Origin of the sequence: Mesorhizobium sp. LHD-90, assembly GCF_030929505.1 — a bacterium.
Classification (GTDB): domain Bacteria; phylum Pseudomonadota; class Alphaproteobacteria; order Rhizobiales; family Rhizobiaceae; genus Kumtagia.
On record NZ_JAVFVV010000012.1, the window covers coordinates 57,524 to 111,863 of the forward strand.

The 54,340-nt window shown below is 65.1% G+C and carries 61 protein-coding genes, 1 tRNA gene and 1 riboswitch (2 of these 63 cut by a window edge); of the genes, 22 read left to right on the top strand and 40 right to left on the bottom strand.

Going from position 1 to position 54,340, the window contains the following annotated elements:
* Window positions 1-56: transfer RNA gene (locus RB623_RS17945), tRNA-Gln, on the top strand (it extends 19 nt beyond the left edge of the window).
* A gap of 13 nt (window positions 57-69) precedes the next feature.
* On the opposite strand, the gene RB623_RS17950 is transcribed toward RB623_RS17945, so the two are convergent.
* The 6 genes from RB623_RS17950 to RB623_RS17975 form a co-directional block, all read right to left on the bottom strand.
* Window positions 70-1,401: an AcvB/VirJ family lysyl-phosphatidylglycerol hydrolase gene (locus RB623_RS17950; protein ID WP_308058283.1), complete on the bottom strand. Its 1,332-nt coding sequence runs from the start codon at window positions 1,399-1,401 to the stop codon at window positions 70-72.
* Window positions 1,402-1,942: 541 nt separating this feature from the next.
* A complete protein-coding gene (xth, locus tag RB623_RS17955) occupies window positions 1,943-2,725 on the bottom strand; it encodes an exodeoxyribonuclease III (protein WP_308058443.1) in 783 nt (260 codons plus the stop codon).
* A 78-nt stretch (window positions 2,726-2,803) separates the two neighbouring features.
* The gene (locus RB623_RS17960) at window positions 2,804-3,418 is read right to left on the bottom strand and encodes a dihydrofolate reductase family protein (RefSeq protein ID WP_308058284.1); all 615 of its coding nucleotides are present in this window, start codon (window positions 3,416-3,418) and stop codon (window positions 2,804-2,806) included.
* Window positions 3,419-3,710: 292 nt separating this feature from the next.
* Window positions 3,711-7,169 (bottom strand): chromosome segregation protein SMC, encoded by a 3,459-nt coding sequence (gene smc, locus RB623_RS17965; RefSeq protein WP_308058285.1) that lies wholly within the window; start codon window positions 7,167-7,169, stop codon window positions 3,711-3,713.
* 60 nt (window positions 7,170-7,229) lie between these two features.
* Window positions 7,230-7,958, bottom strand: coding sequence for a DsbA family protein (locus tag RB623_RS17970; protein ID WP_308058286.1), 729 nt, complete (start codon window positions 7,956-7,958; stop codon window positions 7,230-7,232).
* A 160-nt stretch (window positions 7,959-8,118) separates the two neighbouring features.
* Window positions 8,119-8,619, bottom strand: coding sequence for a DciA family protein (locus RB623_RS17975; protein WP_308058287.1), 501 nt, complete (start codon window positions 8,617-8,619; stop codon window positions 8,119-8,121).
* Window positions 8,620-8,669: 50 nt separating this feature from the next.
* Between RB623_RS17975 and RB623_RS17980 the strand changes: the two genes are divergently transcribed.
* Genes RB623_RS17980 through RB623_RS17990 form a run of 3 tightly spaced genes read left to right on the top strand, consistent with a single transcriptional unit; the run spans window position 8,670 to window position 10,754 of the window.
* Entirely contained in the window at window positions 8,670-9,785 is a 1,116-nt protein-coding gene (locus RB623_RS17980; protein WP_308058288.1) for an A/G-specific adenine glycosylase, read from the top strand.
* Window positions 9,786-9,792: 7 nt separating this feature from the next.
* The gene (locus RB623_RS17985; protein WP_308058289.1) at window positions 9,793-10,404 is read left to right on the top strand and encodes an HAD family phosphatase; all 612 of its coding nucleotides are present in this window, start codon (window positions 9,793-9,795) and stop codon (window positions 10,402-10,404) included.
* Window positions 10,401-10,754 (top strand): nuclear transport factor 2 family protein, encoded by a 354-nt coding sequence (locus tag RB623_RS17990; protein WP_308058290.1) that lies wholly within the window; start codon window positions 10,401-10,403, stop codon window positions 10,752-10,754. The genes RB623_RS17985 and RB623_RS17990 overlap by 4 nt, the downstream gene beginning before the upstream one ends.
* Window positions 10,755-10,853: 99 nt before the next feature.
* On the opposite strand, the gene RB623_RS17995 is transcribed toward RB623_RS17990, so the two are convergent.
* The 3 genes from RB623_RS17995 to RB623_RS18005 all read right to left on the bottom strand — a co-directional run bounded on the left by RB623_RS17995 (window position 10,854) and on the right by RB623_RS18005 (window position 12,850).
* Window positions 10,854-11,987, bottom strand: a complete 1,134-nt coding sequence (locus RB623_RS17995) for a site-specific DNA-methyltransferase (RefSeq protein WP_374121696.1) — start codon at window positions 11,985-11,987, stop codon at window positions 10,854-10,856.
* Between the two features lie 96 nt (window positions 11,988-12,083).
* Entirely contained in the window at window positions 12,084-12,575 is a 492-nt protein-coding gene (locus RB623_RS18000) for a GNAT family N-acetyltransferase (RefSeq protein ID WP_308058292.1), read from the bottom strand.
* Window positions 12,572-12,850: a DUF1778 domain-containing protein gene (locus RB623_RS18005; RefSeq protein WP_308058293.1), complete on the bottom strand. Its 279-nt coding sequence runs from the start codon at window positions 12,848-12,850 to the stop codon at window positions 12,572-12,574. The genes RB623_RS18000 and RB623_RS18005 overlap by 4 nt, the downstream gene beginning before the upstream one ends.
* A gap of 191 nt (window positions 12,851-13,041) precedes the next feature.
* On the opposite strand from RB623_RS18005, the gene RB623_RS18010 reads away from it, so the two are divergent.
* The gene (locus RB623_RS18010; RefSeq protein ID WP_308058294.1) at window positions 13,042-13,731 is read left to right on the top strand and encodes an HAD family phosphatase; all 690 of its coding nucleotides are present in this window, start codon (window positions 13,042-13,044) and stop codon (window positions 13,729-13,731) included.
* An 18-nt stretch (window positions 13,732-13,749) separates the two neighbouring features.
* Here RB623_RS18010 and RB623_RS18015 read toward each other — a convergent pair whose 3' ends face one another.
* Window positions 13,750-14,331 carry a hypothetical protein gene (locus tag RB623_RS18015; protein WP_308058295.1) on the bottom strand — a complete coding sequence of 194 codons (582 nt, stop codon included), beginning with the start codon at window positions 14,329-14,331 and terminating at the stop codon, window positions 13,750-13,752.
* A gap of 134 nt (window positions 14,332-14,465) precedes the next feature.
* Between RB623_RS18015 and thrC the strand changes: the two genes are divergently transcribed.
* From thrC to RB623_RS18035, 4 genes are read left to right on the top strand one after another with little or no spacing between them, the layout of a single operon-like run.
* Window positions 14,466-15,869 carry a threonine synthase gene (thrC, locus tag RB623_RS18020; protein WP_308058296.1) on the top strand — a complete coding sequence of 468 codons (1,404 nt, stop codon included), beginning with the start codon at window positions 14,466-14,468 and terminating at the stop codon, window positions 15,867-15,869.
* 5 nt (window positions 15,870-15,874) lie between these two features.
* A complete protein-coding gene (locus tag RB623_RS18025) occupies window positions 15,875-17,167 on the top strand; it encodes a pitrilysin family protein (protein WP_308058297.1) in 1,293 nt (430 codons plus the stop codon).
* Between the two features lie 8 nt (window positions 17,168-17,175).
* Window positions 17,176-17,772 (top strand): GNAT family protein, encoded by a 597-nt coding sequence (locus tag RB623_RS18030; protein WP_308058298.1) that lies wholly within the window; start codon window positions 17,176-17,178, stop codon window positions 17,770-17,772.
* A 2-nt stretch (window positions 17,773-17,774) separates the two neighbouring features.
* A complete protein-coding gene (locus RB623_RS18035) occupies window positions 17,775-20,663 on the top strand; it encodes an EAL domain-containing protein (protein WP_308058299.1) in 2,889 nt (962 codons plus the stop codon).
* On the opposite strand, the gene RB623_RS18040 is transcribed toward RB623_RS18035, so the two are convergent.
* Entirely contained in the window at window positions 20,654-21,259 is a 606-nt protein-coding gene (locus tag RB623_RS18040) for a YqgE/AlgH family protein (protein WP_308058300.1), read from the bottom strand. The genes RB623_RS18035 and RB623_RS18040 overlap by 10 nt on opposite strands.
* Window positions 21,260-21,560: 301 nt before the next feature.
* Between RB623_RS18040 and RB623_RS18045 the strand changes: the two genes are divergently transcribed.
* The gene (locus tag RB623_RS18045; RefSeq protein WP_308058301.1) at window positions 21,561-22,208 is read left to right on the top strand and encodes a protein-disulfide reductase DsbD domain-containing protein; all 648 of its coding nucleotides are present in this window, start codon (window positions 21,561-21,563) and stop codon (window positions 22,206-22,208) included.
* Window positions 22,209-22,292: 84 nt separating this feature from the next.
* Entirely contained in the window at window positions 22,293-22,778 is a 486-nt protein-coding gene (locus tag RB623_RS18050) for a peroxiredoxin (protein ID WP_308058302.1), read from the top strand.
* 13 nt (window positions 22,779-22,791) lie between these two features.
* Here RB623_RS18050 and rnhA read toward each other — a convergent pair whose 3' ends face one another.
* From rnhA to coxB, 12 genes are all read right to left on the bottom strand, one after another.
* The gene (gene rnhA / locus RB623_RS18055; RefSeq protein ID WP_308058444.1) at window positions 22,792-23,355 is read right to left on the bottom strand and encodes a ribonuclease HI; all 564 of its coding nucleotides are present in this window, start codon (window positions 23,353-23,355) and stop codon (window positions 22,792-22,794) included.
* Window positions 23,355-24,314, bottom strand: coding sequence for a homoserine kinase (locus tag RB623_RS18060; RefSeq protein ID WP_308058303.1), 960 nt, complete (start codon window positions 24,312-24,314; stop codon window positions 23,355-23,357). The genes rnhA and RB623_RS18060 overlap by 1 nt, the downstream gene beginning before the upstream one ends.
* Before the next feature lie 3 nt (window positions 24,315-24,317).
* Window positions 24,318-25,328, bottom strand: coding sequence for a 4-hydroxy-3-methylbut-2-enyl diphosphate reductase (gene ispH / locus RB623_RS18065; protein WP_308058304.1), 1,011 nt, complete (start codon window positions 25,326-25,328; stop codon window positions 24,318-24,320).
* A gap of 42 nt (window positions 25,329-25,370) precedes the next feature.
* The gene (locus RB623_RS18070) at window positions 25,371-26,147 is read right to left on the bottom strand and encodes an SURF1 family protein (protein ID WP_308058305.1); all 777 of its coding nucleotides are present in this window, start codon (window positions 26,145-26,147) and stop codon (window positions 25,371-25,373) included.
* 2 nt (window positions 26,148-26,149) lie between these two features.
* Window positions 26,150-26,536 (bottom strand): DUF983 domain-containing protein, encoded by a 387-nt coding sequence (locus tag RB623_RS18075; protein WP_308058306.1) that lies wholly within the window; start codon window positions 26,534-26,536, stop codon window positions 26,150-26,152.
* Window positions 26,533-27,000: a L,D-transpeptidase family protein gene (locus RB623_RS18080; protein ID WP_308058445.1), complete on the bottom strand. Its 468-nt coding sequence runs from the start codon at window positions 26,998-27,000 to the stop codon at window positions 26,533-26,535. The genes RB623_RS18075 and RB623_RS18080 overlap by 4 nt, the downstream gene beginning before the upstream one ends.
* 120 nt (window positions 27,001-27,120) lie before the next feature.
* Window positions 27,121-28,011 (bottom strand): cytochrome c oxidase subunit 3, encoded by an 891-nt coding sequence (locus tag RB623_RS18085; RefSeq protein WP_308058307.1) that lies wholly within the window; start codon window positions 28,009-28,011, stop codon window positions 27,121-27,123.
* A gap of 1 nt (window position 28,012) precedes the next feature.
* Window positions 28,013-28,636, bottom strand: coding sequence for a cytochrome c oxidase assembly protein (locus RB623_RS18090; RefSeq protein ID WP_308058308.1), 624 nt, complete (start codon window positions 28,634-28,636; stop codon window positions 28,013-28,015).
* A gap of 2 nt (window positions 28,637-28,638) precedes the next feature.
* Window positions 28,639-28,794: a hypothetical protein gene (locus RB623_RS18095; RefSeq protein ID WP_308058309.1), complete on the bottom strand. Its 156-nt coding sequence runs from the start codon at window positions 28,792-28,794 to the stop codon at window positions 28,639-28,641.
* A gap of 5 nt (window positions 28,795-28,799) precedes the next feature.
* On the bottom strand, window positions 28,800-29,744 hold the full coding sequence (locus tag RB623_RS18100; RefSeq protein WP_308058310.1) for a heme o synthase: 945 nt from the start codon (window positions 29,742-29,744) through the stop codon (window positions 28,800-28,802).
* A gap of 72 nt (window positions 29,745-29,816) precedes the next feature.
* Entirely contained in the window at window positions 29,817-31,469 is a 1,653-nt protein-coding gene (gene ctaD, locus RB623_RS18105) for a cytochrome c oxidase subunit I (RefSeq protein ID WP_308058311.1), read from the bottom strand.
* 44 nt (window positions 31,470-31,513) lie between these two features.
* Complete coding sequence (gene coxB / locus RB623_RS18110; protein WP_308058446.1) at window positions 31,514-32,383, bottom strand: cytochrome c oxidase subunit II; 870 nt, start codon at window positions 32,381-32,383, stop codon at window positions 31,514-31,516.
* A 276-nt stretch (window positions 32,384-32,659) separates the two neighbouring features.
* On the opposite strand from coxB, the gene RB623_RS18115 reads away from it, so the two are divergent.
* Complete coding sequence (locus RB623_RS18115; RefSeq protein WP_308058312.1) at window positions 32,660-33,172, top strand: invasion associated locus B family protein; 513 nt, start codon at window positions 32,660-32,662, stop codon at window positions 33,170-33,172.
* Window positions 33,173-33,272: 100 nt separating this feature from the next.
* A complete protein-coding gene (gene fae / locus RB623_RS18120) occupies window positions 33,273-33,812 on the top strand; it encodes a formaldehyde-activating enzyme (RefSeq protein WP_308058313.1) in 540 nt (179 codons plus the stop codon).
* Between the two features lie 45 nt (window positions 33,813-33,857).
* Here fae and RB623_RS18125 read toward each other — a convergent pair whose 3' ends face one another.
* Window positions 33,858-34,223: a VOC family protein gene (locus RB623_RS18125; RefSeq protein WP_308058447.1), complete on the bottom strand. Its 366-nt coding sequence runs from the start codon at window positions 34,221-34,223 to the stop codon at window positions 33,858-33,860.
* 108 nt (window positions 34,224-34,331) lie between these two features.
* Between RB623_RS18125 and tldD the strand changes: the two genes are divergently transcribed.
* From tldD to RB623_RS18140, 3 genes are all read left to right on the top strand, one after another.
* A complete protein-coding gene (gene tldD, locus RB623_RS18130) occupies window positions 34,332-35,747 on the top strand; it encodes a metalloprotease TldD (RefSeq protein WP_308058315.1) in 1,416 nt (471 codons plus the stop codon).
* A 158-nt stretch (window positions 35,748-35,905) separates the two neighbouring features.
* The gene (locus tag RB623_RS18135) at window positions 35,906-36,256 is read left to right on the top strand and encodes a nuclear transport factor 2 family protein (RefSeq protein ID WP_308058316.1); all 351 of its coding nucleotides are present in this window, start codon (window positions 35,906-35,908) and stop codon (window positions 36,254-36,256) included.
* Between the two features lie 54 nt (window positions 36,257-36,310).
* A complete protein-coding gene (locus RB623_RS18140) occupies window positions 36,311-36,811 on the top strand; it encodes a peptide deformylase (protein WP_308058317.1) in 501 nt (166 codons plus the stop codon).
* A gap of 72 nt (window positions 36,812-36,883) precedes the next feature.
* Here RB623_RS18140 and RB623_RS18145 read toward each other — a convergent pair whose 3' ends face one another.
* The 7 genes from RB623_RS18145 to RB623_RS18175 all read right to left on the bottom strand — a co-directional run bounded on the left by RB623_RS18145 (window position 36,884) and on the right by RB623_RS18175 (window position 43,978).
* The gene (locus RB623_RS18145) at window positions 36,884-37,399 is read right to left on the bottom strand and encodes an RES domain-containing protein (protein WP_308058318.1); all 516 of its coding nucleotides are present in this window, start codon (window positions 37,397-37,399) and stop codon (window positions 36,884-36,886) included.
* Entirely contained in the window at window positions 37,392-37,763 is a 372-nt protein-coding gene (locus tag RB623_RS18150; RefSeq protein WP_308058319.1) for an MbcA/ParS/Xre antitoxin family protein, read from the bottom strand. The genes RB623_RS18145 and RB623_RS18150 overlap by 8 nt, the downstream gene beginning before the upstream one ends.
* Window positions 37,764-37,830: 67 nt before the next feature.
* Window positions 37,831-39,069, bottom strand: coding sequence for a class I SAM-dependent RNA methyltransferase (locus RB623_RS18155; protein ID WP_308058320.1), 1,239 nt, complete (start codon window positions 39,067-39,069; stop codon window positions 37,831-37,833).
* Window positions 39,066-39,833: a TlyA family RNA methyltransferase gene (locus tag RB623_RS18160; protein WP_374121697.1), complete on the bottom strand. Its 768-nt coding sequence runs from the start codon at window positions 39,831-39,833 to the stop codon at window positions 39,066-39,068. The genes RB623_RS18155 and RB623_RS18160 overlap by 4 nt, the downstream gene beginning before the upstream one ends.
* A gap of 702 nt (window positions 39,834-40,535) precedes the next feature.
* Window positions 40,536-40,892 carry a hypothetical protein gene (locus RB623_RS18165; protein ID WP_308058321.1) on the bottom strand — a complete coding sequence of 119 codons (357 nt, stop codon included), beginning with the start codon at window positions 40,890-40,892 and terminating at the stop codon, window positions 40,536-40,538.
* A 116-nt stretch (window positions 40,893-41,008) separates the two neighbouring features.
* The gene (gene dxs / locus RB623_RS18170) at window positions 41,009-42,922 is read right to left on the bottom strand and encodes a 1-deoxy-D-xylulose-5-phosphate synthase (RefSeq protein WP_308058322.1); all 1,914 of its coding nucleotides are present in this window, start codon (window positions 42,920-42,922) and stop codon (window positions 41,009-41,011) included.
* Window positions 42,923-43,057: 135 nt separating this feature from the next.
* A complete protein-coding gene (locus tag RB623_RS18175; RefSeq protein ID WP_308058323.1) occupies window positions 43,058-43,978 on the bottom strand; it encodes a pirin family protein in 921 nt (306 codons plus the stop codon).
* A gap of 74 nt (window positions 43,979-44,052) precedes the next feature.
* Between RB623_RS18175 and RB623_RS18180 the strand changes: the two genes are divergently transcribed.
* Complete coding sequence (locus RB623_RS18180) at window positions 44,053-44,265, top strand: hypothetical protein (protein WP_308058324.1); 213 nt, start codon at window positions 44,053-44,055, stop codon at window positions 44,263-44,265.
* Window positions 44,262-44,465 (top strand): type II toxin-antitoxin system RelE/ParE family toxin, encoded by a 204-nt coding sequence (locus tag RB623_RS18185; protein WP_308058325.1) that lies wholly within the window; start codon window positions 44,262-44,264, stop codon window positions 44,463-44,465. Before RB623_RS18180 ends, RB623_RS18185 begins: the two co-directional genes overlap by 4 nt.
* A 152-nt stretch (window positions 44,466-44,617) precedes the next feature.
* On the opposite strand, the gene RB623_RS18190 is transcribed toward RB623_RS18185, so the two are convergent.
* Genes RB623_RS18190 through RB623_RS18200 form a run of 3 tightly spaced genes read right to left on the bottom strand, consistent with a single transcriptional unit; the run spans window position 44,618 to window position 46,128 of the window.
* Window positions 44,618-44,908: a DUF2277 domain-containing protein gene (locus tag RB623_RS18190; RefSeq protein ID WP_308058326.1), complete on the bottom strand. Its 291-nt coding sequence runs from the start codon at window positions 44,906-44,908 to the stop codon at window positions 44,618-44,620.
* 39 nt (window positions 44,909-44,947) lie between these two features.
* Window positions 44,948-45,199, bottom strand: a complete 252-nt coding sequence (locus tag RB623_RS18195; RefSeq protein WP_308058327.1) for an exodeoxyribonuclease VII small subunit — start codon at window positions 45,197-45,199, stop codon at window positions 44,948-44,950.
* A 2-nt stretch (window positions 45,200-45,201) separates the two neighbouring features.
* On the bottom strand, window positions 45,202-46,128 hold the full coding sequence (locus RB623_RS18200; RefSeq protein WP_308058328.1) for a histone deacetylase family protein: 927 nt from the start codon (window positions 46,126-46,128) through the stop codon (window positions 45,202-45,204).
* Between the two features lie 109 nt (window positions 46,129-46,237).
* A riboswitch (cobalamin riboswitch) is annotated at window positions 46,238-46,420 on the top strand.
* Window positions 46,421-46,464: 44 nt separating this feature from the next.
* Between RB623_RS18200 and bluB the strand changes: the two genes are divergently transcribed.
* On the top strand, window positions 46,465-47,184 hold the full coding sequence (gene bluB / locus RB623_RS18205) for a 5,6-dimethylbenzimidazole synthase (RefSeq protein ID WP_308058329.1): 720 nt from the start codon (window positions 46,465-46,467) through the stop codon (window positions 47,182-47,184).
* A gap of 164 nt (window positions 47,185-47,348) precedes the next feature.
* Complete coding sequence (locus tag RB623_RS18210) at window positions 47,349-48,602, top strand: S41 family peptidase (RefSeq protein WP_374121698.1); 1,254 nt, start codon at window positions 47,349-47,351, stop codon at window positions 48,600-48,602.
* A gap of 15 nt (window positions 48,603-48,617) precedes the next feature.
* Here RB623_RS18210 and RB623_RS18215 read toward each other — a convergent pair whose 3' ends face one another.
* Complete coding sequence (locus RB623_RS18215; protein WP_308058450.1) at window positions 48,618-49,211, bottom strand: TetR/AcrR family transcriptional regulator; 594 nt, start codon at window positions 49,209-49,211, stop codon at window positions 48,618-48,620.
* A 122-nt stretch (window positions 49,212-49,333) separates the two neighbouring features.
* Between RB623_RS18215 and RB623_RS18220 the strand changes: the two genes are divergently transcribed.
* The gene (locus tag RB623_RS18220) at window positions 49,334-50,554 is read left to right on the top strand and encodes an MFS transporter (protein ID WP_308058330.1); all 1,221 of its coding nucleotides are present in this window, start codon (window positions 49,334-49,336) and stop codon (window positions 50,552-50,554) included.
* A 145-nt stretch (window positions 50,555-50,699) separates the two neighbouring features.
* Here the strand turns inward: RB623_RS18220 and RB623_RS18225 are convergent, their stop codons facing one another.
* From RB623_RS18225 to aroC, 4 genes are all read right to left on the bottom strand, one after another.
* The gene (locus RB623_RS18225) at window positions 50,700-50,975 is read right to left on the bottom strand and encodes a type II toxin-antitoxin system RelE/ParE family toxin (RefSeq protein ID WP_308058331.1); all 276 of its coding nucleotides are present in this window, start codon (window positions 50,973-50,975) and stop codon (window positions 50,700-50,702) included.
* Window positions 50,976-50,980: 5 nt separating this feature from the next.
* A complete protein-coding gene (locus tag RB623_RS18230; RefSeq protein ID WP_308058332.1) occupies window positions 50,981-51,295 on the bottom strand; it encodes a hypothetical protein in 315 nt (104 codons plus the stop codon).
* 68 nt (window positions 51,296-51,363) lie between these two features.
* Window positions 51,364-52,467 (bottom strand): 3,4-dihydroxy-2-butanone-4-phosphate synthase, encoded by a 1,104-nt coding sequence (ribB, locus tag RB623_RS18235; protein ID WP_308058333.1) that lies wholly within the window; start codon window positions 52,465-52,467, stop codon window positions 51,364-51,366.
* A gap of 101 nt (window positions 52,468-52,568) precedes the next feature.
* Window positions 52,569-53,666, bottom strand: coding sequence for a chorismate synthase (aroC, locus tag RB623_RS18240; protein WP_308058334.1), 1,098 nt, complete (start codon window positions 53,664-53,666; stop codon window positions 52,569-52,571).
* Window positions 53,667-53,829: 163 nt separating this feature from the next.
* Between aroC and RB623_RS18245 the strand changes: the two genes are divergently transcribed.
* On the top strand, window positions 53,830-54,078 hold the full coding sequence (locus RB623_RS18245) for a DUF1344 domain-containing protein (RefSeq protein ID WP_308058335.1): 249 nt from the start codon (window positions 53,830-53,832) through the stop codon (window positions 54,076-54,078).
* Between the two features lie 21 nt (window positions 54,079-54,099).
* Here RB623_RS18245 and RB623_RS18250 read toward each other — a convergent pair whose 3' ends face one another.
* Window positions 54,100-54,340, bottom strand: partial view of a histidine phosphatase family protein gene (locus RB623_RS18250; protein ID WP_308058336.1) — the 3' end only. It continues 347 nt past the right edge of the window; the window shows 241 of its 588 coding nt (coding positions 348-588); the start codon falls outside the window, past its right edge — the gene reads right to left on this strand; its stop codon occupies window positions 54,100-54,102.

Sequence of the window (54,340 nt, forward strand, 5' to 3'; positions counted from 1 at the left end):
AAGGCATCGGTTTTTGGTACCGACATTCCCAGGTTCGAATCCTGGCGCCCCAGCCACTCGTGGCCAGAACTAATTTCTCATCCGATCCAGAAACTGCTGCCCTAGCGCCTCGTAGTTGCCGTCGAAATGCCGGCCGCCGGAGGTTTTGATCACAGTCGTCTCCTTCAGCGCCGGATCGGGACAGGCGCTGCCGACCTCGTCCTCGCCATGGACGCATATGACGCTGGCGGCGGGAAGCGCGGCGATCGCCGGCACGATCCGGTAGCCGACGTCGTCGATGCCGAGCCAGCCCGAAATGGTGACCTGGAAGGAGGTCGTCTGTCCCGGCGCCATCAGCGCGATCAGCTTCGTGCGTTCCTGTAGCAGTTTCGGCAGCAGCGGATAGGCGAACGGAATGGTGTCGGCGCCGAAGGAATAGCCGATCAGCATGACGGGCAATTTCTGGTCTGGATCGGCCCGCCGCAGCATGCCGGAAATGTCGGCGGCGAGTTCCTGCGGCGTGCGCTTGGTCCAAAAATAGTGCAGCGCGTCGAGCCCGACGACATGCACGCCCTGGGCGGCAAGCCATTCGCCGATGGTCTTGTCGAGATCGCGCCAGCCGCCGTCGCCGGAGACCAGCACGGCCACTGCCTTCGAAGGGCCCTGGACCGGCAGGTCGATGGCCGGCAGGCCGCCGAGCGGTCTTGCGGCGCCGGCGATCTGCGCGACCGCGCCGGCGATCTGTACCGGCTCGCCGCCGTCGTCGAGGGCGTCTATGGTCAGGTTCTGCCGCGCCTGGGCACGGTTCAATACGGCGTCCACCGTCTCGGACGGCACGAAAAGATGTGCGGGGCCGGGCACGTCGATGTCGAAACCGTAGCTGTAGCCACCGTCCTCGCGTTTCTTCGAGGAGGCGCCCGGGCAGAAGGGCAGTTTCAGGTCCAGCCGGTTGGTGAAACCGGAGGCGACCGCGCCGCCCAGCGTGTTGGCCGGTGAGTCGGCCAGCGCGGCATAGGCGAAGGTGGCTCCCTGCCCCGATCCGACGACGATCGGCGGCAGATAGGCCTGGATGCCAAGCAGCCGCTGCGCTGCCTTGGCGAGATCGGTGATCTCGCCGACGACGGAGAGACACTCGCCGGTGTCGGCGTCGAGCTTTTCGGCATAGCGCGCGAGGTCGACGGCGAGCACCACGTCGCCCTGCGCTTGCAGCGCATCGACCGCCGCGTCGTCCGAGGCCTTCCAGCCGGAGCGGTCGGACAGGTATACGACCACCGCCTCCGGCGTGCCGCGCGGAACGGCGATCGGCACATTTTCCAACCGTCCGGCCGAGACCGTGGGCGCCGCCGGCGCGGCCATCCCGGCAACCGCCGGTGCGGCCAGCAGCAAGCCGGCGCAGAGGACGGGCAGGACAAAAATCGTCATCGCTTGAATATCCTGATCCGGTTGCCGCATATGGGGTCCGCCGCGCTGCCAGCACGCGCAGCGGCGCGAGCCGTTCGCACAGGCAAGGCATCACGGCGTCCAGGCCGACCCGGGCGGTCCCGGTCAGCCCTGCCGGCCGCAATTGCGAGCCAGAAGCTGAAGCCTTCGATGGTGGTTTTCACATGACGGAATGATAGTTCCGAAAAGCGCCCGAGCAAGACACGATCGCTTCAGGACCGCGCGGGAGTGAGGCGGGCATAGAGAGCATTTCCGGGCAAATCCGGGTCAGCTCTGTTTCTCCGATGGCGAGGCGATCCGCCAGGAGAGGCGCGAAGGTCGTGGCGGCGCCACGGCCGAGCGTGCCGACGCAGCGGGCGCCCGCCAGCGGGAAACCCTTCGGGCCGGGTGCATTTGACCCAAATCCGTCGGCTCCGGCTCGGCCGTATCACCGATACGACCTTCGCCGAAACCCTCGACCTTGGGCCAAATGCCCTCCGGCAGAGCGACCCGGATTTACCCGGAAATGCTCTATACAGCACGATCAGGCCTGCCCCGCCCCAAGCACCACCCATGCCGGCGCGTGATCGCTCGCGTCCTCGAGGCCGCGCGCCTCCCGATCGACGCCTGCCGCCACCAAGCGGCCGGCAAGGTCGGGCGACAGCAGCAGGTGGTCGAGGCGCAGCCCGGCGTCACGCGCCCAGCGGTTCCGCTTGTAGTCCCAGAAAGTATAGATGCGCTGTTCGGAGTGCAGGGCGCGGATCGCGTCGGTCCAACTTCGGCCCACCAGTTTGCGGAAGGCGGCACGGCTCTCCGGCTGGACCAGTGCGTCTTCGTCCCATGAATTCGTCGGATAGATGTCGAGCTCCGTCGGCGCGACGTTGAAATCGCCGGCAAGCACGATGGGCGCCCCGGTCCGCCGCAGCCGCGTGGCGTGAAGGCGCAGCCGCTCAAGCCAAGCGAGCTTGTAGTCGAATTTCGGACCGGGCCGCGGATTGCCGTTGGGAGCATAGACGCAGGCGATCAGAATGCCGCCGACTGCCGCCTCGATGTAGCGGCTCTGCAGATCGGCGTCGTCGCCCGGAAGCGCGGTGCGGGTCAGCACCGGCTCGGCGGCGCCCGCCAGAATTGCAACGCCGTTCCAGGTCCTCTGCCCTAGCCACACGGCGCCATAGCCGGCTTGCGCCAGCTTGGAAGCCGGAAAGTCGCGGTCCAGGCACTTGAGTTCCTGGAGGCAGACGACATCCGGCTGCCTCGCCCGCAGCCAGGCGAGAAGATTGGCGAGGCGCCGATTGACGTTGTTGATGTTGTAAGTGGCGATCAGCATGGCGCCCATATGGAGCGACGGACGGCCTGAGGACAGTTCCGCCGCCGCCTGATCGCAGGCGGCGGCCGTGGCAAACACTCATTCCAGCGCGAAAGAACCCTGCTTGACCTCGCCGTCGCGGACATAGGTGCCGATCACCACGCCGGTAGTCGAGACCTTGCTGTCGACGAGCTTCATGGCGCCGGAGAGCGAGCCCTCGCCGAACAAGCGCTTGCCGCCGCCGAGCACGACCGGGAATGTCCAGAGCTTGTATTCGTCGATCAGGTCGTTCTTGAGCAGGGCCTGGACGAACTGGCTGCTGCCCTGGATGAGCAGATCGGGACCGTCTTGCTGCTTCAGCTTGGCGACGCCGGCGACGGCATCCTCGCCGAGCCATTCGGAATTCTTCCACGACAGCGTCGTGGGCGACGATGTGGCGACGTATTTGGTGATGGCGTTGAATTTTTTCCCGATCGGATCGTCCTCCGGGACGCGCGGCCAGTGGGCTGCGAAGATGTCGTAGGTTCTTCGTCCGAGCAGCAGGTCGAAGGGCTTGCCGAACGATTCGTCCATGACTTTGCCCATCATCTCGTCCCAGTAGTGGAAGGTCCAGCCGCCGAAGCGGAAGCCGCCGTCGGTGTCTTCCTCCGGGCCGCCCGGCGCCTGCATGACGCCGTCGATGCTGAGGAAGGTGGCGGCGATGACTTTTCTCATGATCTTTCTCCTCACGTGTTTCGACCATTCGCATGGTTCCGAAGACGGCAAGCCTGGATTGTTCCGCCGCTGTCATAGCGGCGAAGATTCCGCTCAATGTCCCGAAGGCATGTATCGAATGAAGTCGGCCTAAGGACGGCCGGGGCCCCAACATCCCGACATCGGCAGCCAGAAATTTTCCAGAAGCGACATCGAAGGCATCGCGCCAGGGGACCGTTTAGTTTGTTTCGGCAGCAGGGTCGGAGCGGCCCAGACGTCGCGCTAGCCGAAAAAAGTAAACTGTCCCCAGCACTTAGACCGCCTCGCGCAGTTGCTCGGCGGTCTGCAGGTCGACGGAAACCAGCGTGCTCACGCCCTGCTCAGCCATGGTGACGCCGAACAGCCGGTTCATGCGCGCCATGGTGATCGGATTGTGGGTGATGATCACGAAACGCGTCTCGGTGGTGCGCGCCATCTCGTCCATCAGGTTGCAGAAACGCTCGACATTGTGGTCGTCCAGCGGCGCGTCTACCTCGTCAAGCACGCAGATCGGCGCGGGATTGGTGAGGAAGACGGCAAAGATCAGCGCCATCGCCGTCAGCGCCTGCTCGCCGCCGGAGAGCAGCGTCATGGTCTGCGGCTTCTTGCCCGGCGGGCGGGCGAGGATTTCCAGGCCGGCCTCCAGCGGGTCTTCGGATTCGATCAGTTGCAATTCGGCGGTGCCGCCGCCGAACAGATGGGTGAACAGCCGCTTGAACTGCTCGTTGACGACGTCGAACGCGGCGAGCAGGCGCTCACGGCCCTCGCGGTTGAGGCTCTGGATCGCCTGCCGCAGTTTCCGGATCGCCTCGATCACGTCCTCGCGCTCGGAGACGATGGTTTCGAGCCGTTCCGAAAGCTCGCGCTGCTCTTCCTCGGCACGCAAATTGACCGCCCCCAGACGCTCACGTTCTACCTTGAGGCGATCAAGTTGGCGCTCGACCTCGGCGATGTCGGGCAGCGGGGCGTCGGGCTCGAGGCCGGTCAGGCGCAGGACCAGATGCGGCGGCGTGTTCAGCGCCTCCTGGATGCGCTCTTCGATCTCGCGGCGGCGGTCATCCGCAGCGGTCAGGCGTTCCTCGGCGCGGCCACGCCCCTCGCGCGCCGACGCCAGCGCCTGGATCGCGTCGGTAGCGGCCTTGTCGAGCGCGACCTGTTTGGTCTCGGCAAGTTGAAGGGCATCGGACGCCTGCTTGCGCGCCTCGTCGGCCTTTGAGAGTTCCGAGAGCAGCGCGCGGCGGCGCTGGTCGATTTCGTCGGGCGCGTCGGCGATCTTCTGGCGTTCCGCGTCCGCCTCGGCGCGCCGGTCCGCCAGCGCCTTGATCTGGAAGTCGGCGTTTTCGGCGCGGTTCTTCCAGGTCGCGCGCTCCGTGGCGATCGCCTCCAGCCGGCGGGTGCGGGCGGCGGCCTCGCGCTTGAGGCCGTCGAAGGTCGCGCGCGCATCGGCAACGGCGGCGCGCTCGCGCGACACGGCCTGCGTCGCTTGCTCGAGTTTCGCCTGCAAGGCGGAAACATCAGGCGCGGCGGCGCGACGGGCCTGCGCTTCGGCGACGGCTGTCTCGGCTTCCGAAAGGTCGGCGCCGACACGCGCCTGCGCCTCGTCAAGCGCGGCGCGGCGCGCCGACAGTTCGCCGGCGGCACGTTCGGCCCGCGCCAGCGCGTCGCGCGCCTCGCCGACCAGGCGCTGGGCATTGCGCCACGCGTCGCGCGCCTGGCGCTCGGCATCGACCCTTGCTTTCACGGCCGCCTCGGCGGCGGCGAGTGCTGCTTCCGTCGTCTTGACCCGCTCGGCGGCTTGCCGCGCCTCGACCTCCAGTTCGAGCAACCGGTTCTTCTGAGCTAGCCGCTGCGCGGCGGCGGTCGGCGCATCGGCGCCGGCGACAAAGCCATCCCACCTCCACAAGGCACCTTTCCGGCTCACCAGCCGCTGGCCGGGTTTCAGCAGAGGCTGAAGACGCGCGCCGTCGGCGTCCTCGACGATGCCGATCTGCCCCAGCCGCCGCGCCAGTTGCGGCGGGGCACGCACGACGCTCGCTAGGCTGGCGATGCCTCGCGGCAGGACGGGATCGTCGGCCGCAACCGCGCTGTCGCCCCAATGCGCCGGCGCGCTTCGGTCGATCGGCGCGTCGAGATCCTCGCCGAGCGCCGCCCCCAGCGCCGTCTCGTAACCGCGGTCGACGCCGATCTGCTCCAGCACGGCCGGAAAAAGCCCGCCGCCGCCAGCATTGAGGATTTTGGCCAGCGTACGCGCCTCGGTCTCGATGCGGGCGAGCGCGGCGCGCGCCTCCTGCACCGGCGGACGCGCGGCGGTCTCGGCCGTGCGGGCCTGGCCGACGGCGGCCTCGGAAGCGCCGGCCGCCTTCTCGGTCGCGTCGGCGGCGGCCATGGCCGCGTCCACCAGACGACGCTTTTCGACCGGGTCGGCCAAGGCGCCGATCTTGGCAGCGATATCGGCCGCCTCGCGGGATATCTCGGAGAGCTGGCGGGCAAACCGGTCGCGGCGCTCGGTGTTTTCGCGCAGCGCGCGCTCGATCTGGCCGATCGCCGCCGTCGCCTCGGCGCGTTCGGCAGTCAACGCGGCGAACGCCGCCTCGCCTGCGGCGAGCACGGTGGCGGCGCGGTCGAGCGCCGCCTGCTTTTCCGCCTCGCGCTCGCCGGCGCCGGCATCCTCGGCCTTCAGCGCAGTTTCCTCCGAACCGAGACGGGCGAGCACGTCGGCATTGTCGCGGATCATCCGCTCCTCGCGGGCGATGTCGCCTGCCAGTTGCTCCAGCCGCCGCGACAGCTCGGTCTGGCGGGCGCGCACCCGCTCGCCCTCCTCGTCGAGTTGGGTGCGGGCGATCGACAGGCGCTGGAACGTCGCGGCGGCGACCGCCGAGGCATCGCGCAGCGCCGGCAGATGATGGGCGCCAACGGCTTGAACTTTCGCAGCCTCCATCTGCTGGGCCGCGCGTTCGCCGACCAGCGAGGTGGCAACGGCAAGCGCCGACTTTGCTTCGCCTTCCTGCGCCTTGGCCGCCGTCCAGCGCAGGTGAAGCAGCGTGGCTTCCGCCTTGCGGATGTCGGCGGATAGATTCTTGAAGCGCGCCGCTTGGCGCGCCTGGCGCTTCAGGCTCTCGATCTGGCCTTCCAATTCGCCGACCACGTCGTCCAGCCGCTCCAGATTCTGCTCGGCGGCGCGCAGCCGCAATTCGGCCTCGTGGCGGCGGGTGTGCAGGCCGGAAATGCCTGCGGCCTCCTCCAGCAGGGCGCGGCGGGCCTGCGGCTTCGCCTGGATCAGCTCGCCGATGCGGCCCTGCCCGACCATGGACGGCGAGCGCGCGCCGGTCGACTGGTCGGCGAACAGGAGCTGCACGTCGCGCGCGCGCGCCTCCTTGCCGTTGATGCGGTAGACGGAGCCGGCCTCGCGCTCGATACGGCGCGACACCTGCAACTCGTCGGCGTCGTTGAACGGCGACGGCGCGGTGCGGTCCAAATTGTCGAGGAACAGCGTGACTTCGGCGGTGTTGCGCGCCGGCCTTGTGCCGGAACCGGAGAAGATGACGTCGTCCATGCCGGACGCGCGCATGTTCTTGTAGGAGCTTTCGCCCATCACCCAGCGCAGCGCCTCGACCAGATTCGACTTGCCGCAGCCGTTCGGCCCGACGATGCCGGTCAGGCCGCGCTCGATGACGAATTCGCCGGGCTCGACGAAGGACTTGAAGCCGAGAAGGCGAAGACGGTTGAATTTCATGCGCACGCCTCATGGCGCGCGCAAGGGTTGCGTCCGGCAGGCGCCGGGCGGTGCGTACGATCAGAGCATGCCGTCGATGATCGCCGACATTTCCTCAATCGACAAAGCCCCCTTGTACTGCTTCCCGTTGATGAAGAAGGTGGGCGTGGAGTCCACGCCGAAATCGTTGGATCCCCGCTCGCGGACAGCCCTGATCTGGTCCAGAAGTTTCTGGTCCGTCAAGCAAGCCTCGAACGTCTCCTGTGTAAAACCGGCCAGCTTGGCGATTTGCAGCAGCGCGGCGCTGGCATTTTCCGCCGTGGCCCAGGTCTGCTGCTGCTTGAACAGCACGTCGACCATCGGGAAATAGTTGTCGTTGGAGCAGCGGGCGAGCATGAACCCTCCCTCGGCTCGGGGGTCGAAGGGAAACTCGCGCAGGATCAGCCGCGCCTTGCCGGTGTCGATATATTTGGTCTTCAGCGCCGGCAGCGTGGTCTCGTGGAAATGCGCGCAATGCGGACAGGTCATCGAGGCGTATTCGACGATGGTAACCGGCGCATCGGCCTTGCCGAGCGCCATGTCCGGCAGCGCGCCGGGCTCCAGCAGCTTTGCCATGTCGACCGTGCCGGCGGCTTCGGGCGCCTTCGCCGCAGGGGTGGCAGCCGTCGTGGCGGGATCGGCGGGGGCGGGCGCGGCAGGCGTCTCGGCCTCGGCCTTTTCGCCGCTGTCGCTGCAGGCGGCGAGCACGGCGCCGGCCGACAGGGCGGCAAGCGACGAAAGGACGGTTCTACGCGACAACGACCGAAGCATGCGAATCACCTGCAAGGAGTTCTGGATGATGTGAACGGAAATCACGAAAAAGCGAGAGTTGGCGCGAAATAAGGCATTGCGCAGCGCAATCCAAGCCGGTTCGCGGGGGGAAGCTTCACGAAAACGAGAGTTTCGCGTCAGTTCGACAACATGTCGCGGTTCAGCGCCGGCGCGAACCGCGTACCGAGGCGCCGAGCTTTTCCAGCGCGCCGCGCAGGCCCTCGTCCTCGATCGGCTGGACGCGCGCGGCGATCTCGGCCTTTTCGGCGAAAGACAGCGCACGCGGCACGCGCCGCGCCGGCTTCTCCATGGCGAGCACAGGCTTCTGGACGATGCGGATACGGTCGACAGCCTCGAAGCCGAGGAAAGAATTGACCCGACCGATCACCTCGCCGCTCTCGTGCTGGAGATGCAGCGCCGCCAGCCCCTCGCACGCGACGATGAGGGTGGCAGGCCGAAACGGATCGTCCTCGCCCATGCGGCGCGGCCATTGCAGTCTTTCGGGCCGCGATTTCGCGGCGATGCGCGGCCCGACGATCTCTTCCCACGACTGGACCAGACCGATCGACAGGCCGGCGCGCTTGCGCAAGACAGGATCGAGAATCGCGGCGGCGAGATCGCTCACCGGAACCGGATTGCCGAACGGCCTTTTCCCTGCCATGTCGTGCTCCGCATCAACAACCCGCCAGCTCCGAGCCATATCCGGACACTATGGCCACCGCCAGCCTCGCAACACCCAAAACCGGCAGCCGCGACGACGGCATCGCCGTGCGCCTGCTCGCCTGGTACGACAATCACCATCGCGACCTGCCGTGGCGGGTGCCGCCGGCCGATCTGGCGCGCGGCGTGCGCCCCGATCCATACCATGTCTGGCTGTCGGAGGTCATGCTGCAGCAGACGACGGTCGAGGCGGTAAAACCCTATTTTCGCGACTTCCTCGCCAAATGGCCGGATGTGAAGGCGCTGGCCGCCGCGTCGAACGACGGCGTGATGCGGGCCTGGGCCGGGCTCGGCTATTATTCGCGGGCGCGCAATTTGAAGGCCTGCGCAGATCTGGTCGCGACGCTGCCGGGCGGCTTTCCCGACAGCGAAGAAGGATTGCGCGCGCTGCCCGGCATCGGCGCCTACACGGCCGCAGCGATCACGGCTATCGCCTTCGGCCGGCCAGCGGCGGTGGTCGACGGCAATGTCGAGCGGGTGACGGCGCGGCTGTTCGACATCCGCACGCCGCTGCCCGACGCCAAGCCTGAAATCAAGGCGCGCGTGGCGGAACTGGTGCCGGCCAGTCGGCCGGGTGACTTTGCCCAGGCAACGATGGATCTCGGCGCGACCATCTGCACGCCGAAACGGCCGCGCTGCATGCTCTGCCCGCTGCGGCCGGATTGCCGGGCGATCCTTTCCGGCGATCCGGAACTGCTGCCGCTCAAGGCGCCGAAGGCCGACAGACCGAAGCGCAGCGGCATCGCCTATGTTGCCGTTCGCCGTGACGGCGCGGTGCTGATGCGCACGCGGGCGGAAAAAGGCCTGCTCGGCGGCATGACGGAAGTGCCAACCACCGGCTGGAGCGAAGGCCGCGGCGGCACCGGCGGCGACGGCAAACCGCCCTTCGCGGCGGGCTGGCGCAAGGCCGGCGCCATCTCGCATGTCTTCACCCATTTCGAACTCGATCTCGAAGTGCGCCGCGCTGATGTCGGCGAAATTTCTACGCCGGCCGGGCACCGCTGGGTCGCGGCCGCCGACATTGCCGGCGAGGCTTTGCCCACGGTCATGAAAAAGGCTATCGAGGCCGCCATCCCCGGCGCCACCAAGAAGCCGAAACGTCCCTGAGGTTCTCATGAGCGAAGTCCGTCACATCGTGTTCGACATCGGCAAGGTGCTGATCCACTACGATCCGGACCTGGCTTTCAGCGGGCTGATCCCGGACGCGGCGGAACGCAAATGGTTCTTCGAGAATGTCTGCACGCCGGACTGGAACATCGAGCAGGACCGCGGCCGCACCTGGCAAGAAGCCGAGGCCTTGCTGATCGAGATGCACCCAGCGCATGAAGAAAACATCCGCGGTTTCCGGCGCCACTGGCACAAGATGGTGCCGCACGCCTATGACGACAGCGTCGAGATCATGGAAGGGCTGATCGAAGCCGGGCACGACGTGACCATGCTGACCAATTTCGCCTCCGACACTTTTGTGGAGGCGCGCCGGCGTTTCGATTTCCTCAACCGCCCGCGCGGCGTGACGGTTTCCGGCGACGTGCGCATGATCAAGCCGGAACGCGGTATCTACGAGCACCACGTCGCCAGCTTTGGGCTGGAGCCCGCTGCCTCGCTGTTCATCGACGACAGCCAGAAGAACGTCGACGGCGCGATCGCGGCGGGCTGGCAGGCAGTGCTTTTCACCGACGCTGCGACGCTGCGAAAAGATCTTGCCGCGCGGGGAATCGAGGCATGAGCGATCCGGTCGACGTTCTCCGCCGCTTCCACGACGCCGTCAACGAGCAGGACTACGCCGTGATCGAGGATTTTTTCGCCGACGATGCGACCTATGGGTCGCAGAAGGTCGGCGCGCTGGAAGGCAAGGCGGCGATCATGGCAGCGTTCCACAAATATTTTGACGAGTATCCCGACCAGGTCGCGCACGACGACAGCTTTACGAAGCTTAGCGAGACGTCGGCCAAATCAAGCTGGCATCTGGAGGCGACCAGCGCAACGACTGGCGAAAAGCTGATCCGCAAGGGCGAGGAGACGATTTTCCTCAATGCGGAAGGCAAGATCGAGCGCGTGGACGTGCGTGACATCTGAGGACGAGAGGACGCACGGGCGTTGCACTGAATTTGTCCGGCGCTGCCCCTCACTGCCCTGCCGGGCATCTCTCCCCGCAAGCGGGGAGAAAATAGCTCGTCACGCCCCTGCCCGCTCCATGCCCAGGCGGGCGATGCGGCGCAGTTCGTCGATGGCCGTGAGCCCGCCATTGCGCTCATAGTGCCAGAAGGTCCAGCCATTGCAGGCGTCGAGCCCCTGAACCTGTGCGCCGACGCGATGGATCGAGCCGACGCGGTCGCCGGCCGCGAGCGTGCCGTCGGCGCGCACTTTTGCCACCCAGCGTTTTCGCACGTCATAGAGGAAAGTTCCGGGACGCACGATGCCGGCGTCGATCAGGCTGACGAAGGCGACACGCGGCTCGGCGCGCTTGCCTGTCATGATCGACAGGTCTACCGACGGCATCGGCACCACGGCGTCTATGCGCTGTCGCGCGGCGTCGATGTAAGACTGCTCGCGTTCGACGCCGACGAAATGGCGGCCCAGGCGTTTTGCCACCGCTCCCGTCGTGCCCGAGCCGAAGAACGGGTCGAGCACCACGTCTCCCGGTTTCGTCGAAGACAGCATGATCCGCGCCAGCAACGCCTCCGGCTTCTGCGTCGGATGCAGCTTTTCGCCATTGTCGTCCTTCAGCCGTTCGCTGCCCGTGCAGATCGGGAACAGCCAGTCGGAGCGCATCTGCACATCGTCATTGGCGGCCTTCAATGCGTCGTAGTTGAAGGTGTAGCCTTTGGCATTCGCATCGCGCGACGCCCAGATCATCGTCTCGTGGGCATTCTGGAAACGGCGTCCGCGGAAGTTCGGCATCGGATTGGTTTTTCGCCAGACGATGTCGTTGAGGATCCAGTAGCCGAGATCCTGCATGATCGCGCCGACGCGAAAGATGTTGTGATAGGAGCCGATCACCCAGATGGTGCCGCTGGGCTTCAGCACGCGGCGGGCGGCCAGCAGCCAGGCGCGGGTGAAGGCGTCGTAGGCGGCGAAATTCTCGAACCGGTCCCAATGGTCGTCCACCGCGTCGACCTTGGACTGGTCGGGCCGGTGCAAATCGCCGTTGAGCTGGAGATTGTAGGGCGGGTCGGCGAAGATCACGTCGACGGATTTTTCCGGCAGCCTTTCCAGCGCCGCCACGCAGTCGCCCCTGATGATCGTATCCCGCCAAGACACTCCCTCCCCATCGACGGAGGGAGCGGCAAATGACTGCAACGCCTGCATGCTGTTACCCGAATACGCGTGACTGTTTACCCGCCGTTATGGTTACCGTTTCGCGTAAATATTTAATGAAGCGCAGCGACCAGGGTCGAAAACCAGTCAGATACTCGCCTGCAAATCGGCAAGGGTGATCATCAAGGTCATGGGATCCAGCGGCGACGGCTCGAAGCCGACACGCTGGTAAAACTGCCTGGCTTCATCGCTCAGCGCGTGGACGATGATTCCGCGAATTCCGATCACGTCCGCGGCCTGGAGAGCGCGCAATCCGGCATCTCGTACAAGTGCGCGGCCAAAACCCTGCCCGTGAAGCGAGCGGTCCACCGCAAGGCGCCCCAGGACGACCACCGGGATAGGCTCGGGCATATTGCGCCGAAAACGCCCCGACGCAGAATTCGTGGCGATGCCGTTCGACGCCAGCGCGTAGTAGGCTTTGACCTGGATGCCGTCGCAAGCTACGTAGGTCCGGGATGCGCCGGACATCTGATTTTTGAGGGCGCGACGTTTCAGCCAGTTGTCGAGGCTTTCCACGCCGCAGTCGAAGGCGTCGACGAAATGATCGGCGGATAGAGGCTCCGGAGCGGATACGGTCACGCCTTGTCCCAGGGCGCGGGCGTCCGCATCGTTCTTCGCAGACGCTCGTTCGGCTTGGGCGGCATATCCAACCGGGCAAGGAATTCCGCGTAGGCGTCGGGATTTGTCACGATGATCACCTGATCCAGCAACGCCTCCTCGGCGGCGGCGCGAGCGGCATCCAGGATGAAGTCGGTGCGGTTCTTGCCCTTGGCGCGCGCCGCCCGGTCGATGAGGCCGCGTTCCTCGGCCTTGATGCGGATGTTCAGCGATTCTCTTTTGGCAGCGTTCGGCATGGCTTGCTCCTAAGTATCGAAGATAGCGCAATGACATTGTCATTACCAGTCGCTATCGCGCGGCTTGCCGCTTCGAGAAGCCGTCTGCTCGTTGGGTTCCGTTCCGCCACGATTTGCTCCGGCCTTCCTGCTGGTGTATGAGCGAGCCGCAAGCGGCTTCCGCTCCTTCCTCCCCCAAAATTCCGGACGTTATGACCCAGCCAGACCTCGTTATTTTCGACTTCGACGGCACACTCGTCGATTCCGAGATCATCGCCGCCCGCATCGAGGCCGACCTCTTGACCAAGGCCGGATTTCCGATCACCGGCGGAGAGATCAGCGAGCGTTATGCGGGCCTGACCTTCAAGGACATCATGCTGCGCATCGAGGAGGAGGCGAACATTCCGCTGCAGGCCTCGCTGATCGACGAGGCGGAGGTGCTGGTCGACCGGCGGCTGCGCGCCGAGGTGCGGCCAATCGACGGCGCGCTGGCGGCGGTGCTGTCCGTGAAGGGGCGCAAGTGCACCTGCTCCAACTCGCGCACCGAGCGCATCCTGTTCATGCTGGAAAGGACCGGGCTCGACCGGGCGTTCGGCAAGGACGACGTGTTTTCCGCTCTGAGCACGCCGAGCGGTAAGCCGAAGCCGGCCCCGGACGTGTTTGTCCATGCGGCGAAGCATTATGGCGCCGATCCGGCCAACACCTTTGTGGTCGAGGATTCGGTGCATGGCATCCACGCCGCCAAGGCGGCCGGCATGCGGGTGATAGGTTTCACCGGTGCCGCGCATTCCTATCCAGGACACGCGGACATGCTGACCGACGCCAGCGCGGAGACGGTCATCCACCGCTGGTCGGATTTCGGCGGGGTGGTGGCGGCCTTGTCGGAGTGGTCGGAGGCTTAGGAACTGGCCTTCGGAACACTATTGCGCGGACGCCGTCTTCTTCGGCGGACCTTCGTCGAAGCCGGCATAGATGCGGATGTTGCGCACAGTTGGATCGGGCAGGCTGATGTTCGGATCGTTGAAGACGAACTGCGAGGCGGTCGACGTGTCCGCGATGTTCGCCTGATATTTATGGAGTTCCGAATAGATCACCGTATCGCCCTGGATGACGGCGATGCGGATCGGCATGGTGACCGACCCGGGCTTGACCGCCGGCCCCGGAACGACACGCCCCGCAACCGCGACGGTGATGTTGAGCATGCCGTTGGAACGAGTGCAGCTTCGCGACACCTGGGCGATCGACGACTGGTAGACGAGCTTGGCCGGATCGTCCTGTCCGCCCTTGGCGTAGCTGTTGAAATAGGCGGTGCCGTCGCGCAGCGTCACCGTCGGGCAATAGCCGCGCAACTCGCTTTCCAGAACCTTCTCCTTCGCGGGCGGGGGCGCATCCTTGTTTTCGGCGCCCAGCACGGCGCCGCCGCTGTCGCCGGACTGGCAGCCGGCGACGGCCAGCATAAAGCCGGCAAGGATCAGGCCCGGCAAGAAATGACGGTCAGCCAAACGAAACTCCATAAGCTGCTCTTCCCACCCGCAAAGCAGTTGCTCTATAGCAACCGCGCGGCTGAAATGCGACCGGCAGCCTGGCGTTTTTGCACAGACTGGCCATAGCCGGGCCGCCGCAGGAGCAGGTGACGATGAGATATGTCAGTACGCGCGGCAACGCCCCGGAACTGGGTTTTTCCGACGCGGTCCTTGCCGGACTTGCCCGCGACGGCGGCCTATACGTTCCCGCCGAGTGGCCGGTTCTCTCTGCAAAGGAAATCCGCGATCTGCGCGGCCGGCCTTATGCTGACATCGCGATGAGGCTGCTGACGCCCTATCTCGGCGGTGAGATCGACAGCCGCACCTTCGAGACGATCGTGCGCGAAGCCTATTCAACTTTCCGCCACGAGGCGGTCTGTCCGATCGTTCAGACCGGGCACGACACCTTCTTGCTCGAACTGTTCCATGGCCCGACATTGGCGTTCAAGGACGTGGCCATGCAGCTTCTCGCCCGGCTGATGGATCATATCCTGGCCGAACGCGGCGAACGCGCAACCGTCACGGCCGCAACTTCGGGTGATACCGGCGGCGCGGCGATCGAGGCTTTCGCCGGCCGCGAGCGCACCGACATCTTCGTGCTGTTCCCGCACGGGCGCGTCTCACCGGTGCAGCAGCGGCAGATGACCACCTCCAAGGCCGGGAACGTGCATGCGCTGGCTATCGAAGGCAATTTCGACGACTGCCAGGGGCTGGTGAAGGACATGTTCAACGACCACCGCTTTCGCGACGGTGTGTCGTTGTCGGGGGTCAATTCGATCAACTGGGCGCGTATCATGGCCCAGATCGTCTATTATTTCACGTCAGCGCTGTCGCTTGGCGCGCCCGACCGGCCCGTATCGTTCACGGTGCCGACCGGCAATTTCGGCGACATCTTCGCCGGCTACGTCGCCAGGAAGATGGGCCTGCCGATCGACCGGCTGATGATCGCCACCAACGACAACGACATTCTCGCCCGCACGCTGTCGTCCGGCGAATACCGGACGCGCGGCGTCGTCGCCACCACCTCGCCATCGATGGATATCCAGGTATCGTCGAATTTCGAGCGCCTGCTCTACGAGGCGTCGGGGCGCGACTCGGGCGAGGTGAGCCGTTACATGGCCGGGCTGAAACAGTCCGGCGGCTTTTCGATCGGCGAGCGCACGCTTTCGACGATCCGTGGCGAGTTCGACGCCGGACGCGCCTCGATGGCGGAGACCGCTGAGACGATCAGGACGACGCTCGACCGCTCCGGCTACCTGCTCGACCCCCACACGGCGACGGCCGTCCATGTCGCGGCAAAACATCCGGGCGCAGGCCCGATGATCGTGCTGGGGACCGCGCATCCGGCGAAATTCCCGGACGCGGTCGAGGCGGCCTCCGGTGTGCTTCCCGCCCTGCCCGCCTGGCTCTCAGGCCTGATGGATGCGGAGGAAAAGTACACGGTACTTCCCTCCGACCTCAAAATGGTGGAAGATCATGTTAGCCGTCATGCACGGGCGGCGCGTCAGGGAGTCTGAGCTACATGGATGTTGAGGTGAGCCGTCTGTCGAACGGCCTGACAGTCGCGACCGAAACTCTACCAAGCATCGAAACCACCGCTCTAGGCATCTGGGTCAAGTCGGGCGCGCGCAACGAGCGCGCCGACGAGCACGGCATGGCGCACCTGCTCGAGCATATGGCGTTCAAGGGCACCAGCGGGCGCAGCGCCTTCCAGATCGCCTCCGAGATCGAGAATGTCGGCGGCGAGATCAATGCCGCGACCAGCGTCGAGACGACCTCCTTCTATGCCCGCGTGCTGTCGGAGGACGTGCCGCTGGCGGTCGACATCCTGGCCGACATCCTCCAGGATTCCACCTTCGATCCCGACGAGCTGGAGCGCGAGCAGAACGTCATCCTGCAGGAGATCGGCGCCGCGCACGACACGCCCGACGACATCGTCTTCGACCGGTTCACCGAGACCGCCTACCGCAACCAGACGATCGGCCGCTCGATCCTCGGCACGCCGGAAACGGTGCAATCCTTCTCCTCCAAACAGTTGCACGCCTTCATGGAGCGCCAATACAGCGCCGAGGAGATGGTGGTGGTCGCGGCCGGCGACATCAAGCACGACGCGTTCGTGCGCGACGTCGAAAAGAAGCTCGGCGGCTTCCGCGCCAAGGCGGAAGGCAACATTCCGCAGGCGGCCAGCTATGTCGGCGGCGACTACCGCGAGGAGCGCGACCTGATGGACGCGCAGGTGGTGCTCGGCTTCGAGGGCCGCGCCTACCATGTGCGCGACTTCTACGCCTCGCAGGTCTTGTCGATGATCCTCGGCGGCGGCATGTCGTCCCGCCTGTTCCAGGAGGTGCGCGAGAAGCGCGGCCTCTGCTATTCGGTCTACGCGTTCCACTGGGGTTTCTCCGACACCGGCATCTTCGGCATCCATGCGGCGACCGGCCTGAGCGACATCGGCAAGCTGGTACCGGTCATCATCGAGGAATTGCAGAAGGCGGGCGAACGCATCGACCAGTCGGAACTCGACCGGGCGCGGGCGCAATATCGCGCCGGGCTGATTATGTCGGCCGAGAGCGCCGCCAGCCGCGCCTCGCAGATCGCCCGCCAGATCCTGCTGTTCGGCCGGCCGATCGCCAAGGAGGAACTGATGGAGCGGCTGTCGGCGCTCACCGTCGAGCGGCTGACCGACCTGTCGGCGCGTATGTTCTCCACCCTGCCGACGGTGACCGGCGTCGGCCCGGTCGGCACGCTCGCCTCCTACGACCAGATCCGCGACTCGCTTGCCGGCAGCGCTCCCGTGCTGCGGAAGCTCGCGGTGTGATCTGATGCATGATCGCGCTTCCGTTCTTCCGCCGCGACCTTCCGTCGCTCAGAGGTGAACGCGTCGCGCTGCGAATGCCGGCTGCCAGCGACTACCGTGAATGGGCGGCGCTGAGGGCCGAAAGCCGCCGATTCCTCGAACCCTGGGAGCCGCGGTGGTCCTCCGACGAACTCGAATGGCCGGCCTGGCGCCAGCGGCTAGCCCGTTATCGCGATGATTTCAATCAGGGAACCGGCGCGGCCTTTTTCATCTTCGAGAACAGCTCCGGCAGGCTGATGGGCGGCATCACCGTCGGCAACATCCGCTACGGCGTCGCCCAGACCGGGCAGATCGGCTACTGGATCGGCGAACGCTATGCTGGCATGGGTTACATGCCCGAGGCCCTGCGCCTCGTCGCCCGCCACGCCTTCGGGACGCTGCGGTTGCACCGCATCGAGGCAGCCTGTATCCCCGACAATCTGCGCTCGATACGCGTGCTTGAAAAAGCCGGATTTCGGCGCGAGGGACTGCTCAGATCCTATCTCAGGATCAACGGCATCTGGCACGACCACTATCTCTATGCCCTGATCGCGGACGATCCCGGCATGACCACCGCGAAGGACTGACGTTGCGCTTATTTGTTCGAACAGGTCCCCTGATCGCGCTGGTCATCGCGTTCCTGCTCGGCCTGCTTGCGGTTTCGCCCGGCTACGCGATCGAGCCGATCAAGATCGCCCGCGACGACGTCGCGCTGGACCTGTCGGGAGCGGTGCAGATCTACCGCAACCAGGGCCAGAATTTCCAGGTGTCGACGGCGCCCGGTCCCGACGGCATCGTGCGGCGCATCGAGGTGGAGGCCAATGACGCGCGCTCGAGCGGCGACTGGGGCGTGTTCGCGCTCGCCAACACGACCGACCAGCAGATCGACCGGCTGATCGTCGCGCCTCACTTCCGTCTAGCGAACTCCGGCCTGTTCTGGCCCGACCTCGGATCGAGCCGCATCGCCGCGATCACGCCCAGCGAAGGTTTCGCGCTCGACCGGCAGGTGAGCCCGGACGCCGACATTTTCCAGGTCACGCTCGACCCTGGAGCAGTGGTGACCTTCATCGCGGAACTGGCGTCGCCGCGCCTGCCGCAGGTCTATCTATGGGCGCCGGAGGCCTACAAGGATTCCGTCAATTCCTACACGCTCTATCGCGGCATCGTCATCGGCATCTCCGGCCTTTTGGCCCTGTTCCTGACCATCCTGTTCGTGGTCAAGGGCACGTCGATGTTCCCGGCAACCGCGGCGCTCTCCTGGGCGGTGCTTGCCTATATCTGCGTCGACTTCGGCTTCGTGAACGAGGTGATCGACATCGCGCCGGGCAACCAGCAGATCTGGCGCGCCGGCACCGAAGTGGCGCTGGCGGCGACCTTCGTCGTCTTCCTGTTCGCCTATCTCAACCTCAACCGCTGGCACGGGCATTTCAGCTACGGCGCGCTGCTGTGGATCGCCGGCCTGCTGCTGATCGCAGGCGTGGCGGTGGTCGATCCGGCGGTCGCGGCCGGCACGGCGCGGCTTTCCTTCGCCGCCACCGCCGTGGTGGGCCTAGGCCTGATCATCATGCTGGGCTTCCGCGGCTACGACCGAGCGATCATGTTGGTGCCGAGCTGGGTGATGGTGCTGGCCTGGCTGACGGCGTCGTGGATGGCGATCACCGGCGTGCTCAACAACGACATCGTGCAGCCAGCGCTTGGCGGCGGCCTCATCCTCATCATCCTTCTGATCGGCTTCACCGTCATCCAGCACGCGTTTGCGGGCGGCGCGCTGCATCAGGGCCTGTTCAGCGACCTCGAACGCCAGGCGCTGGCCGTGGCTGGTTCCGGCGACACGGTGTGGGACTGGGACGTGCTGCGCGACCGCGTCACCACCCGTCCCGACGTCAGCGCACAGCTCGGCCTGCCGCCCAACAGCCTCGGCGGTCCGGCGCGCAACTGGCTGCCGGTGCTGCATGCCGACGACCGCGACAGTTTCCGCACGACGCTGGACGTGGTGCTGGAGCATCGGCGCGGGCGGGTCTACCAGAATTTCCGGCTGCGCGGCGCCGACGGCCACTATCACTGGTTCTCGCTCAAGGCGCGACCGGTGGTCGGCTCGGACGGCGAGGTGATCCGCTGCGTCGGCACGCTGGTCGACGTGACCGAGCAGAAGAAGTCCGAGGAGCGGCTGCTGCACGACGCGGTGCACGACAACCTCACCGGTCTGCCCAACCGCGAACTGTTCCTGACCCGCCTCGACGCGATCATTTCGGTCGCCAAGACCGAAGAGACGGTGCGGCCGACGGTGCTCGTCATCGATATCGACCGGTTCAAGCAGGTCAATGACGGGCTTGGAATTTCGGCCGGCGACACGATCCTGCTGACCATCGCCCGCCGTCTTCACCGCCTGCTCAAGCCGTCGGACGCGCTGTCGCGGTTTTCCGGCGACCAGTTCGCGTTCATGCTCCTGTCGGAGCAGGACCCGGCACGCATCGCCGCCTTCGCCGACTCGATCAAGCAGGCGATCCGCGCGCCGGTGAATTTCGCCAAGCGCGAGATCGTGCTGACCGCCTCGATCGGACTGGTCTCCTGGACCGCGGCCCAAGGCGCCGCTACCGACATGGTCAAGGACGCCGAGCTTGCCATGCAGCAGGCCAAACGTTTCGGCGGGGACCGCATCGAGCCGTTCCGGCCGGCCTTCCGCTCGGTCGGCACCGACCGGCTGCAACTGGAATCCGACCTGCACCGCGCCGTCGAGCGCAAGGAACTGACGCTGGTCTACCAGCCGATCGTGCGATTGGAGGATCGCTCCGTCGCCGGCTTCGAGGCGCTGCTGCGATGGGAGCATCCGCGGCGCGGCGCCATCCCGCCTTCGGACTTCATCCCGGTGGCGGAGAACAGCGGCCTGATCGTGCAACTGGGCCTGTTCGCAATGCAGCGGGCGGCGGAGGATCTTGCCGGCTGGCAGAAGCAGATCGGCGAAACGCCCCTGTCGGTAGCGGTCAACCTGTCCAGCCGCCAGTTGCTGAGGCGCGACCTCGTAAACGATGTGAAGTCAGTGGTGGCGCGCGCCAACATCAAGCCGATCTGCTTTCGTCTGGAACTCACCGAGTCGCTGGTGATGGACAATCCCGAGCAGAGCGCACATGTGCTCGGCAAGCTCAAGAAGCTCGGTATCGGGCTTTCCATCGACGATTTCGGCACCGGCTATTCGTCGCTATCGTATCTCACCCGCTTCCCGTTCGACACGATCAAGATCGACAAGAGCTTTCTCGACGATCCGTCGCCGAAGCGCGCGGTGCTGCTCAAATCCATGGTCAACATGGCGCACGAACTCGGCATGTCGGTGGTCGCCGAGGGTATCTCCGACGAGCGTGACGCGCTGGAGTTGAGGCAGATGGGCTGCGAATATGTGCAGAGCTACATGTTCGGCGCACCGATCCATGCCGATGCCGTGCTGAGGATGCTGAAGGAGCAGTATCCGGCCGTTCAGGCGTGACCGGCAACCGGGCTCAGATGCGCCAGGTCGATGCCGAGCGAGGCAATGACGCGGTCGTATTTGCGGTCCATGTCGGCGTCGAACAGCATGTCCGGCAGCGCCGGACAGGTCAGCCAGCCGTTCTCCTGGATCTCGCGCTCTAGCTGACCCGCGCCCCAGCCTGAGTAGCCCAGCGCCATCAGCGCCTTGCTCGGCCCCCTGCCTTTGGAAATGGCGCGCAGAATGTCGATGGTGGCGGTCAGGCAGATGTCCTGCGACACCGGCAGCGAGGACTCCACCTTGTAGTCGCCGCTGTGGAGCACGAAGCCGCGGCTGCGGTCGACGGGGCCGCCATTGCGCACGACAAAATTGCGGGCGGAATCCGGCAGGCGGATGACTTCTTTCTCATCCATTATGCCGAGTTGGACGAGCAGGTCTGGAAACAGCATCTGCTGGGCCTGGTTGATGATCAGACCCATGGCGCCCTCCTCGCTGTGGGCGCAGATATAAATCACCGAGCGCGTGAAGCGGTCGTCCTTCATGCCGGGCATGGCGATCAGAAAATGCCCGTCGAGGAATCCGCGCTTCGAGGCGCCCTTGTGCTTCAGAAGATCCATGCCTCAAGGTAACTTCTTTTTCGTCCTCTTGAAAGACCGCTTTGTGCGGCGCGGCATCGGGCGCAACGGTGTTTGTCACGCAAATATGAGCAGGACCGTCGGACGCCACATTGCAAATCTGAAGCGGGCGCGTCAGATCACACACATGACATGCTGGCGCGTCCTTTTCCCCCTGGTTGCTCTCCTTGTCGGCTCCACGGCAGCCGCCTCGGCGTCCTCCAGTCCCTGGATCGATGTCCAGGGCGCGCGCGTAAGGCTGGTGACAAGCGGAACCCCTGGAGCGGACGGCGTCCTGCGCGGTATGCTCGAGATAGAACTTTTCCCCGGATGGAAGACCTACTGGCGCGACCCCGGCTACGCCGGCGTGCCGCCGGCCATCGACGTCGCCGGCAGCGCCAATGTCAGCGCGGCAGAGTTCGACTTTCCGGCCCCGCGGCGGCATGACGAGGGCGACTCGTCCTGGGCGGGTTACGACCGGCCGGTCAGCCTGCCGGTGCGCTTCACGGTCGCCGATCCGTCGCTGCCCGTATCGGTCAAGGCGAGCATCTTCCTCGGTGTGTGCGAGACGATCTGCGTTCCGGTAAAGGCCGAGATCGCGATCGACACCATGGCCGATCCGGACAATCCGGACGATGCGGCCGCCGTGTCGGCTGCATTCGAGGCGCTGCCGCCGGCGGCGACGGCGGAATTCGGCCTGCGGGCGGCAAGTTTCGAGGCTGACACGCTGACGGTCGAGGCGGTTCTGCCCGCAGGCGCGGAGGACGCCGACCTGTTCCTGGCCGCCGAAGGCGACTATTCGTTCGAGGAACCGAAGCGCTGGCAAAAAGACGGGCGCACCTTCTTCAGCATTCCGGCGGGCCGCCCCGAAACACCGCCGACCTCCGGCGGGCTTCATTACACGCTGGTGACCAGCGCGGGCGCCGTGAGCGGCGTCCTGCCATTCTTCTAGGTCACTCGGCTGCGGCGATTGCGGAACGGCACGCCAACGGGTAATCCGAGATGGACTTCCCCCCAAACCAGATCCGAGGAAACGATGACCATATCCGTTGGCGACAAGCTGCCCGAGGCCAGCTTCAAAGTTATGACCGCGGACGGCGCAAAGACGCTGACGACCGCCGACGTCTTCGCCGGCAAGAAGGTCGTGCTGTTCGCGGTTCCCGGCGCCTTCACGCCGACCTGCAGCAACAACCACCTGCCCGGCTATCTCGAAAACCACGACGCGATTACGGCGCGCGGCGTCGACACGATCGCTGTGCTCGCCGTCAACGATCATCACGTCATGGCCGCCTGGGCGCGCTTTTCCGGCGCGGAAGGCAAGATCCTGTTCCTGGCCGACGGCAATGGCGATTTCGTCAAGTCGATCGGCCTCGACATGGATCTCAGCGGTGGCGGGCTCGGCCTGCGCTCCAAGCGGTTCTCGATGATCGTCAACGACGGCAAGGTCGAGGCTCTCAACATCGAGGACGCGCCCGGCCAGGCGGTGACTTCGGGCGCCGCGCGGCTGCTCGAACAGCTTTGAGAATATCCCGGCTTCAATAACTTTGGGTCGAGCGTCGCGGCTTTCGCGGCGCAGGCTTTGCGGCTTCGCCGGTGCCGCCAGCGGCCGGGCGCGGTTTCGCAGGAGCTGACGGCAGAGTCCGCGGCAGGCGCGACGGCTTGGTCTTGAACGGCGCCATGCCGAGCCGGGCCAGCTCGTCGGCCCGCTCGTTCTCCGGATGGCCGGCATGGCCCTTCACCCAGTGCCAGACGATCTTGTGCCGGCGCGTGGCCTCGTCGAGCGCCTGCCACAGCTCGGCGTTCTTCACCGGCTGTTTCGACGCCGTTTTCCAGCCGTTCTTCTTCCAGCCGTGAATCCAGCCGGAAATGCCGTCGCGCACATAGTTGCTGTCGGTGTAGAGATCGACCGTGCATGGCTCCTTCAGCGCATTGAGCGCCTCGATTGCCGCCATGAGTTCCATGCGGTTGTTGGTGGTCGCGGCTTCGCCGCCCGAAACTTCCTTGACGCTGTCGTTGTAGCGCAGGATGGCGCCCCATCCGCCCGGCCCCGGATTGCCCGAACAGGCGCCGTCGGTGAAAATCTCGATGCGCTTTCCGATCACAAGCCATACTCCGCGGCGGAATGGATCTGCCTGTGGAAACGCAGGCGGCGGATGAATTCGTGCGGATCGCGCTTCTGCACCAGGGCGCCGTCCGGGATGGTCAGCCAGTCGTAAAGGCGCGTCAGCATGAAACGCAGCGCCGAGCCGCGCGCCAGAAGCGGCAGCGCCTCGATCTCGGCCGGCTCCAGCGGCCGCACCGAGCGGTAGCCGGCAAGCAGAGCCGCGCTCTTGGTGAGATTGTAGGACTGATCCTTCTCGAAACACCAGGCGTTGAGACAGGTGGCGAGATCGTAGGCGTAAAAATCGTTGCAGGCGAAATAGAAGTCGATCAGCCCCGACAGTTTCTGGCCCAGGAAGAAGACGTTGTCCGGGAAGAGATCGGCATGGATGACGCCCGACGGCAAGTTTTTCGACCAGTCGCGTTCCAGTTCGGCAAAATCCCTGTCCACCTCGCCGACAAGGCCGGGCTCGACCTCGTCGGCGCGGTCGCGGGAACCGGCCCAGAGTTTTCGCCAGCCGTCGATTTGCAGCGCGTTCGGCCGCGACAGCGGAAAGTCCGCGCCGGCGATGTGCATGGCGGCGAGGGCCTTGCCGACTTCACGGCACTGCGCAACGGTCGGGCGGCGCATCCACATGCCTTCGAGGAAGGTGATGAGGGCGGCAGCCCGACCGGCGAGCTCGCCGATGACGGTGCCGTCCTTGCGATGCACCGGCAGCGGGCAGACGATGCCTTTCTTGGCCAGATGATCCATCAGGCCGAGGAAGAACGGCAGATCCTCGCGCTCAACGCGTTTCTCGTAGAGCGTCAGGATGTAGGCGCCGCTCGAGGTGTGGAGCAGATAGTTGGAGTTCTCCGACCCCTCGGCTATCCCCTTGTAGGAAAGGAGCTCACCGACGTCATAGTTCGCGAGGAAGGACTGGAGTTCTCCTTCCGAAACGTCGGTGTAGACGGCCATTGTCTATCTGTTTCCATTCACGAAGGCCATGTCGGCCGCGGTCAGTTCGACGTCGCGCAGGGCACGCATCACCGGAAAGTTCTCGAGCTCGGTCGCCGTGACCGCCAGATCGACGGTCACGTCGAAGCGGGCACGAAATGCGTCGATTATCTCGTCGACGATGATTTCGGGGGCGGACGCTCCCGCCGACAGGCCGAGCGTCGCGATGCCGCCGATCTCGTCCCAGGGGATTTCCGCGGCGCGCTGCACCAGCAGCGACATCTTTGCGCCGGCGCGCTCGGCGACCTCGACCAGGCGTTTGGAATTGGATGAATTCGGTGCGCCGACGACGAGGAACAGGTCGGAGCCAGGTGCTGCTTCTTTCACCGCTTCCTGGCGGTTGGTGGTGGCGTAGCAGATCGATTCGGCGGCGGCCGCGTGAAGCTCAGGGAAGCGCTCCTGAAGCGCGCGGATCAGGCCCGCCGTATCCTCCACCGACAGCGTGGTCTGGGTGACGAAACCCAGAGCCGACGGGTCGGCCGGCTCGAAGGCGGCGACGTCAGCCTCGGTCTCGATCAGCGTAACGGCGCCCGGCGGCAACTGGCCCATCGTGCCGATAACCTCCGGGTGCCCGGCATGGCCGATCAAAAGCACATGCCGACCGAGGCGCTGGTGGCGCATCGCCTGCTTGTGGACCTTCGACACCAGCGGGCAGGTCGCGTCGAGGTAGAACAAGCTGCGTTCCACGGCGTCCGCCGGCACCGATTTCGGCACGCCATGGGCGGAGAAGACCACCGGGGCGTCGCGGTGCTCCGGCGGTATCTCGTGCAGTTCCTCGATGAAGACGGCGCCGAGCTGCTGCAGGCCCTCGACCACGTATCGGTTGTGCACGATCTCGTGGCGCACATAGACCGGCGCGCCATACTTCTTCAGCGCCAGCACGACGATCTGGATCGCCCGGTCAACGCCCGCGCAAAAACCGCGCGGCTGGCAGAGCCGGATTGTTAGGGGGGGATTGGCGACAGGTGCGAACATGATGGTTTCCGGCGCCGACTTGAAGGGTCGACCCCTGCCCTGTCAAGGCGTTGCGGCGTCGCGCGGCTTGCGCCGGCCATAGAGCCACAAGAAGACGACGCCGACGAGCGCGCCCGCCAGCCCGTACCAGGTGAGCGCATATTGCAGATGGTTGTTGGGCTGGTCGATCATCGTCACCCCGCCGATCGGCAGGCCGCCCGGATTGGGCGTGGCGTCGGCGTCGATGAAAAACGGCATGACCATGGAATGCAGCGGCAGGTTCGCCGTCGCCTCCATGGCGTCGAGGTCCTTCCAGTAGAAGATGTTCTTCGCCGGTTCGTTGTCGGGCACCAGCGACGACGGCTTTTCGCCGAGCGGATTGCGTGCCAGCCCATGGATCGTCACCTCACCCTCCACCTGCGTCTGCTGGCGTCTTTGGGGCTCCTTGAGGTCGTAAGGGACGAAGCCGCGATTGATGAAGACGTAGCGGCCAAAGGCCATGCGCAGGGGGGTGTAGATGTAGAAGCCCGAGCGGCCCTCGTGGGTGGCGAAAAAGTGCCGCTCGCCCGCGTGATAGAAGGTGCCCGTCAGCTCCACCGGCCAATAATCGACGTCGCCGGTGCGGGCATAACGCGCCTGCATCGACCCGATGGCGACGGGCAGCGAGTTGATGCGCTCGTGGATGGTGGCGATCAGCCCTTCCTTCCATTGCATACGCTGCAACTGCCAGCTACCGAGCCCCACCAGCGCGGCGAAGGCAATCACGGCCAGAACCATCAGCAGCCATGGTACCGGCCTGTCGGTGCGTTTAGCCCGCATTTGCACACCCGCTTCGGCCATGTTCACTCCGGGTGATCGAGCCGGCCTTCCGCCGCCTTGTTGCGGTATTGCAGGGCGATGAGCACGCCCTTGATGAGGCGCAGCGCCATAAGACATAGGGCCAGCGTCAGCGGAATCCATAAGAGGAAATGCAGCCAGAGCGGCGGATTGAGGGTCACCTCCATCCAAAGCGCCAGGCCGACCACGATGAAGCCGATGATCAGGATGACAAAGACCGCCGGTCCGTCTCCCGCATCGGCGAAGGAATAGTCTAGCCGGCACACGCCGCAGCGCGGCGCGACCGACAGGAAGCCCGAGAACATCCGCCCCTCGCCGCAGCGCGGGCAGCGACCCCACAGCCCAACACTGAAGGGGTCGACCGGAGGCCAGTCCGCCTTGTCTTCGCTCATGGATTGATCTCTATCGGGGTCCCGTCGGCAACCATGTCCCAGATCTCCGCCATCGCCGCGTCGTCGACGGCGATGCAGCCGTCGGTCCAGTCGAACCATTGCAAAAGCCAACTCCACCAGCCGAAGCCGTTGGGCTGGCCGTGGATCATGATCATGCCACCGGCCGAAACGCCCGCCGCCGCGGCGGCGGCTTCGTCCGCGGCGTTCGGATAGGAGACGTGGATGGACCGGTAAAATCTGCTTCCTGGGTTGCGCCAATCCAGCACGTACTGCCCTTCCGGTGTCCGCTCGTCGCCCTCCATCCGTTTGTGGCCGGCCGGGCTCCCGCCCAATGCCACGGAGTAAATCCTGACCACCGTGCCGTGGTCGACCAGTTCCAGACGCCGCTCTCCCTTGAACACCCGCACGAGCGAAACCGTTTCGGCCGCGAGCGCCTGCGTCGCCGCCAGCAACGCGGCGGACATGATCGTCAAGGCAACGACTTTCCGGCAAGGCATCCGGCACCTCTCGGATCGCTTTGCGCCAAAACGATGAAGGCGGTCATGTCGCCATGACCGCCTTCATCTTTTCCCATGGCCGTCGCGTCAGTGCCCTTGCGCGATCGTCGCGCCGGAGGACGCCCACACATAGATGCAAGCGAACAGGAACAGCCACACCACGTCGACGAAGTGCCAGTACCAGGCGGCCGCCTCGAAGCCGAAATGCTGCTTCGGCGTGAAGTCGCCGCCCATCGCGCGCAGCAGGCAGACGAGCAGGAAGATCGTGCCGATCAGCACATGGAAGCCGTGGAAGCCGGTCGCCATGTAGAAGGTAGCGCCATAGATCGAGTCGCTGAAGCCGAACGGCGCGTGCATGTATTCGTATGCCTGCACGAATGAGAACAGCACGCCGAGAGCCACGGTGAGCGCGAGGCCGTTGACGAGGCCCTTGCGGTCGTTGTGCAGGAGGGCATGGTGGGCCCAGGTGACCGTCGTGCCGGACAGCAGCAGGATGATGGTGTTGTAGAGCGGCAGGTGGAAGGGATCGAGCACCTCGATGCCCTTCGGCGGCCAAACACCGCCGGTGAATTCGGCGCGCGTCACCTGATGCACCTCGTTGGGGAACAGGCTGGCGTCGAAGAAGGCCCAGAACCAGGCCACGAAGAACATCACCTCCGAGGCGATGAACATGATCATGCCGTAGCGCAGATGCAGCGACACCACGCGGGTGTGATGCCCCTCATGCGCTTCCTTGATGGTATCCGACCACCATGCGTACATGGTGTAGAGGATCACCAGCAGGCCGATCGCGAAGATGAAGTAGCGGGCGCTGGCGAACTCGATGCCGAACAGATGCAGGCTGCCGCCCTTCATGTACTGCATCCAGGCGACGCCGCCGATCGCGGTCACCAGGGCTCCCACAGAGCCGATGAACGGCCACGGGCTCGGATCGATGATGTGGTAGTCGTGGTTCGGTTTCGCGTGTGCGTCTGCCATGTCAGCCCCCGATATTTTCGTCGGCAGTTTCACCGGTCTTGCCGGTCGCGTCCACCGCCTTGGCGGGGGCCGGCTCGACCGGGAAGAGGGTGTAGGAAAGGGTGATCGTCTTCATGTTCTTCAGCTCCGGCACGTCGTCGATCGCAGGATCGACATAAAAGACGACCGGCATGGTGATCGACTCGCCGCCCTTGAGCGTCGTGTCGGTGAAACAGAAGCATTCGACCTTGTTGAAGTAGGCGCCGGCGAGTTCCGGAGTGACGTTGAAGGTGGCGCGCCCCGCCGACGGCCGGTCGAACAGGTTCCTGGCCGTGTAGGCAACCTGCGTCGTCTCGCCGATCTTCATGGTGACGTCACGTTGTGCCGGCTGAAAATCCCAGGGCACGCCGCCAGACACGTTGGCGTCGAAGCGCACGGTGATCTGGCGATCGAGGACGCGGTCGGAATACTGCGTTACCCGCTGGGTTGTGCCGCCATAACCGGTGAGCTGGCAGAACATGGCGTAGAAAGGCACCGCGGCATAGGCGGCGCCCACCATGCTCGCGAAGAATACCACGCAAACCGCTGCAACCATGCGGTTCGAGCGCTGCTTTCCGGCATCGAGAATGGGCGGCGACTCTGCCATCCTCAGAAACTCCGATCGATGACGGCCGGTCCCAGGCGCACTATGCTCACGACGTAAACGACAACGACAAATGCCACGAGCGCAAGCGCGATCGCGATGGAACGGCTGCGGCGCGCCTTGATCTGGACTTCGGTCGGCTTGACGGTTTCGATTTGCATCTCGGTCATACTCCCGGCATCGCAAGTGCTCGCACGATGACCTTGTCGGCCAGGTAAGTGGCGAAGATCGCGAACAGATAGAGGAGCGAATAGGCAAAGAGCATTTTGGCCGGGCGCATGACAGGGTCCGAGTCGGCCATGCGCAGCACTCGCCATGCATACCAGACGAAGCCCGCACCGAGCGCCACCGCGACCGCGCCATAGGCGACGCCGACGTAGCCGAGCGCCCAAGGCAGCACGCCGACCACGGCCACGATCAGCGAATAGGCAAAAATCTGGCGGCGCGTCGAGGCTACCCCGGCAACGTTGGGCATCATCGGGATGCCGGCGCGGCCATATTCGTCCGCCTTGAACAGAGCGAGCGCCCAGAAATGCGGCGGCGTCCAAAGGAAGATTATGAGGAAGAGGATGACCGGCTCGAGGCTCACCGATCCGGTCGCAGCGGCCCAGCCGATGATAGGCGGGAAGGCACCGGCAGCGCCACCGATGACGATGTTCTGCGGCGTCCAGCGCTTCAGCCACATGGTGTAGACGACGGCATAGAAGAAGATCGTGAAGGCAAGCAGAGACGCCGCCAGCCAGTCGACCAGCACGCCGAGCGCCATGACGGACAGCACCGAGAGCACCAGACCAAAAGCCAGCGCCTCGCCGGGCTTGACCCGGCCGGCCGGCACCGGGCGGCCGGCGGTGCGCTTCATCAGCGCATCGATGTCGGCGTCGTACCACATGTTCAGCGCGCCCGACGCGCCGGCGCCGATGGCGATCGACAGGATCGCGGTGACCGCGATGACCGGGTTCACGGCCACAGGCGCGGCGACCAACCCGACAAAGGCGGTGAAGACCACCAGCGACATCACGCGCGGCTTGAGCAGCGCGAAGAAGTCGCCGGCCGTCGCTTCCGACATGCCGGACGCGCCGTCCTCCAGAGCTGTTTTTTCAACGAAAGCCATGCGTAGAACGTCTTTTCCGTTTGGCTGCGACCGCCGGTACGTCACCGGCGATCACGGTCTTTCAGGCGGCCGTCACTTGACCTTAGGCAGTTCCGACCATTGGTGATAGGGCGGCGGCGACGACAATTGCCATTCCAGCGTGGTCGCGCCCTCGCCCCATGGATTGGCGCCGGCGATGCGCTTCTTCGAGAACGCCTCGAAGATCCCGTAGAGGAAGATGAAGACGCCGATGAAGGAAATGTAGGACCCGTAGGACGACACCAGGTTCCAGCCGGCGAAAGCGTCCGGATAGTCGATGTAGCGACGCGGCATGCCCGCCAGCCCGAGGAAGTGCTGCGGGAAGAAGATCAGGTTCACGCCGATGAAGGTGACCCAGAAATGGGTGCGGGCAATCAGCGGCGAATACATGTAGCCGGTCATCTTGGGGAACCAGTAGTACCAGCCCGCGAAGATGGCGAACACGGCGCCGAGCGACAGCACGTAGTGGAAGTGCGCCACCACGTAGTAGGTGTCGTGCAGCGAGCGGTCGAGGCCGGCATTGGCGAGCTGCACGCCGGTGACGCCACCCACCGTGAACAGGAAGATGAAGCCGATCGCCCACAGCATCGGCGTGCGCATGGAGATCGAGCCGCCCCACATGGTGGCGATCCACGAGAAGATCTTCACGCCCGTCGGCACGGCAATGACCATCGTGGCGAACACGAAGTAGCGCTGCGTGTCGAGCGAGATGCCGGTGGTGTACATGTGGTGCGCCCACACCACGAAGCCGACCGCCCCGATCGCCACCATGGCGTAGGCCATGCCGAGATAGCCGAAGATCGGCTTCTTCGAGAAGGTCGAGATGATGTGGCTGACGATGCCGAAGCCCGGCAGGATCAGGATGTAGACCTCCGGGTGACCGAAGAACCAGAACAGGTGCTGGAACAGGATCGGGTCGCCGCCGCCGGCCGGGTCGAAGAAGGTGGTACCGAAATTGCGGTCGGTGAGCAGCATGGTGATGCCGCCCGCCAGCACAGGCAGCGACAGAAGCAACAGGAAGGCGGTGATCAGCACCGACCAGGCGAACAGCGGCATCTTATGCAGCGTCATGCCCGGTGCGCGCATGTTGAAGATGGTGGTGATGAAGTTGATGGCGCCGAGGATCGACGATGCGCCGGCGATGTGCAGCGACAGGATCGCCAGGTCCATGGCCGGACCCGGTTGACCGGATGTCGAGAGCGGCGGGTAGATCGTCCAGCCGCCACCAACGCCGTAGGCGCCGGCCGCGCTCGGCACGAACGCCGACAGGAGGAGCAGGATGAATGCGGGCGGCAGCAGCCAGAACGAGATGTTGTTCATGCGCGGGAACGCCATGTCCGGCGCGCCGATCATGATCGGCACCATCCAGTTGGCGAAGCCGCCGATGAGGGCCGGCATGACCATGAAGAAGATCATGATCAGCGCATGGGCAGTGGTGAAGGCATTGTACATGCTCTTGCCGCCGTCGACCGCCGCGTCGCCGGTGACGCCATAGACCATCTCGGCGAGACCGGTGAAGATCTGAATGCCCGGCTCGGCCAGTTCCCAACGCATCATCACGGACAGGAAGCCGCCGACGATGCCGGCCATGATCGCGAAGATCAGGTAGAGTGTCCCGATGTCCTTGTGGTTGGTCGAATAGACCCAGCGCACCCAGCCATGCGGCTTGTGTTCATGATGGTCGTCGTGAGCTGCAGCGCCTGCCATGTTCCGCTCCGTTCCCTAATCCTTGGTACTTGCCGCGCCTTGCGTCAGTTGCCGGCGACCGAAACCGACGGGGCGCCGTCCACGGCCATCATCAGCGCCTTATTGGCGCCGTTGAGATCGCTGCGGGCTGCGGTCAGCCAGGTGTTGTATTGTTCGTCCGACACCACGCGGATGGCGATCGGCATATAGGCGTGGTCCTTGCCGCAGAGTTCGGAGCACTGGCCGTAATAGAGCCCCTCCTTCTCCGCATTGAACCAGATCTCGTTAATGCGGCCCGGCACGGCGTCGGTCTTGATGCCGAAGGCCGGCATGGCGAAGGCATGAATGACATCGGATGCGGTCACCAGCACGCGCACCGTCGTCTTGACCGGCACCACAACCTCATTGTCGACAGCGAGCAGGCGCGGATACTTGGCCTTGTCCTCCTTGCCGGCGGCGGCGCGATCGCCCTCCTGCAGGATCGCCGAGTTGAAGGACAACGGCTCCTCGACCTGATATTCGTAATCCCAGTTCCACTGGTTGCCCGTCGCCTTGAGGGTGATCTTGGCCTCTTCCGGGGGATTGTACTGGGCGGTGAGCAACTGGAACGACGGAACGGCAAGCGCCAGCAGGATGACCACCGGACCGACGGTCCAGATCACCTCGATCAGGGTGTTGTGGCTGGTGCGCGACGGGACAGGGTTGGCGCTCGCCCGGAACTTGATGATGCAATAGGCGAGCAGCACCAGAACGAGCAGCGTGATCGGGATGATGAACCACAGAGTATAGACCTCGAACCACTCGATCTGTTCCATGATCGGGGTTGCCGCTTCCTGAAAACGCCATTGCCACGGGTGGGGCTGGTCCGCGAAAGCGGCCACCGCCGATCCAAGGATGAATGCCGAAGCGCCGGCGCCGGTCAGGATTCTCTTCATCACCCTCTGCACTCCCTTCGATGCCCGTGGCGCACCGATATGGCTACGACGCCGGAACGGAATCCCGAGCGTCGGTTTTGCTGGTTCAAACCATACTCTGTCTTCGACCGCAAGAAAGGAGGGCGGGACGGTGTGCGGCATTTTTGCGCGCGATCGGCGGGGGCGAGGAATGTTGAAATCGGCACAAATCGGCGTTGCCGGCTGGCCGGGCCTTGCACTTGTCCTATAGTTGCCATCATTGCGGCGGAAAGCGCCTTGATTCGCAACGGAGCCTCCATGAGACCCGGCCTTTCGACAGCCCTTGCCACTCTTTTTTCGGCCGCGACGCTGTTCTGCGCCCTGCCCGCCGGCGCGCAGCAGCCCGGCAAGGTCAAGGAAACGCACGGCGCCTGGTCGATCATCTGCGACACGCCGGCGGGCGCCACCGCCGAGCAATGCGTGATGATGCAGAACGTGATCGCCGAGGACCGGCCGGAAATGGGCCTGTCCGTGGTGGTGCTGCGCACTGCCGACGGCAAGGCCGAGATCCTGCGCGTGCTGGCCCCGCTCGGCGTGCTTCTGCCCAACGGTCTCGGGCTCAATGTCGACGGCAAGGACATCGGCCGCGCCTACTTCGTGCGCTGTTTCGGCGACGGCTGCTACGCCGAGGTCATTCTGGAGAAGCCGTTGCTCGACACGCTGAAAACCGGCAAGTCGGCGACTTTCATCGTCTTCCAGACTCCCGAGGAAGGCATCGGCATCCCGGTCGACCTGTCGGGATTCGGCGAGGGTTTTGCCGCGCTGCCCTGAGCATCCGGGACCCGCCGGACCGGTTTTCCGCCCGCCCATCGGCCGTTGGTTCCTGACCGGCGGCACAACGAACCATAACCGTGCAATCGAGAGGAAATTCATGAGCGACATCTGGCTGCGTACTGGCGAAGCGACCGTATTGGCGGCGGAAGGCCAGGCCACCGACGCCATGCCGGAAGTCGTCATCGGCTCGATACGGGGTCCCGTCGGCCAGGCCCTTGCCTCGATGATGGGACAGGTCAAGGGCCACACGCGCATGTTCGTGGTGCGCGACCTCAACCAGGCAGTCAAGCCGCCGACCATGATGACCACCAAGGTCACCATCAAGAGCATGGCCTATGCCGAACTGCTCGGCGGCGTGGTGCAGGCCGCGATGGGCGACGCCATCGTCGATTGCCTCGCCGAAGACATCTTCCCCCGCGACCAGGTGGACGATCTGTGCATGATCATCACGGTCTGGCTCGATCCGCGCTGCGCCGAGGATGAGAACCTCGACCGCAAGGATCTCTACCGCACCAACTACGAAGCCACGAAACTGGCCATCGCCCGCGCCATGAAGGGCGAACCGACGGTCGAGGAGCTGATCGCCAACCGCAAGACGGTCAAGCATTATGCGCTGGACGGCGTCATCGATTATTGAGGTGGGGGAGCCTGCGGTAGCAGGCTCCCTGAGCCGGTAGGCGGTCTACTTCGGTTCGAACAGTTCTACGACATTGCCCGAAGGGTCTTCGCAGAGAATCTGCTTGCCGCCCGGCCCTTCGACGATGTCGTTGCGGAACCGCACGCCCTGCTCGCGCAAGGCGGCGCTGAAGCGCGGAAGATCCTCGACTTGCAGCACGAAGCGGTTCCAGCCACCCGGCTCCGGCGTGCGGCCATCCGGCATCGGTCTTGCGGCGGAGGCGGTCGGACCGGCGAGCCAGAGCGTAAGGCCGTCGCGCGTCAGGATCGCTATCGTAGGACCGAATTGCTGCTTCACGGTAAAGCCCAGATGCCGCGTGTAGAAGGCGGCCGCTGCTTCGACATCGCTGACCATATAGCGCACAGTAACCATCATACCGCCTCCTCGATCGTGATCGAACCGCGGCCCATATCCGCGCTTGTGCTGGAAAGTGGCGCTCGGAGAGACTAGATCAATCCCTTCGCAAAGCGAGACCTCAGAATGCCTACGCCGCTGACCCAAAAATTCGACATCCCCGAGAGCCGCCTGAAGGAGATCGTCGCCGACACCATCCGCGGCGCCGACGACGGCGAGCTTTTCCTCGAATACAGCGAGAGCGAAGCGCTGATGTTCGACAATGGCCGGCTGAAGACCGCCAATTTCAACACCGGGCAAGGGTTCGGCCTGCGCGCGGTGGCGGGCGAGGCGACCGGCTATGCGCATTCGAGCGAGCTTTCGCACGCAGCCCTTCTGCGTGCCTCCGATGCCGTCTCGGCGGTGAAGGGCGGCTATTCCGGCACGCTGGCCGAGGCGCCGCCGCGCACCAACCGCCACCTCTATGGCGAAGAGAACCCGACCGGGTCGCCCTCCTTCGAAGGCAAGGCAAACCTCTTGCAGGAGATCGACGCCTGGCTGCGCGCCGAAGACCCGCGCGTGCGGCAGGTGACGGCGTCGCTGGTGTCGTCGTGGCAGCAGGTCGAGATCGTGCGCGCCGACGGACAGATGGTGCGCGATATCAGGCCGCTGGTGCGCATGAACATCTCGGTCGTCGCCGGCGAAGGCGACCGCCAGGAATCCGGCTCCTACGGCATGGGCGGGCGAAAAGGTTTTGGCGAGTTCCTGGTCGAGGACAGCTGGAAATACGCCGCCAAGGAGGCGCTGCGCCAGGCGCTGGTCAATCTCGAAGCCATCCCGGCGCCGGCGGGAACCTTCGACATCGTGCTGTCTTCCGGCTGGCCGGGGGTCATGCTGCACGAGGCAGTCGGGCACGGGCTGGAAGGCGACTTCAACCGCAAGAAGACCTCGGCTTTCGCCGGGCTGCTGGGCCAGCAGGTGGCCGCAAAGGGGGTCACCGTCGTCGATGACGGCACGATTTCCGAGCGGCGCGGCTCGCTCACCGTCGACGACGAGGGCACACCGACCAACCGCACCGTGCTGATCGAGGACGGAAAACTCGTCGGCTACATGCAGGACCGGCAGAACGCCCGGCTGATGGGCATGGACGCCACCGGCAACGGCAGGCGCGAGGGCTATGCCCACCAGCCGATGCCGCGCATGACCAACACCTACATGACCGCCGGCGACCATACGCCGGAAGAAATCATCGCCTCGGTGAAGAACGGCGTCTACGCCGTCTCCTTCGGCGGCGGCCAGGTCGACATCACGTCAGGAAAATTCGTGTTCGGCTGCACCGAGGCCTACATGATCGAGGACGGCAAGGTGACGCAGCCGATCAAGGGCGCCATGCTGATCGGCAACGGGCCGGACGCCATGCATCGCGTCTCCATGGTCGGCAACGACATGAAGCTCGACACCGGCATCGGCATGTGCGGCAAGGCCGGCCAGGGTGTGCCGGTCGGCGTCGGCCAGCCGCATCTGCGCATGAACCAGATGACCGTCGGCGGGACGCGGGTTTAGCAGCCACGCCTCCTGTGGTAGCTTCGCCGGCATGACCTCCCGTAGGGTGAGTGTCGGCTTGGGGCTCCACCATGAAATGTCACGCACTCGCCGGCGGCTTGTGCCTTCTTGCGTCTTTCGTCGCACCCGCCCTGGCCGATGACGCGGCCGAAATCCGTATGCGTCTGCACAACTGGGCGGAGGATTTTAGCGCAGGCCGCGCCGACGCCGCCTGCGGGCTGTTCTCCAAGGATCTGGTTTCCGATATCCAGGGCCAGGGCGAAGCCGGCTACGAGACACGCTGTAAGCTCATCTCCAAGGTCATGCACGATCCGGCGCGCAAGTTCCGCTATGCCGCCGACGTCAAGGAAGTGATCGTCGAGGGCGACCTCGCTGTCGTGCGGCTGCAATGGACACTGACGATCTCGCCGGGCGACGAGACCTCGACCGAGTCTGGGCTCGATGTCTTTCGCAAGGAAGCGGATGGCGTCTGGCGCATCGTGCGCTTCATGGCATTCGAGAATCCCTAATCCGGTCGGTTGATTTGCCCGGTCGCTGGCAATCGAGAAGAAGCTGAGCAGCGCATGTCGGTCCGTCCCATTGTCCGATTCCCCGACGCTCGGCTGAGGCTCGTGGCCGAAGCCGTCGAGTTCTTCGACAGCGATCTCAGGAATCTCGCCAACGACCTTCTCGAAACGATGCGGGCAGCGCCCGGGATCGGGATCACGGCACCTCACATCGGCGTTTCGAAACGCGTGGTGGTTCTTCAACTCACGACCGGGGAAGCGCCGCGCACCTATGTCAACCCGGTCATCACCTGGGTGTCGGCGGACACCATCCGGCAGGTCGAGGGGAGCGTTTCCATGCCCGGTGTCACCGAGGAGATCGAGCGGTATCGGGCGGTCCGCGTCGCCTACCAGGACACCGACGGCAACGCGCAAGTCGAGGACGCCGATGGATTGCGCGCCGTCTGCCATCAGCACGAGATCGACCAACTCGACGGCGTCTTCTGGCTTCAGCGGCTGTCGCCGCTGAAGCGCGAGCGGCTCATCAAAAAGTACCGCAAGCTGGAGCGGAACGCATAAGGGCGCATATGTGGCGACAATCGATAGCCCACCGTGCTTGTAAGGGTGTGTGGGCACGGCGCTACTGGACAGTCATATCCACGACGCCGGCGATTTCGGCAGCCGCCCTTCCGGATCGATGATTTCCAGCCTCGGCGCGACGCCGGTGTTCCACCGCCACAGTGCAACGCAGGTACCGCCCGGCGACATGAAGGACGGATAGATCACGCCGTCCATGCCCTCATCCAAAAATCGCTCGCGCAAGACATGGGTTTCCGGAACCGCGCCTGCATCCATGATCGCATGCCATTCGCAGCGATGGATGTCGGCCGATAGGCCGAGCCGCGCCATTTCCGCAGGATCGGTAAGGTCGGCCAGTTTCGCGCCGGTCAGTTCGAACCGGGCGATAAGCGCTGGATGCTGGACAAAACCCTGATTGTATTCCGCCCAGGCGGTCGAAAGTTCGCGTGCCGCGTAGATCGTCGGCGCTCCTACCGGATTCCAACGGCCGCCGAACCGAGCCGCGCCCTCCCCCGATAAAGGCAGATAGGACCAGCGTGGAACGAAGGCGCGCCACAGCGTCAGGCCGGGCGGCTGTAGTTCAGGCATAGACGCCGGAACGCACAGCCTCCAGATAGGCGAGGACCTTGTCCGCCTTGCCCTCCGAGACAAGGTCGTAAGCCGTCTTGCCTGCCCAGCCGGGGATCGGCTGGTGCTTGAACCAGATCGCGGCGCGGTCCTCGCCACCCGCCATCTCGCTCGCCATCGCCAGGATGCGCACGACCGGGCTCAGCGCCGAATCGACTTTTCGCGCGCCGGTCTTGGCGACCAGCGTGTTGCGGGCGACGCCGATCATGCCCGCCAGCTCGGTCAACGTCACGCCAAGGCGCTCGGCAACGTTTCGCGCCGACAGGAAAGGCGTATTTTCCGCGCCGAAGCGGGCCGTATAGGTTTCCAATGCCACGCTGCTCATGACATGTTCCTTACGCAAATTGATACCGTCGCGCTCAATATGCGATCAAACAGCGCCACTTTCAAGCCTATCGCCGCCGTCTCGGCTTTTCCAGCAGGGCAACCGCCTCGACGTGCGGGGACCACAAGAACTGATCGACCGGCGTGACGCTCTTCAGCGCATAGCCGCCGTCGATCAGGATGCACAGGTCGCGGGCGAGCGTCGCCGGATTGCACGAAACTGCGACGACGTAAGGCACGTCGGACCGGGCTATCTGCTTCGACTGGTCCTCCGCCCCGGCACGCGGCGGGTCGAACAACACGCCGTCGAAGGCATTCAGTTCCTTAAAGGTCAGCGGGCGGCGGAACAGGTCGCGCTTCTCCACCGTCACCCGGCGCAGACCGGGCGTCGAGCGGAAACCGCGATCCAGCGCCGCAAGCGCCGCGGCATCGCCCTCGACCGCGTGGACATCGGCTGTCTTAGCCAGCCGCAGCGCGAAAGCCCCGGCTCCGGCGAAGAGGTCGGCGACCTTCTTCGCACGCTTCAGATGAGCGGCCGCCATGCCGGCCATCGCCTCCTCGGCAGCCTCCACCGCCTGCAGAAAGCCGCCGGGCGGCGTGGCGACGGTCGCCATGCCGAATTGAACCACCGGCTTCCTGGGCTCGATGACGATCTCGCCATCGACCGACAAACGCGCAAGCTTTTCGCGGATCACAAAATTCGAGGCGAGCCGCCGTGTCGCCTCGGAGAGCGGCCCGGCGCCGTCGATCGCGATGTCGAGCCCCGACGCGGTGTGCGTCGCCATGACATGGAAGGCGTCGCGGTTGTTGCCGACGAGCGAAGCCAGCGCGCGCAGCATCCCCAGCGCGGCCTCGATCTCCGGCAGCACGACCGGGCATTCGGCGATATCGATGATCGTGTGCGAAGATGCCCGGTTGTAGCCGAGCACAGCGCCGTTCTCGGTGCGTCTGGCCGAGAAGACGGCGCGGCGCCGTGACCTCGGCTGCCCCGGAACGAGGTCGGAAACCGCTTGCTCGATTCCACGGGAGGCGAGCGCCTGGGCCACCTTGTCATGTTTCCAGGCGCGATATGGCTTTTCCGCCAGATGCTGGATCGCGCAGCCGCCGCACTCCGTGAAATACCGGCAGGCCGGCTCGACCCGGTTCGGCGAGGCCTCCAGCAAGGCCATCAGCGTTGCCTTTCCACCCTCGACAGCCGCGTTGACGCGCTCGCCCGGCAGCGCGAACGGCACGTAGACCGGCCCTTGCGCGGTGTCGGCCACGCCGTCCCCCTGCCCGCCGAGGCGGTCGATGACAAGGTTCGTCATGGTCGGTCCTTGATCCCGCCAAGCAGGAATTCGCGGTTGCCGTCACCTCCGGCTATCGGAGAATCGTGAAGGCTGAGCACCCGCCATCCCGGCATGCCATCCAGCCATTTTGCAACTGTATTCGCCACCAATGGCCCATCTTCGGGATTCCTGAGGATGCCGCCCTTGCCGATCGCGTCGCGTCCCGCCTCGAATTGCGGCTTGACCAGGAAAAGTCCTTTCGCACCCGGCGCAGCCAGCGAAAGCGCCGGCGGCAAAGCAAGCTTCAGTGAAATGAAGCTCACGTCGGAGACGATGAAATCCGGCGTCGATCCTTCGAGATCAGCGACGGTCAGCGCGCGCGCATTCAACCCTTCGCGAACGCTCACGCGGGGATCGGCGGCGAGCGCGGGATCGAGTTGGCCGTGGCCAACATCGATCGCAAAGACCCGCGCTGCCCCGCGCTCCAGCAAGACCTGGGTGAAGCCGCCGGTGGAAGCGCCAATATCCAGCGCCGTCGCGCCGGCCGGGTCGAGGCCAAAATGGTCGAGGCCCGCGACAAGTTTCAGCGCCGCGCGGGAGACGTAGGCGCGGGCGGGATCGTCGACCTCGATCCCGGCCGAGACATCGACGGCGGCACCCGGCTTCGTCGCCACCACGCCTTGGACCTTCACCGTCGCCCGCTCGACCGCGTCGCGAGCACGCGAACGGCTGGCGAAAAACCCGCGCCGGACGAGAAGTTCGTCCAGCCGCATTCTTCTGTCCGTCGTCGTTTCCGCCATCATCCCGTCTCCTTGGCGAATGCTGTCGACGAAGGCAAGCGGACCGGTTGGCGACGGCACAGCATCGATCCTTGCCACGCTGCGGAAATCCGCCCTGGCCATTGAGTGGAAATCTCCCTTCCGGGAGGTGGGAAGCGGGGCGCAGGGCCGAGCCTCACAAAGTTAGAAACGTGGCGCGAACCCTGCGCCCCGCCGGCGTTCTTGCCCGACCGCTGATACCGCTCACTCGTTCCGGAGCGTGTCGTCGCGATCTGGGGCCCGGGTCTCAAAGCTCTCGCCAAGCCGCGCACCGTTACGCGGCCACCCCGGCGCCGACGCCCTCCCTGATACCCGGTGCGCACCAGGTTCCCGCGAGAGCGATGAGCGCATTATGCGGGCGCCTGAAGGGGTGGGGATCACTCACGCCGCTTTTTTCGGAGGATCGTCGGTATCGAAGAACCGCCTCCGAGCAATTTCAATGGGTTGGCAAAGGCGAAAACGGTGTCGGCAAGATTTTTTTTCGCGGCGGCGAGTTTTCCATCCCCTCTTTCGCGGTGCCGGCGCTAAAGCATGTCGCGTCTTATCTGCTCCATTCTGCCGGTGACGGTTTGGGCCAAGGTCGAGGGCTTCGTCGCAGGTCGGGCTGGTGGCCCGGACAAGACGAGGCCCGAAGGATTTGGCCCTAACCGTCACCGGCAGAATGGAGCAGATAAGGCGCGACATGCTTTAATATTCTATGACGCGGGCTGCGTTGCCCGACGGACCCGCCTGGCGCTCGTCAGTTGCCGGCTTCGGGTCGCCGGAAGGGACCGGGATCGATCCTGACGGCGCCGCCTGCGGCCCGGAATCCGAAGTGAGTATCCGCCATGATGCGGCGCGATCCTCCCGGCTGCGCTGTTCCGGCGGTATCATGAAGGCCGGCTGCTGACCGTACTCAAAACCGGGGCGGATGTCGCCGATCCTAGCAGCGATGACGTCCATCGCCGCCTTCTCAAGCTTCAGATCGTATTTGGGCGCGTCCATTGCCGCCGCCGACAGCGCCGGCAGCACAGCCGCGCCGAGAACCAGATACCTGCCCGCCATGACACCCTCTCGCCGGGGCGGGACTATGCCGAAGGCACATGAACAAGCGGCCAAAAAACACGGTAATCAAAAGGCAAATCGCCGCCGGCAAAGTTGACCTGCGCCGAAAATCGCCCTTAGGCGGTGGCCGAGCGCACCTCGCGGCCGAGCGCCTGAAAAACCGTCGCGACAATGCCGGCGCTGTCCAGGCCGGCGTCGGCATACATCTTTTCCGGCTTGGCATGCTCGACGAAAACGTCGGGCAGGATCAGGGGGCGAATCTTGAGGCCACTATCGAGCAGGCCCTCGCGGGAGAGCAGATGCAGCACCTGCGCGGCAAAGCCGCCGATGGCGTTTTCCTCCACGGTGATCAGCACCTCGTGCTCGGTCGCCAGGCGGCGCACCAGATCCTCGTCGAGCGGCTTTGCGAAACGTGCGTCGGCAACCGTCGCGGAAAGGCCCAGGGCCCCCAGTTCCTCGGCGGCCAGCAGGCAGTCCTGCAGCCGCGTGCCGAAGGACAGCAGCGCCACCTTCGTGCCCTCGCGAATGATGCGGCCCTTGCCGATCTCCAGCACGCTCCCGCGCTCCGGCATATCCACGCCGACGCCGTTGCCGCGCGGATAACGGAAGGCGATCGGGCCTTCGTCATAGGCGGCGGCGGTGCGCACCATGTGGCGCAGTTCGGCCTCATCGGCGGCCGCCATGACGACGAAGCCCGGCAGGCTGGCGAGGTAGGTCGTGTCGAAGGCGCCGCAATGGGTCGGGCCGTCGGCCCCGACGAAGCCGGCGCGGTCGATCGGGAAGCGCACCGGCAGTTTCTGGATCGCCACATCATGCACGACCTGGTCGTAGGCGCGTTGCAGGAAGGTGGAATAGATCGTGGCAAAGGGTTTCAGCCCCTCGGCGGCGAGGCCGGCGGCGAAGGTGACCGCATGCTGCTCGGCGATGCCGACGTCAAAAGTTCGAGACGGAAAGACTTCGCCGAAAAAGTCCAGCCCGGTGCCGGACGGCATGGCGGCGGTGATGGCGACGATCTTGTCGTCCTCGCGTGCCTCGTGGATGAGGCTGTCGGCGAAGACTTTCGTATAACTCGGTGCATTCGCTGGGGCTTTCGCCTGCGCACCGGTGATCACGTCGAACTTGTTGACACCGTGATATTTGTCGCTGGCCGCCTCGGCCGGGCCATAACCCTTGCCCTTCTGGGTGACGACATGGATCAGCACCGGCCCGCCGTAATTGTCACGGACGTTCTTCAGCACTGGGATGAGGTGCTCGAGATTGTGCCCGTCGATCGGCCCGATGTGATAGAAGCCGAGCTCCTCGAACATGGTGCCGCCGGTGACGTAGCCGCGGGCATGCTCGACGGCGCGGGTGATGGCGCGGTCGGCGCGCTTGCCGAGATAGGAGGTCAGCTTCTTGCCGAAGTCGCGCAGGCCGACATAGGTCTTGCCGACTGCCAAACGGGCTAGGTAGGCGCTCATCGCGCCGGTCGGCGGGGCGATCGACATGTCGTTGTCGTTGAGAATGACGATCAGCCGGGCGTTCAACGCGCCGGCATTGTTCATTGCCTCATAGGCCATGCCGGCAGACATGGCGCCGTCACCGATGACGGCGATCACATTGTTCTTGTCGCCCTTGAGATCGCGGGCCACCGCCATGCCGAGGCCGGCGGAAATCGAGGTGGAGGAATGGGCGGCGCCGAACGGGTCGTATTCGCTCTCGGCGCGGCGGGTGAAACCCGACAGCCCGCCCTCGCTGCGCAGCGTGCGGATGCGATCGCGGCGGCCGGTCAAGATCTTGTGCGGATAGGCCTGGTGGCCGACATCCCAGATCACACGGTCGGCGGGCGTGTCGAAGACGTAGTGCAGCGCGACCGTCAGTTCGACCACGCCAAGACCGGCGCCGAGATGGCCGCCGGTGATCGAGACGGCGTCGATCAGCTCGGCACGGAGCTCGTCTGCAAGCTGGCCGAGTTCGCTTTCAGGCAGCTTGCGCAGGTCGGCGGGAATGCGGACCTTGTCAAGAAGCGGCGTTTTGAGCGGTTGGTTCAATTTTCTTGCGCCTGCGGCCAGGTTTTTTAGCCTGGATGTCGTTGGTATTCGGGTCGAACCGACCTCGAAGTCAAATATCCTGATCGGAGATAATGACTAATGCATGCCCTGTAAATGCGGGCGGTTGACGCGGCATCACCCTTCCGGCAGCGGGATGAACTCCTCCTCGTCGCCGGGCACGATGTCGAAGCGGCCGGTCTTCCACTCGTTCTTGGCCTGCTCGATGCGCTCCTTCGAGGAGGAAACGAAATTCCACCAGATGTGGCGCGGCGACCCGAGCGAGGCGCCGCCGAACAGCATGAAATGGGCGCCGCGCTCCGACGACACGACGATCTCGTCGCCGGGCCGGAAGACGAGCAGGCGGTCGGACGGGAAGCGGTCGCCGGAAATCTCGACCTCGCCGTCGAGCACGTAGATGGCGCGCTCCTCGGCCTCGGCCGGGATCGACACGCGGGCGCCGGGGGCAAGCGAAATGTCGGCGTAGAGCGTTTCGCTCGCCGTGTGCACCGGGGATTTCAGGCCGGAAAAGCTGCCGATGACGACGCGGCCCGAAACACCGGCATCGTCGAAGACGGAAAGCGCGGCGCGGCCGGTGTTTTCGAAACGCGGCGCAACTTCTTCCTTGTCCTCCGGCAGCGCGATCCAGGTCTGCAGGCCCGACATCGACATCGGCGCGCCGCGAAGTTCTTCCGGCGTGCGCTCGGAGTGGACGATGCCGCGCCCCGCCGTCATCAGGTTCACGTCGCCGGGCTCGATCACCATCTCGGTGCCGAGCGAATCGCGATGCCTGATCTTTCCGTCGAACAGGTAGGTGACGGTGGCCAGCCCGATATGCGGATGCGGGCGCACGTCGATCGCCTTGCCGGCGCGCAGGATGGCCGGGCCCATGCGGTCGAAGAAGATGAAGGGGCCGACCAGCCGGCGCCTTGAGGTCGGCAGGGCGCGCCGCACCTCGAAGCCGCCGATGTCCTTGGCGTTGGGGATCACCATCAGTTCGATGGCGTCGCAAGCGAAGGCGTCGCCGGGCTGCGGGTCGTTTCCGGGAAAGAAGCTCATGGCGGCGCCTCCTGTGCGGTCTCGGCTTTCACGTTTCCCTCTTCTAGCGTATTCTGACGGCCATGAACGATCTTTTGCGAAAAGCCGTCGAGGCGGTACGGCGCCTGCCTGACGCGGATCAGGAGCAGGTCGCGCGTATGATGCTAACCATCGCCGAACGCGATGCCGTCGAGGACATCGACGCCGCGCATCTGCCGGATGTCCTGGAAGGCCTCGCGCAGATGCGGCGCGGCGAATTCGCGACTGAGGCGGAGGTCGCGGCCACATTCCGCCGGTTCGGCGCATGAAGCTGCGGCTGACACGCCGCGCCAACGACAATCTCGCAAGTATCGCCGACTATTTGAAAGCGCGCAGCCCGCAAGCGGCGCGACGCGTTCGATCAAGTATTTTTTCGTCTTTTCAGTTGCTTACAGCATTTCCCTTCGTCGGTCGCCGACAGTCGACGGAGGGTGTACGGAAACTGGTGACGACCAATATGCCTATCTGATCTACTACGCTGTGGACGAACCGAACGATACGATTGTCGTTTTGAGCGTCAGGCATCCGGCGCAAGAGCGCGAATACGAGGACGAGTAGGCGGTCCGACCCGCCGGCGCTTGGATGTGGACTGAGGCTGCGGGTCGTTTCCGGGAAAGAAGCTCACTCGAAAACGATCTCCGGCTGTTTTGAGAAGCGCTGGGCCGATCTGGCGCGCGCCTTGACGGCTTCTTCCTCGCGGTCCTTCGGCGGCTGGGTGGTCTCGAGCGACACGAGGAGTTGCTTCGCGGCGGCGGCGATGCGTTCGACCGCGAGATCAAAAACATCCTCGTTGCGCTTCGACGGCTTGTTCGCCCCGCTCAGCTTGCGAACAAATTGCAGCGCCGCGTCATGGATTTCGTCATCAGTCGCGGGCGGATCGAAATTGAACAGCGTCTTGATGTTGCGGCACATGATTGCCTCCTTTCGGCAGGCAAGGCTGCCGAGGTAACGTCACTCCCCATCCAAGGGCTCCACACCCACAGGCTTGCCCTCGCGGGAAAGGCGAATCTTTTCAACCTTGTCCTCGGCGGACTTCAACAATCGGTCGCAATGCGATTTCAGCGCCTCGCCGCGCTCGTAAATGCGGATCGACTGGTCGAGCGGCACGTCGCCGCGTTCGAGATCGTCGACGATCTTCTCCAGCGCGTCGAGCGCTTGCTCGAAACTCATGGCCTTGATGTCGGCGTTCGGTTCCTCGGCCATTCTCATCCTCTCATCATGCGACGGACATGGGCGGCGACCGAGGAGGACAGGCCTTCCAGGTCGTAGCCGCCTTCAAGCAGGCTCACCAGCCGGTTGCCGGCGCTTCTTCCCGCGCGGTCGAGCAACTGGCCGGTCGCCCAGTCGAAATCTTCTTCGGTCAGATAGATCTCGGCCAGCGGATCCCGGTGGTGGGCGTCGAAGCCCGCCGAGACGATGACCAGGTCCGGCTTGAAATTGTCGATGGCAGGCAGCACTCGGGCGCGGAACGCCTCGCGAAAAAGGTCGCTGCCGGTGCGCGGCGACAGCGGCGCGTTGACGATATTTCCCACGCCGGTCTCGTCCCTGGCGCCGGTGCCGGGATAGAGCGGCATCTGGTGGGTCGAGCAGTAGAGCACGCTGGGGTCGTCCCAAAAAATGTCCTGGGTGCCGTTGCCGTGGTGGACGTCCCAGTCGACGATGACGACGCGTTCGGCACCGTGGCGCTTTTGCGCATGGCGGGCGGCGATCGCCGCGGTGTTGAACAGGCAAAAACCCATCGCCGTGGTCTTCTCGGCATGGTGCCCGGGCGGGCGGGCGGCGACGAAGACATTGTCGGCGCTGCCGCCGAAGACGTCGTCGACGGCGGCATTGGCCGCGCCGACGGCGCGGATGGCCGCCTCCCAGCTCTTCGGACTGACGGAGGTGTCAGCGTCGATCGAACGGATGCCGGTTTCGGGGATCGCGGCGCGGATCTTTTCGACGTGCCGCTCGGGATGCGCGTAGGTCAGCGTCTGTTCGTCGGCCTCCGGCGCCTCCTCGCGGACGAGGTCGGCGAAGGCATCGTCCTCCAGCACGCGGGCGATGGCGCGCAGCCGGTCCGGCCGCTCGGGATGGCCCGGCGGGGTCAGATGCTCGAGGAAGACCGGATGCGAATAGAGTTTCGTGGCCATGTCCCGATATAGGCGCAGCCGCCGTCAAAAACTATGTGGGCCGGCGGGATGGCTGGGGAAAACGCCTTGGCCGCGTCGCGTTCGGGTGATGCAGCCGCCCGCAAATCGCGCTAGAGATTTTCCGTCAGGTGCCCGCCACAAGCGGGAGAATCGGGAACACGGTGAAATTCCGTGGCGCGCCCAGCGCTGTGAGAGGGATCGGTCCGGCAGACGCCACTGTTGTTCGCAACGGGAAGGCGCCGGCCCAGGATGAACTCGAGCCAGAAGACCGGCCCGGCAGATGTTTTCCTCCGCATGGTCGGGCGGACGGAGTCTTATCGTCGCCGGGGACATGCGATGCCGACTGACCACGCAACCGACCGCAACGCCTTCGAAGACGATGCCCGGGAGGCCGTTTACCGCGCGATCTTCGGCCGGCGCGACGTGCGCAGCCATTTCGTTCCCGGCGCGATCGACGACGCCGTGCTCGCGCGGCTGTTGCTGGCGGCCCATCATGCGCCGTCGGTCGGCTATATGCAGCCGTGGGATTTTGTCGTCATTCGCGACGCCGCGCGGAGGCAAAAGGTACGGGACCTGTTCCTGGCCGCGCGGCAGCAAGAACTGCCGCTGATGGCCGATGACAGGCAGGCGCTCTATCGCATGCTGAAGCTCGAAGGCATCTGCGAAAGCGCACTCAACCTGTGCGTCACCTGCGACCGGAGGCGTGCGGAAAACGCGCCGCTCGGCCGCTCGCGCAATCCGGACATGGACCTGTTCAGCACGGTGTGCGCGGTGCAGAATTTCTGGCTGGCCGCGCGGGCCGAGGGTATCGGCGTCGGCTGGGTGAGCATTTTCGACACGCCGGCGCTGAAGGCGCTGTTGAAAATCCCGGACCATATCGTGCCGGTGGCCTATCTCTGCGTCGGAAAGGTTTTGGAATTCGCGCCGCGGCCCGACCTTGAAGCCAGGGGATGGGGCCAACGGCTGCCGCTCGCCAGCCTGATCATGAGCGAGGTGTTCGGCGGCGAGGGCGAGGTATCGCTGAAACAGGCGGTCGAGGCGACGATGCCGGAATAAGCCCGCACCATTCCAGCCCATCGGGAAAACCGTGCGCGAAGTCGCTAGCGTGCGCACGGACCGCAGCCGGCCCTGCCGACGTCTTTGTCATTCACGCAATAGTGTCGAGTGCTACCACGATCGGACCACAGTCCGGCGCGTAGTCTCGGCGTGAGGAGACAAACGTGCGCGTCAAAATTACCCACCTGCTTTCGGCGCTGATCATTCTCGTGCTGACCGCCGGGCCGGCGCCCGCTGCCGAGCCGCCGCGGTCCGGACATGCCGTGTTCGATCGCGCGGTGCAACTGGTCGTGCGTGAGTTCTATGACGTCTCCGCGCTCGACCGGTTCAGCGACGCGGTGCGGCGCGAGGTCGAGGATCCGCAGTCGCCGGTCAACGCGAAAAGTTCGGAGGCACGCGTCGACGCCGCGATCGAGACCATTCTCGCCAGCCTTCAGGCCTCCCACGTCGGCCACTTCCGGCCGGATACGATCGACTATTTCGAACTGGCCGACATCTTCCGCTTCGCCATCCGCGACGACCGGCGCCGGCTGTTTCCGCCACAAGGCGAGGTCACCTATCCCGGCATCGGCATGGTCGCCCGGCAGCGCGACGGCGCCTGGTTTGCCAGCGACGTCTATGACGGTTCGCCCGCCGCGCGCGCCGGCATCCTTGCCGGCGACGAGATCATGACGATCGACGGCATGCCTTATCGCGAGATCGCCTCGTTCGAGGACAAGGTCGGGAAGGCTGTCGAGGTAAAATTACGGCGCAGCGACGGTGCGGAACCGATCAGCGTCAAGGTCCAGGTCGAGCGGCTAAGGCCGCTTCCGATGTTCGAACGGGCTATCAGGGACAGCGCCAGGCTGATCCAACACGACGGTCAGAAGATCGGCTATGTCCGGCTGTGGACGCTGGCCGCGCCGCGCTCCATGGAGATCGTCGCCGAGGCGCTGGCAAAGGGGCCGCTGAAAGACGCCAACGGCCTGGTGCTCGACCTGCGCGGCCGCTGGGGCGGCGGCAGTTCGGACGCCGCCGAGCTCTTTCTCGGCGACACGCCGCCGTTCCGGCTGATCCAACGGGACGGCGAGGATATCCTCGCCAATGTGCGCTGGAACCGGCCGGTCATCGCCATCATCGACGAGGGCACACGAAGTGGCCTGGAAGTTTTCGCCTATGCGCTGAAGGCAAACGGCATCCCACTGGTGGGAGCACGCTCGGCGGGCGCCCTGCTCGCCGGCCGCGCCTATCTGCTGCCGGACGACAGCCTGCTGGAGATCGCCGTGTCGGACGCGGTGATCGGCGACGACGTGCGGCTTGAAGGTATCGGCGTTCAGCCGGACGTGTCCGTTCCGTTCAGCCTGCCCTATGCCGCCGGCCGGGATGGCCAACTGGACGCCGCGGTCGAGGAGATGCGTCGCATCCTCGCGCGGGGCTGAGCGTCCACAGTTCAATCAGGCCGGGCGGACGCGCAGCCCGTCAAGCATCGTCCGGAACGCCGCCACCGCCTTCTTCGAGGTCGCTTCGGGATCGTCGGAGTTGGCAATCCACTGCGCCGCGTAGAGGGAGGCGCCGCTGACCAGGCGCCCGGCCGCCTCCGGATCGACATCGGCGATCACGCCCTCTTCCTTGAGAAGCGTCAGGCTTCTCGTCATCGAGGTGACGCAGGCATTGGCGTTCGGCCATTGTGCTGGATCGCCCAGAACCGCCGGCCCGTCGCGCAGCACGATGCGCTGGATTTCCGGCTCCAGCGCCATCTCGATGTAACCCACCGTCTCGTCGACAAAGCCCTGCCAGCGGTTTGGCGCGCTCGAGGAGATCGCACACAGCCGAGCGTTCATCTCGGCATCGATTTCGGCGATGACAGCCTGCAGCAACCCCTTCTTGTCGCCGAAATGGTGATAGAGCGCGCCGCGCGTCAGCCCGGCCTCGGCGGTGAAGTCGTCCATGGACGCCTCCGCATAGCCCACAGTGCCGAAGGCACGGCGGGAGGCGGCAATCAGCTTGGCGCGCGTCTCGGCGATCATCTCCTTGCGCGGTCTATGCATCGTCATCTGGCCCTACTCACATACGCAACGTATGCTAATTGACATACGCGACGTATGGATTATTTAATTCACATACGCTACGTATGTAATAGACAACCGAGCCGTTGTCGAGGAGCAGAGAGATGGCCAATCCCTACAAAGAAATCTTCCGGGCGCCGGGCGCGAAAGGTTTTGCCGCCGCCGGCTTCTTCGCCCGGCTGCCGATCGCCATGGCGCCGATCGGCATCGTCGCCATGCTGTCGCAGACCCATGGCGAATACTGGCTGGCCGGCGCCGTGTCGGCGACCTACGCGCTGACCAATGCCGTGATCGCGCCGCAGGTGTCGCGCCTTGTCGACCGGCTCGGCCAGGCTCGCATCATCGTTCCCACCACCATCGTTTCCGTCATCGCCTTCGCCGTCTTGATCGCCGCCGCCAGCCAGCATTGGCCGGTGTGGACGCTGTTCGTGTCGGCGCTGTTTGCCGCTGCCATGCCCAGCATCCCGGCGATGCTGCGCGCCCGTTGGACCGAGATCTTTCGCGACAGGCCGGAGCTCAACACCGCCTTCGCCTTCGAATCGGCGGCGGACGAACTGGTCTACATCGCCGGCGCCTCGCTTTCGGTGGGCCTGAGCGTGGCGCTGTTTCCGGAAGCCGGCATGCTGGTGAGCACGCTGTTCCTGGCATTCGGCACCGCCGCCTTCATCGTCCAGCGCTCGACCGAGCCGCGTGTGAGGGCGGCCGAACATGGCAGCCAGGGCTCCGCCATCCGGCAGCGGCCGGTGCAGATCATCACCTTCGCGCTCATCTTCATCGGCGCCATCTTCGCCACGGCGGAAGTCAGCGCCGTGGCGATCACCAAGGAACTCGGCCAGCCCAACGCCGCCAGCCTGGTGATCGGCGTCTATGCCGTCGGGTCGTTCGTCGTCGGCCTGATCGTGGGCGCGCTGAACCTGAAGATGCCGCTGCAGCACCAGCTCGCCATCGCGGTCGCCATCATCGCGCTGACGACCCTGCCGCTGCTGGTTGCCGACACGGTGCCGCTGCTGGCGCTGGCCGTATTCGCCAGCGGCGTGGCGATCTCGCCGACCTTCATCACCGCCTTCGGCCTGATCGAACGGCGCGTGCCGGAGGCCATGCTGACCGAAGGCGTCACCTGGGTGATGACCGGCATCGGCATCGGCATGGCGCTGGGCTCCTTCGCCACCGGCTGGGTGGTCGACAATTTTGGGGCGCAGAACGGCTTCTGGGTCTCGGTGGCGGCCGGCACCATCTCGCTGCTGACCGTGCTCGCCGGCCAGCGGACGCTCGCCGGGGAAAGGGTCCGGAGCCTGTCCGCCGCGGCGCCGCAGCCGGCGGAATGACACGGAAATTGTTCGAAAGAGCCCCGGCCGAGCGTCGGGGCTTTTTTGCCTAGGGGGCGGTTTGCTTTCGGACGTTTCAGGGATCATCCGCATCCGGTGCGCTCCGCCCCAAGCGGTCCATCAACGATCTGCGTTTGCGCGGCGGCTAGCGTTGCGCGCCGTGCAGCAGGCGGAGGATCTGGACCTCCGCCGCCTTCGCGCGGATCCGGTACACCGCCAGGAAAGACGTGCCCGTGATCACCAGCTCGCGCGTGCCGCGCCTGCGGCCGGGACGGCCCAGTTCCGGAAAATCGGTCAGCCTGTTCGCGGCAGTCTGGATACGGTCGCCCTGTTCGATGGCGGCCCGCAGACTATCCTTGGCAATGTAAGCGAGTTGGGCATTGCGCTCGGCAAGCGCCCTCGGCAGCCATCGAACAAGCAAGCAGGCTACTCAGCCGCCGGCCGTCGAGATTCTTCTTCCTCCAGCCGCCGGACAAGCGCGGCTCGTTGCCTGGCCCAATCCTTCTTCACTTCGTCGTTGCTCACCCACTCCGTATTCGGATCGTCGGCTTCCTTGATCGCTGCCTCGATTTCCGCGTCGAACCATTTGTCGTAGTCGCGTTTGGCCTGCGACTGCTCGACCGCTTCGCGCATCAAGACGCGCAAAAGCTGGGCTGCCGTCCGGTCTTGCCCCTTGGCTGTCTCCGCAAAGGCCGTTTTCAGTTCGTCGTCGACGCGAAACGTAAAAGTGCTGTCGGCCATGGCCACGTCCATGTGTTACATGTGAAGTACACCATAACACATGGAATATAGGCCCGTCAGCGGGCGATTTACAGGATTTCCGTCCGTGCGATGCGGATGCCGAACCCTTCGAGGCCGACATAGTGGCGCTCGCGCGAGGCGATCAGGTCGATGGACTGCACGCCGAGATCCTTCAAGACCTGCGCGCCCAGGCCGATCTCGCGCCATTCCGCCTCGCGGCGGCGCGCTTCCTCGTGGCCCTCGCGGTCTTCGTTGACCGGCCGGTTGCGCCCGGTATGGGCAACGCCGACGGAGCCCTCGCGCAGGTAGACGATGACGCCGCGCCTGCGCTCGCCGAACGAGGCGATCAACTCGCGCAGACCCGTGCCCTTGCTGCCGAACACCTCGTTGACCACGTCCTCCGAATGCAGTCTGACCGGCACGTTCTCGCCGTCGCGGATGTCGCCGAACACCACCGCGACATGGTGCATGACGTCCCACGGCACGGCATAGGTGAAGACCTGCGCCTTGCCGCCGGGCGTCTCGATTTCTGTGCAGGCGAGGCGCTGGACCAGCGTCTCCTTGCGTTGGCGATAGGCGATCAGGTCGGCTACCGACACCTGCTTGAGACTGTTCTTGACCGCGAAGGCGGCGACGTCCGGCCCACGCATCACCGTGCCGTTGTCGTTGACCAGTTCGGAGATGACACCGACCGGCGGCAGGTTGGCAAGCTTGCAGAGGTCGACGGCGGCCTCGGTATGACCGGAGCGCATCAAGACGCCGCCCTCGCGTGCGATCAGCGGAAAGATGTGGCCGGGGCGGACGAAATCGGAAGCGCCGGCATTGCCGTTGGCGAGGTTGCGCACAGTCAGCGTGCGGTCGTCGGCGGAGATGCCGGTGGTGGTGCCGTGCTTGAAGTCGACGCTGACGGTGAAGGCGGTGGTGTGGGCCGAATCGTTGTCCGCCACCATCGGCGCGAGGTTCAACCGCCGCGCATCCTCACGCGTCATCGGCGTGCAGACGATGCCGGAGGTGTGGCGCACGATGAAGGCCATCTTTTCCGGCGTGCAATGCACGGCCGCGACGATCAGGTCGCCCTCGTTCTCGCGGTCGTCATCGTCGGTGACGACGACGATCTCACCACGCTCGAAGGCGCGGATGGCTTCGACGACTCTTTTCTGATCGTAGGGCATTGGGCTCGCTTCGCTCTTGTTGAAGCGAATAGGGAGTAGCGAATAGCGAATGGGGGAAAGCCAGCTTCCGCCCTATTCGCTATTGGCTCTTGGCTATTCGCTCATCTTCCGGTTTGTCCTCGATGCCGCAGATAATGATCGGCAATCGCGCAGGCAACCATCGCCTCGCCGATCGGTACGGCGCGAATGCCGACGCAGGGGTCGTGGCGGCCCTTGGTCATGATGTCGACGTTGCGGCCTTCCTTGTCGATCGACTGGCGCGGGGTGAGGATCGAGGAGGTCGGCTTGACGGCAAAACGCGCGACAACCGGCTGGCCGGTCGAGATGCCGCCGAGAATGCCGCCGGCATGGTTGGACAGAAAGATCGGCTTGCCGTCATTACCCATGCGCATCTCGTCGGCGTTTTCCTCGCCGCGCAGTTTCGCGGCGGCAAAACCCTCGCCGATCTCGACGCCCTTGACCGCGTTGATCGACATCAGGTTGCCGGCGATGTCCTGGTCGAGCTTTGCATAGATCGGCGCGCCGAGCCCGGGCGGCACGCCTTCGGCGACGATCTCGATGACGGCGCCGACGGAGGAACCGGCCTTGCGGATGCCGTCGAGATAATCGGCGAAGATTTGAACCGAAGCACGGTCCGGCGTGAAGAACGGGTTTTCCGCGGCGTGGACAAAATCCCAGTCCCAGTTGGCGCGGTCGATTTCTTTCTCGCCGACCGACACCAGCGCGCCGCGCACCGTCATGCCGGGCACGACCTTGCGGGCAAGCGCGCCGGCCGCCACGCGCGCCGCCGTCTCGCGCGCCGAGGAGCGGCCGCCGCCGCGATGGTCGCGCAGGCCGTATTTGACGTCATAGGTATAGTCGGCGTGCCCCGGCCGGTACTGCCTTGCGATCTCGCCATAATCCTTGGAGCGCTGGTCGACGTTCTCGATCAGCATCGACACCGGTGTGCCAGTCGTCACCAGCGTGTCACCGTCCTCGTCCATGAGGACGCCCGACAGGATCTTCACCTCGTCTGGCTCGCGGCGCTGGGTGACGAATCGCGACTGGCCGGGCCGCCGGCGGTCGAGATCGGCCTGGATGTCGGCGCGGGTGAAGCGGATGCCGGGCGGGCAGCCGTCGACCACGCAGCCGAGTGCGGCGCCATGGCTCTCGCCCCAGGTGGTGACGCGGAAGAGATGGCCGAAAGTGTTGTGAGACATGGGCGGGGTCCGGGCGACGAGAGCCTTCTATTGGGCTTTGCCGACCGGGTCAAACCGCCGCTGCGGCAGAAATAGTTTTGACACATTCCCCCTGTTTCTGGTCTGCTCAGGGTGGGGACTGAGCCGCGCGACAAGCGGCCGTAACAAAAGAACGAGGATCGACATGCGTACCCTGATCGGCGCCCTTTGCGCAGCATTTCTCATGACCGCCGCCGCTCTCGCCGCCGAGGCGGAAGGCAAGATCAAGGCGATCGACCAGGACAACCTGACGATCACGCTGGACGATGGAAAATCCTACAAGCTGCCCGGCGAGTTCGACATGGAGTCGATCAAGCCCGGCATGGAAGTGCTGCTCGCCTATGACGAGATCGACGGCCAGAATCTGATCACCGACATGCAGTTGCCGGAATAGGCAAGGCTCACAAACCCATCGTCAAAGCCACTCGAGCCGGTCGTCCTGCAGACGCAGCACGCGGTCCTGGAAAATCTCCAGCGTGGCGGCTTGCTTCGGCGCCGTGTCCTCCAGAATGCGGAAGACGGTGCGCATGACGCCGCCATGCGTCACACACACCGTCGGCCGGTCCACGCTGTCCAGCCACGGACGGATGCGGTCCAAAAGCATCTGGTAGCTCTCGGCACCCTCGCCCGGCGGCACGAAATTCCACTTGTCCTTC

Bases quoted from the DNA above. Each gene is read 5' to 3' on its own strand.
- RB623_RS17950 (WP_308058283.1), bottom strand. From the start codon at position 1,401: ATGACGATTTTTGTCCTGCCCGTCCTCTGCGCCGGCTTGCTGCTGGCC.
- xth (WP_308058443.1), bottom strand. From the start codon at position 2,725: ATGCTGATCGCCACTTACAACATCAACAACGTCAATCGGCGCCTCGCC.
- RB623_RS17960 (WP_308058284.1), bottom strand. From the start codon at position 3,418: ATGAGAAAAGTCATCGCCGCCACCTTCCTCAGCATCGACGGCGTCATG.
- smc (WP_308058285.1), bottom strand. From the start codon at position 7,169: ATGAAATTCAACCGTCTTCGCCTTCTCGGCTTCAAGTCCTTCGTCGAG.
- RB623_RS17970 (WP_308058286.1), bottom strand. From the start codon at position 7,958: ATGCTTCGGTCGTTGTCGCGTAGAACCGTCCTTTCGTCGCTTGCCGCC.
- RB623_RS17975 (WP_308058287.1), bottom strand. From the start codon at position 8,619: ATGGCAGGGAAAAGGCCGTTCGGCAATCCGGTTCCGGTGAGCGATCTC.
- RB623_RS17980 (WP_308058288.1), top strand. From the start codon at position 8,670: ATGGCCACCGCCAGCCTCGCAACACCCAAAACCGGCAGCCGCGACGAC.
- RB623_RS17985 (WP_308058289.1), top strand. From the start codon at position 9,793: ATGAGCGAAGTCCGTCACATCGTGTTCGACATCGGCAAGGTGCTGATC.
- RB623_RS17990 (WP_308058290.1), top strand. From the start codon at position 10,401: ATGAGCGATCCGGTCGACGTTCTCCGCCGCTTCCACGACGCCGTCAAC.
- RB623_RS17995 (WP_374121696.1), bottom strand. From the start codon at position 11,987: ATGCAGGCGTTGCAGTCATTTGCCGCTCCCTCCGTCGATGGGGAGGGA.
- RB623_RS18005 (WP_308058293.1), bottom strand. From the start codon at position 12,850: ATGCCGAACGCTGCCAAAAGAGAATCGCTGAACATCCGCATCAAGGCC.
- RB623_RS18010 (WP_308058294.1), top strand. From the start codon at position 13,042: ATGACCCAGCCAGACCTCGTTATTTTCGACTTCGACGGCACACTCGTC.
- thrC (WP_308058296.1), top strand. From the start codon at position 14,466: ATGAGATATGTCAGTACGCGCGGCAACGCCCCGGAACTGGGTTTTTCC.
- RB623_RS18025 (WP_308058297.1), top strand. From the start codon at position 15,875: ATGGATGTTGAGGTGAGCCGTCTGTCGAACGGCCTGACAGTCGCGACC.
- RB623_RS18030 (WP_308058298.1), top strand. From the start codon at position 17,176: ATGATCGCGCTTCCGTTCTTCCGCCGCGACCTTCCGTCGCTCAGAGGT.
- RB623_RS18040 (WP_308058300.1), bottom strand. From the start codon at position 21,259: ATGGATCTTCTGAAGCACAAGGGCGCCTCGAAGCGCGGATTCCTCGAC.
- RB623_RS18045 (WP_308058301.1), top strand. From the start codon at position 21,561: ATGCTCGAGATAGAACTTTTCCCCGGATGGAAGACCTACTGGCGCGAC.
- RB623_RS18050 (WP_308058302.1), top strand. From the start codon at position 22,293: ATGACCATATCCGTTGGCGACAAGCTGCCCGAGGCCAGCTTCAAAGTT.
- RB623_RS18060 (WP_308058303.1), bottom strand. From the start codon at position 24,314: ATGGCCGTCTACACCGACGTTTCGGAAGGAGAACTCCAGTCCTTCCTC.
- ispH (WP_308058304.1), bottom strand. From the start codon at position 25,328: ATGTTCGCACCTGTCGCCAATCCCCCCCTAACAATCCGGCTCTGCCAG.
- RB623_RS18070 (WP_308058305.1), bottom strand. From the start codon at position 26,147: ATGGCCGAAGCGGGTGTGCAAATGCGGGCTAAACGCACCGACAGGCCG.
- RB623_RS18075 (WP_308058306.1), bottom strand. From the start codon at position 26,536: ATGAGCGAAGACAAGGCGGACTGGCCTCCGGTCGACCCCTTCAGTGTT.
- RB623_RS18080 (WP_308058445.1), bottom strand. From the start codon at position 27,000: ATGTCCGCCGCGTTGCTGGCGGCGACGCAGGCGCTCGCGGCCGAAACG.
- RB623_RS18085 (WP_308058307.1), bottom strand. From the start codon at position 28,011: ATGGCAGACGCACACGCGAAACCGAACCACGACTACCACATCATCGAT.
- RB623_RS18090 (WP_308058308.1), bottom strand. From the start codon at position 28,636: ATGGCAGAGTCGCCGCCCATTCTCGATGCCGGAAAGCAGCGCTCGAAC.
- RB623_RS18095 (WP_308058309.1), bottom strand. From the start codon at position 28,794: ATGCAAATCGAAACCGTCAAGCCGACCGAAGTCCAGATCAAGGCGCGC.
- RB623_RS18100 (WP_308058310.1), bottom strand. From the start codon at position 29,744: ATGGCTTTCGTTGAAAAAACAGCTCTGGAGGACGGCGCGTCCGGCATG.
- ctaD (WP_308058311.1), bottom strand. From the start codon at position 31,469: ATGGCAGGCGCTGCAGCTCACGACGACCATCATGAACACAAGCCGCAT.
- coxB (WP_308058446.1), bottom strand. From the start codon at position 32,383: ATGAAGAGAATCCTGACCGGCGCCGGCGCTTCGGCATTCATCCTTGGA.
- RB623_RS18115 (WP_308058312.1), top strand. From the start codon at position 32,660: ATGAGACCCGGCCTTTCGACAGCCCTTGCCACTCTTTTTTCGGCCGCG.
- fae (WP_308058313.1), top strand. From the start codon at position 33,273: ATGAGCGACATCTGGCTGCGTACTGGCGAAGCGACCGTATTGGCGGCG.
- RB623_RS18125 (WP_308058447.1), bottom strand. From the start codon at position 34,223: ATGGTTACTGTGCGCTATATGGTCAGCGATGTCGAAGCAGCGGCCGCC.
- tldD (WP_308058315.1), top strand. From the start codon at position 34,332: ATGCCTACGCCGCTGACCCAAAAATTCGACATCCCCGAGAGCCGCCTG.
- RB623_RS18135 (WP_308058316.1), top strand. From the start codon at position 35,906: ATGCGTCTGCACAACTGGGCGGAGGATTTTAGCGCAGGCCGCGCCGAC.
- RB623_RS18140 (WP_308058317.1), top strand. From the start codon at position 36,311: ATGTCGGTCCGTCCCATTGTCCGATTCCCCGACGCTCGGCTGAGGCTC.
- RB623_RS18145 (WP_308058318.1), bottom strand. From the start codon at position 37,399: ATGCCTGAACTACAGCCGCCCGGCCTGACGCTGTGGCGCGCCTTCGTT.
- RB623_RS18150 (WP_308058319.1), bottom strand. From the start codon at position 37,763: ATGAGCAGCGTGGCATTGGAAACCTATACGGCCCGCTTCGGCGCGGAA.
- RB623_RS18155 (WP_308058320.1), bottom strand. From the start codon at position 39,069: ATGACGAACCTTGTCATCGACCGCCTCGGCGGGCAGGGGGACGGCGTG.
- RB623_RS18160 (WP_374121697.1), bottom strand. From the start codon at position 39,833: ATGATGGCGGAAACGACGACGGACAGAAGAATGCGGCTGGACGAACTT.
- RB623_RS18165 (WP_308058321.1), bottom strand. From the start codon at position 40,892: ATGGCGGGCAGGTATCTGGTTCTCGGCGCGGCTGTGCTGCCGGCGCTG.
- RB623_RS18175 (WP_308058323.1), bottom strand. From the start codon at position 43,978: ATGAGCTTCTTTCCCGGAAACGACCCGCAGCCCGGCGACGCCTTCGCT.
- RB623_RS18185 (WP_308058325.1), top strand. From the start codon at position 44,262: ATGAAGCTGCGGCTGACACGCCGCGCCAACGACAATCTCGCAAGTATC.
- RB623_RS18190 (WP_308058326.1), bottom strand. From the start codon at position 44,908: ATGTGCCGCAACATCAAGACGCTGTTCAATTTCGATCCGCCCGCGACT.
- RB623_RS18195 (WP_308058327.1), bottom strand. From the start codon at position 45,199: ATGGCCGAGGAACCGAACGCCGACATCAAGGCCATGAGTTTCGAGCAA.
- RB623_RS18200 (WP_308058328.1), bottom strand. From the start codon at position 46,128: ATGGCCACGAAACTCTATTCGCATCCGGTCTTCCTCGAGCATCTGACC.
- bluB (WP_308058329.1), top strand. From the start codon at position 46,465: ATGCCGACTGACCACGCAACCGACCGCAACGCCTTCGAAGACGATGCC.
- RB623_RS18215 (WP_308058450.1), bottom strand. From the start codon at position 49,211: ATGCATAGACCGCGCAAGGAGATGATCGCCGAGACGCGCGCCAAGCTG.
- RB623_RS18220 (WP_308058330.1), top strand. From the start codon at position 49,334: ATGGCCAATCCCTACAAAGAAATCTTCCGGGCGCCGGGCGCGAAAGGT.
- RB623_RS18230 (WP_308058332.1), bottom strand. From the start codon at position 51,295: ATGGCCGACAGCACTTTTACGTTTCGCGTCGACGACGAACTGAAAACG.
- ribB (WP_308058333.1), bottom strand. From the start codon at position 52,467: ATGCCCTACGATCAGAAAAGAGTCGTCGAAGCCATCCGCGCCTTCGAG.
- aroC (WP_308058334.1), bottom strand. From the start codon at position 53,666: ATGTCTCACAACACTTTCGGCCATCTCTTCCGCGTCACCACCTGGGGC.
- RB623_RS18245 (WP_308058335.1), top strand. From the start codon at position 53,830: ATGCGTACCCTGATCGGCGCCCTTTGCGCAGCATTTCTCATGACCGCC.